The organism is Streptomyces sp. NPDC020742 (genome assembly GCF_040641675.1).
Lineage (GTDB): Bacteria > Actinomycetota > Actinomycetes > Streptomycetales > Streptomycetaceae > Streptomyces.
Window position 1 is genome coordinate 1 of record NZ_JBFAEA010000014.1, and the last position, 57,671, is coordinate 57,671.

At 70.7% G+C, this 57,671-nt stretch carries 46 protein-coding genes (1 of these 46 running past the window's edge); 15 read left to right on the top strand and 31 right to left on the bottom strand.

What is annotated here, in order from left to right; genetic code table 11:
- Window positions 1-340: 340 nt before the first annotated feature.
- The 3 genes from AB0G84_RS22875 to thyX all read right to left on the bottom strand — a co-directional run bounded on the left by AB0G84_RS22875 (window position 341) and on the right by thyX (window position 3,995).
- The gene (locus AB0G84_RS22875; RefSeq protein ID WP_361323677.1) at window positions 341-2,026 is read right to left on the bottom strand and encodes a ribonuclease J; all 1,686 of its coding nucleotides are present in this window, start codon (window positions 2,024-2,026) and stop codon (window positions 341-343) included.
- A gap of 113 nt (window positions 2,027-2,139) precedes the next feature.
- Window positions 2,140-3,039 carry a 4-hydroxy-tetrahydrodipicolinate synthase gene (gene dapA / locus AB0G84_RS22880; protein ID WP_361323680.1) on the bottom strand — a complete coding sequence of 300 codons (900 nt, stop codon included), beginning with the start codon at window positions 3,037-3,039 and terminating at the stop codon, window positions 2,140-2,142.
- Window positions 3,040-3,236: 197 nt separating this feature from the next.
- The gene (thyX, locus tag AB0G84_RS22885) at window positions 3,237-3,995 is read right to left on the bottom strand and encodes an FAD-dependent thymidylate synthase (protein WP_361323683.1); all 759 of its coding nucleotides are present in this window, start codon (window positions 3,993-3,995) and stop codon (window positions 3,237-3,239) included.
- A gap of 232 nt (window positions 3,996-4,227) precedes the next feature.
- Between thyX and AB0G84_RS22890 the strand changes: the two genes are divergently transcribed.
- Window positions 4,228-4,467: a hypothetical protein gene (locus tag AB0G84_RS22890; protein WP_361323686.1), complete on the top strand. Its 240-nt coding sequence runs from the start codon at window positions 4,228-4,230 to the stop codon at window positions 4,465-4,467.
- A gap of 126 nt (window positions 4,468-4,593) precedes the next feature.
- Window positions 4,594-5,145 carry a PH domain-containing protein gene (locus tag AB0G84_RS22895; RefSeq protein WP_361323689.1) on the top strand — a complete coding sequence of 184 codons (552 nt, stop codon included), beginning with the start codon at window positions 4,594-4,596 and terminating at the stop codon, window positions 5,143-5,145.
- Window positions 5,146-5,186: 41 nt separating this feature from the next.
- On the opposite strand, the gene AB0G84_RS22900 is transcribed toward AB0G84_RS22895, so the two are convergent.
- The 6 genes from AB0G84_RS22900 to eccD form a co-directional block, all read right to left on the bottom strand.
- Window positions 5,187-5,642, bottom strand: coding sequence for a hypothetical protein (locus tag AB0G84_RS22900; RefSeq protein ID WP_361323692.1), 456 nt, complete (start codon window positions 5,640-5,642; stop codon window positions 5,187-5,189).
- 4 nt (window positions 5,643-5,646) lie between these two features.
- Complete coding sequence (gene dapB, locus AB0G84_RS22905; RefSeq protein ID WP_361323694.1) at window positions 5,647-6,405, bottom strand: 4-hydroxy-tetrahydrodipicolinate reductase; 759 nt, start codon at window positions 6,403-6,405, stop codon at window positions 5,647-5,649.
- A gap of 50 nt (window positions 6,406-6,455) precedes the next feature.
- Window positions 6,456-7,835, bottom strand: coding sequence for a pitrilysin family protein (locus AB0G84_RS22910; protein WP_361323697.1), 1,380 nt, complete (start codon window positions 7,833-7,835; stop codon window positions 6,456-6,458).
- Complete coding sequence (locus AB0G84_RS22915) at window positions 7,832-10,048, bottom strand: polyribonucleotide nucleotidyltransferase (protein WP_361323700.1); 2,217 nt, start codon at window positions 10,046-10,048, stop codon at window positions 7,832-7,834. Before AB0G84_RS22915 ends, AB0G84_RS22910 begins: the two co-directional genes overlap by 4 nt.
- 293 nt (window positions 10,049-10,341) lie before the next feature.
- The gene (gene rpsO / locus AB0G84_RS22920; protein WP_009714645.1) at window positions 10,342-10,629 is read right to left on the bottom strand and encodes a 30S ribosomal protein S15; all 288 of its coding nucleotides are present in this window, start codon (window positions 10,627-10,629) and stop codon (window positions 10,342-10,344) included.
- Between the two features lie 152 nt (window positions 10,630-10,781).
- Complete coding sequence (gene eccD / locus AB0G84_RS22925) at window positions 10,782-12,245, bottom strand: type VII secretion integral membrane protein EccD (protein WP_361323704.1); 1,464 nt, start codon at window positions 12,243-12,245, stop codon at window positions 10,782-10,784.
- A gap of 255 nt (window positions 12,246-12,500) precedes the next feature.
- On the opposite strand from eccD, the gene eccCa reads away from it, so the two are divergent.
- Window positions 12,501-16,460: a type VII secretion protein EccCa gene (gene eccCa, locus AB0G84_RS22930; RefSeq protein ID WP_361323707.1), complete on the top strand. Its 3,960-nt coding sequence runs from the start codon at window positions 12,501-12,503 to the stop codon at window positions 16,458-16,460.
- A gap of 171 nt (window positions 16,461-16,631) precedes the next feature.
- Here the strand turns inward: eccCa and AB0G84_RS22935 are convergent, their stop codons facing one another.
- Together AB0G84_RS22935 and AB0G84_RS22940 are read right to left on the bottom strand one after the other, a co-directional pair.
- Complete coding sequence (locus tag AB0G84_RS22935; RefSeq protein ID WP_361323710.1) at window positions 16,632-17,432, bottom strand: WXG100 family type VII secretion target; 801 nt, start codon at window positions 17,430-17,432, stop codon at window positions 16,632-16,634.
- Entirely contained in the window at window positions 17,429-17,749 is a 321-nt protein-coding gene (locus AB0G84_RS22940; protein WP_361323713.1) for a hypothetical protein, read from the bottom strand. Before AB0G84_RS22940 ends, AB0G84_RS22935 begins: the two co-directional genes overlap by 4 nt.
- Window positions 17,750-17,987: 238 nt before the next feature.
- Between AB0G84_RS22940 and AB0G84_RS22945 the strand changes: the two genes are divergently transcribed.
- From AB0G84_RS22945 to AB0G84_RS22955, 3 genes are all read left to right on the top strand, one after another.
- Window positions 17,988-18,389 (top strand): hypothetical protein, encoded by a 402-nt coding sequence (locus AB0G84_RS22945; protein WP_361323716.1) that lies wholly within the window; start codon window positions 17,988-17,990, stop codon window positions 18,387-18,389.
- Between the two features lie 528 nt (window positions 18,390-18,917).
- Entirely contained in the window at window positions 18,918-21,206 is a 2,289-nt protein-coding gene (locus AB0G84_RS22950) for an ATP-binding protein (protein ID WP_361323719.1), read from the top strand.
- Window positions 21,203-22,534: an SUKH-4 family immunity protein gene (locus AB0G84_RS22955; protein ID WP_361323722.1), complete on the top strand. Its 1,332-nt coding sequence runs from the start codon at window positions 21,203-21,205 to the stop codon at window positions 22,532-22,534. Before AB0G84_RS22950 ends, AB0G84_RS22955 begins: the two co-directional genes overlap by 4 nt.
- A gap of 551 nt (window positions 22,535-23,085) precedes the next feature.
- Here the strand turns inward: AB0G84_RS22955 and AB0G84_RS22960 are convergent.
- Window positions 23,086-23,286 carry a hypothetical protein gene (locus AB0G84_RS22960; protein ID WP_361323725.1) on the bottom strand — a complete coding sequence of 67 codons (201 nt, stop codon included), beginning with the start codon at window positions 23,284-23,286 and terminating at the stop codon, window positions 23,086-23,088.
- Between the two features lie 171 nt (window positions 23,287-23,457).
- Here AB0G84_RS22960 and AB0G84_RS22965 point away from each other — a divergent pair, with 171 nt between their 5' ends.
- The 3 genes from AB0G84_RS22965 to AB0G84_RS22975 all read left to right on the top strand — a co-directional run bounded on the left by AB0G84_RS22965 (window position 23,458) and on the right by AB0G84_RS22975 (window position 25,998).
- The gene (locus AB0G84_RS22965; protein ID WP_361323728.1) at window positions 23,458-23,820 is read left to right on the top strand and encodes a hypothetical protein; all 363 of its coding nucleotides are present in this window, start codon (window positions 23,458-23,460) and stop codon (window positions 23,818-23,820) included.
- Between the two features lie 757 nt (window positions 23,821-24,577).
- Window positions 24,578-24,910, top strand: coding sequence for a hypothetical protein (locus AB0G84_RS22970; RefSeq protein ID WP_361323730.1), 333 nt, complete (start codon window positions 24,578-24,580; stop codon window positions 24,908-24,910).
- Window positions 24,911-24,969: 59 nt separating this feature from the next.
- Window positions 24,970-25,998 (top strand): PE-PGRS family protein, encoded by a 1,029-nt coding sequence (locus tag AB0G84_RS22975; RefSeq protein WP_361323733.1) that lies wholly within the window; start codon window positions 24,970-24,972, stop codon window positions 25,996-25,998.
- Window positions 25,999-26,100: 102 nt separating this feature from the next.
- Here the strand turns inward: AB0G84_RS22975 and mycP (AB0G84_RS22980) are convergent, their stop codons facing one another.
- The 7 genes from mycP (AB0G84_RS22980) to AB0G84_RS23010 all read right to left on the bottom strand — a co-directional run bounded on the left by mycP (AB0G84_RS22980) (window position 26,101) and on the right by AB0G84_RS23010 (window position 33,564).
- Window positions 26,101-27,435, bottom strand: a complete 1,335-nt coding sequence (gene mycP, locus AB0G84_RS22980; protein WP_361323736.1) for a type VII secretion-associated serine protease mycosin — start codon at window positions 27,433-27,435, stop codon at window positions 26,101-26,103.
- Window positions 27,436-27,523: 88 nt separating this feature from the next.
- Window positions 27,524-29,011: a hypothetical protein gene (locus AB0G84_RS22985; protein ID WP_361323739.1), complete on the bottom strand. Its 1,488-nt coding sequence runs from the start codon at window positions 29,009-29,011 to the stop codon at window positions 27,524-27,526.
- 59 nt (window positions 29,012-29,070) lie between these two features.
- Window positions 29,071-29,400, bottom strand: a complete 330-nt coding sequence (locus AB0G84_RS22990) for a hypothetical protein (RefSeq protein ID WP_361323741.1) — start codon at window positions 29,398-29,400, stop codon at window positions 29,071-29,073.
- On the bottom strand, window positions 29,393-30,661 hold the full coding sequence (mycP, locus tag AB0G84_RS22995) for a type VII secretion-associated serine protease mycosin (protein ID WP_361323744.1): 1,269 nt from the start codon (window positions 30,659-30,661) through the stop codon (window positions 29,393-29,395). Before mycP (AB0G84_RS22995) ends, AB0G84_RS22990 begins: the two co-directional genes overlap by 8 nt.
- A gap of 200 nt (window positions 30,662-30,861) precedes the next feature.
- The gene (locus AB0G84_RS23000; RefSeq protein ID WP_361323746.1) at window positions 30,862-31,155 is read right to left on the bottom strand and encodes a WXG100 family type VII secretion target; all 294 of its coding nucleotides are present in this window, start codon (window positions 31,153-31,155) and stop codon (window positions 30,862-30,864) included.
- 122 nt (window positions 31,156-31,277) lie between these two features.
- Complete coding sequence (locus AB0G84_RS23005; protein ID WP_361323749.1) at window positions 31,278-31,601, bottom strand: WXG100 family type VII secretion target; 324 nt, start codon at window positions 31,599-31,601, stop codon at window positions 31,278-31,280.
- A 343-nt stretch (window positions 31,602-31,944) separates the two neighbouring features.
- Window positions 31,945-33,564: a type VII secretion protein EccB gene (locus AB0G84_RS23010; RefSeq protein WP_361323751.1), complete on the bottom strand. Its 1,620-nt coding sequence runs from the start codon at window positions 33,562-33,564 to the stop codon at window positions 31,945-31,947.
- A 346-nt stretch (window positions 33,565-33,910) separates the two neighbouring features.
- Here AB0G84_RS23010 and eccE point away from each other — a divergent pair, with 346 nt between their 5' ends.
- From eccE to AB0G84_RS23025, 3 genes are all read left to right on the top strand, one after another.
- Complete coding sequence (eccE, locus tag AB0G84_RS23015; RefSeq protein ID WP_361323754.1) at window positions 33,911-35,137, top strand: type VII secretion protein EccE; 1,227 nt, start codon at window positions 33,911-33,913, stop codon at window positions 35,135-35,137.
- Window positions 35,137-35,982 carry a hypothetical protein gene (locus tag AB0G84_RS23020; RefSeq protein WP_361323756.1) on the top strand — a complete coding sequence of 282 codons (846 nt, stop codon included), beginning with the start codon at window positions 35,137-35,139 and terminating at the stop codon, window positions 35,980-35,982. Before eccE ends, AB0G84_RS23020 begins: the two co-directional genes overlap by 1 nt.
- Before the next feature lie 409 nt (window positions 35,983-36,391).
- A complete protein-coding gene (locus AB0G84_RS23025) occupies window positions 36,392-39,292 on the top strand; it encodes an SCO5717 family growth-regulating ATPase (RefSeq protein ID WP_361323759.1) in 2,901 nt (966 codons plus the stop codon).
- Between the two features lie 243 nt (window positions 39,293-39,535).
- Here AB0G84_RS23025 and AB0G84_RS23030 read toward each other — a convergent pair whose 3' ends face one another.
- The 9 genes from AB0G84_RS23030 to rimP form a co-directional block, all read right to left on the bottom strand.
- A complete protein-coding gene (locus AB0G84_RS23030) occupies window positions 39,536-40,483 on the bottom strand; it encodes a bifunctional riboflavin kinase/FAD synthetase (protein WP_361323762.1) in 948 nt (315 codons plus the stop codon).
- Window positions 40,484-40,649: 166 nt separating this feature from the next.
- On the bottom strand, window positions 40,650-44,342 hold the full coding sequence (locus AB0G84_RS23035) for a hypothetical protein (RefSeq protein ID WP_361323765.1): 3,693 nt from the start codon (window positions 44,340-44,342) through the stop codon (window positions 40,650-40,652).
- A gap of 231 nt (window positions 44,343-44,573) precedes the next feature.
- Window positions 44,574-45,557 carry a tRNA pseudouridine(55) synthase TruB gene (truB, locus tag AB0G84_RS23040; RefSeq protein ID WP_361323768.1) on the bottom strand — a complete coding sequence of 328 codons (984 nt, stop codon included), beginning with the start codon at window positions 45,555-45,557 and terminating at the stop codon, window positions 44,574-44,576.
- Entirely contained in the window at window positions 45,554-46,003 is a 450-nt protein-coding gene (rbfA, locus tag AB0G84_RS23045; protein WP_361323771.1) for a 30S ribosome-binding factor RbfA, read from the bottom strand. The genes truB and rbfA overlap by 4 nt, the downstream gene beginning before the upstream one ends.
- Window positions 46,004-46,068: 65 nt before the next feature.
- Window positions 46,069-46,362, bottom strand: coding sequence for a DUF503 domain-containing protein (locus tag AB0G84_RS23050; protein WP_361323774.1), 294 nt, complete (start codon window positions 46,360-46,362; stop codon window positions 46,069-46,071).
- 207 nt (window positions 46,363-46,569) lie between these two features.
- Window positions 46,570-49,677, bottom strand: coding sequence for a translation initiation factor IF-2 (infB, locus tag AB0G84_RS23055; protein ID WP_361323777.1), 3,108 nt, complete (start codon window positions 49,675-49,677; stop codon window positions 46,570-46,572).
- A 177-nt stretch (window positions 49,678-49,854) separates the two neighbouring features.
- On the bottom strand, window positions 49,855-50,133 hold the full coding sequence (locus tag AB0G84_RS23060; protein ID WP_361323780.1) for a YlxR family protein: 279 nt from the start codon (window positions 50,131-50,133) through the stop codon (window positions 49,855-49,857).
- Between the two features lie 137 nt (window positions 50,134-50,270).
- Window positions 50,271-51,272: a transcription termination factor NusA gene (gene nusA / locus AB0G84_RS23065; RefSeq protein WP_361323782.1), complete on the bottom strand. Its 1,002-nt coding sequence runs from the start codon at window positions 51,270-51,272 to the stop codon at window positions 50,271-50,273.
- 2 nt (window positions 51,273-51,274) lie between these two features.
- Window positions 51,275-51,862 (bottom strand): ribosome maturation factor RimP, encoded by a 588-nt coding sequence (gene rimP, locus AB0G84_RS23070; RefSeq protein WP_361323785.1) that lies wholly within the window; start codon window positions 51,860-51,862, stop codon window positions 51,275-51,277.
- A 169-nt stretch (window positions 51,863-52,031) separates the two neighbouring features.
- Between rimP and AB0G84_RS23075 the strand changes: the two genes are divergently transcribed.
- From AB0G84_RS23075 to AB0G84_RS23085, 3 genes are all read left to right on the top strand, one after another.
- On the top strand, window positions 52,032-52,526 hold the full coding sequence (locus AB0G84_RS23075) for a hypothetical protein (protein WP_361323788.1): 495 nt from the start codon (window positions 52,032-52,034) through the stop codon (window positions 52,524-52,526).
- A 73-nt stretch (window positions 52,527-52,599) separates the two neighbouring features.
- Window positions 52,600-53,154: a ferritin-like domain-containing protein gene (locus AB0G84_RS23080; RefSeq protein ID WP_361323791.1), complete on the top strand. Its 555-nt coding sequence runs from the start codon at window positions 52,600-52,602 to the stop codon at window positions 53,152-53,154.
- Between the two features lie 87 nt (window positions 53,155-53,241).
- The gene (locus tag AB0G84_RS23085) at window positions 53,242-54,153 is read left to right on the top strand and encodes an aminoglycoside phosphotransferase family protein (protein WP_361323794.1); all 912 of its coding nucleotides are present in this window, start codon (window positions 53,242-53,244) and stop codon (window positions 54,151-54,153) included.
- Between the two features lie 119 nt (window positions 54,154-54,272).
- On the opposite strand, the gene AB0G84_RS23090 is transcribed toward AB0G84_RS23085, so the two are convergent.
- The 3 genes from AB0G84_RS23090 to AB0G84_RS23100 all read right to left on the bottom strand — a co-directional run.
- Entirely contained in the window at window positions 54,273-55,982 is a 1,710-nt protein-coding gene (locus AB0G84_RS23090; RefSeq protein ID WP_361323797.1) for a proline--tRNA ligase, read from the bottom strand.
- A gap of 651 nt (window positions 55,983-56,633) precedes the next feature.
- On the bottom strand, window positions 56,634-57,170 hold the full coding sequence (locus AB0G84_RS23095; protein WP_361323798.1) for a GNAT family N-acetyltransferase: 537 nt from the start codon (window positions 57,168-57,170) through the stop codon (window positions 56,634-56,636).
- A gap of 48 nt (window positions 57,171-57,218) precedes the next feature.
- Window positions 57,219-57,671 carry the 3' portion of a GNAT family N-acetyltransferase gene (locus AB0G84_RS23100; protein WP_361323801.1) on the bottom strand. The gene runs 393 nt beyond the window's last position, so 453 of the gene's 846 nt are visible here — the last part of the coding sequence; its start codon lies off the right edge, out of view — the gene reads right to left on this strand; it ends in the stop codon at window positions 57,219-57,221.

A 57,671-nucleotide genomic window follows, 5' to 3' on the forward strand; every position in this document is an offset into this window, starting at 1 on the left:
TGCGTTTCCGACTCTATCAGATCCTTGCGGCTCCGATTTTCGCCGGTGCGTTTCGGCCTTTCGGCTTCTTCGCGGTTCCGACTCTATCAGATCCGCTTTCTCGCCTTGTCGGCTCGATTTCGGTTCCGATTTCCCGTCGGAGGGGGTTTGCCTTTCGGCTGATCCGACTTTATCAGATTGCTCTGGGTCGGAATTCCGCCCGATGTTGGGAGGGCCTCTGCACACACAGGCGTGCGGCGCTTCCCGTTCAGGCGGAGCCGTAAACGTACTGGAGCGGGGCGCCCGGATGCAAATCCGAGCGCCCCGCGCCGACTTGGGTACGTTCGTACGACTCTGCGCGTCAGACCTCGACGACCACGGGGAGGATCATCGGGCGGCGGCGGTAGTTGTCCGACACCCACTTGCCGACCGAGCGACGGATCAGCTGCTGGAGCTGGTGCGGCTCGACGACGCCGTCCTGGGCCGACTTGGCCAGGGCCTCCTCGATCTTGGGAATCACGTCGGAGAAGGCCGAGTCGTCGATACCGGAACCGCGGGCATGCAGGTTCGGGCCGCCGACGGTCTTGCCGGTGCTGGAGTCCACCACCACGAAGACCGAGATGATGCCCTCGTCGCCGAGGATGCGGCGGTCCTTGAGCGAGGTCTCGGTGACATCGCCGACCGAGAGGCCGTCGACGTAGACGTAGCCCGCCTGGACCTTGCCGGCGATCTTGGCGACGCCGCCCACCAGATCGACCGCGACACCGTCCTCGGCGATCACGATCCGGTCCTTGGGCACACCGGTCAGGGCGCCCAGCTCGGCGTTGGCGCGCAGGTGGCGCCATTCGCCGTGCACCGGCATCAGGTTCTTCGGCTTGCAGATGTTGTAGAAGTACAGCAGCTCGCCGGCCGAGGCATGACCCGAGACATGGACCTTGGCGTTGCCCTTGTGGACGACGTTGGCGCCCCAGCGGGTCAGGCCGTTGATCACGCGGTAGACCGCATTCTCGTTGCCCGGGATCAGGGACGAGGCCAGGATCACCGTGTCGCCCTGGACGATCCGGATCTGGTGGTCGCGGTTGGCCATCCGGGACAGCGCGGCCATCGGCTCGCCCTGGGAGCCCGTGCAGACCAGCACGACCTCGTCGTCGGGAAGGTCGTCGAGGGTCTTGACGTCGACCACCAGACCGGCCGGGACCTTGAGGTAGCCCAGGTCGCGGGCGATGCCCATGTTGCGGACCATCGAGCGGCCGACGAAGGCGACCCGGCGGCCGTACTCGTGGGCCGCGTCGAGGATCTGCTGGATGCGGTGCACATGGCTGGCGAAGCTGGCCACGATGATGCGCTTCTGGGCGCTTGCGAACACCTGGCGGAGCACGTTGGAGATATCGCGCTCGGGCGGGACGAAACCGGGGACCTCGGCGTTCGTCGAGTCGGAGAGGAGGAGGTCGATGCCTTCCTCGCCGAGCCTGGCGAACGCGGGGAGGTCGGTGAGGCGGCGGTCCAGCGGGAGCTGGTCCATCTTGAAGTCGCCGGTGTGCACGACCATGCCCGCCGGGGTGCGGATGGCGACGGCCAGCGCGTCCGGGATGGAGTGGTTGACCGCCACGAACTCGCAGTCGAAGGGGCCCAGCCGCTCGCGCTCGCCCTCGGCGACCTCCAGGGTGTAGGGGCGGATGCGGTGCTCCTGGAGCTTGGCCTCGATCAGAGCGAGGGTCAGCTTGGAGCCGATCAGGGGGATGTCCGGCTTCTCGCGCAGGAGGTAGGGGACACCGCCGATGTGGTCCTCGTGGCCGTGCGTGAGCACGATGCCGTCGATGTCGTCGAGGCGGTCCCTGATGGACGAGAAGTCCGGCAGGATCAGGTCGATTCCGGGCTGCTCCTCCTCCGGGAAGAGCACTCCGCAGTCGACGATCAGCAGCCGGCCGCCGTACTCGAAGACCGTCATGTTGCGGCCGATCTCACCCAGGCCGCCGAGGGGGGTGACGCGCAGGCCGCCCTTGGGGAGCTTCGGCGGAGCGCCGAGCTCGGGATGCGGATGACTCAAAAGACTCTCCTCACCACACACGCCACGTTGCCGTCGAGGCACGTGGCGCGCATGACATTCGTGCACTTGCTATAAGGCGGTTGTTGGTCGGTATTCAGTTGTGAAGTCTGTGATCAGAGGTGTACCCCGCCGGCGGCGAGATCGCGCGTGAGCTGCTCGGTCTCCTCGGGGGAGAGCTCGACCAGCGGCAGGCGCAGCGGGCCTGCGGGCAGGCCCTGGAGGCCGAGGGCGGCCTTGGTGGTGATCACGCCCTGGGTGCGGAACATGCCCGTGAAGACGGGCAGCAGCTTCTGGTGGATCTCGGTCGCCTTGGTGACGTCGCCGTTGAGGTGGGCGTCCAGGAGGGCGCGCAGCTCGGGGGTGACGACATGGCCGACCACGGAGACGAAGCCGATGGCGCCGACCGAGAGCAGCGGGAGGTTGAGCATGTCGTCGCCGCTGTACCAGGCGAGGCCGGAGCGGGCGATGGCCCAGCTGGCGCGGCCGAGGTCGCCCTTGGCGTCCTTGTTGGCGACGATTCTGGGGTGCTCGGCCAGCCGGACGATGGTCTCGGTGTTGATCGGGACGCCGCTGCGGCCGGGGATGTCGTAGAGCATCACCGGCAGGTCGGTGGCGTCCGCGATGGCCGTGAAGTGGCGCAGCAGGCCCTCCTGCGGGGGCTTGCTGTAGTACGGCGTCACGGCCAGCAGGCCGTGGGCTCCGGCGTCCTGAGCGGCGCGGGCCAGCTCCAGGCTGTGGTGGGTGTCGTTGGTTCCGGCTCCGGCGACGACAAAGGCACGGTCTCCGACCGCATCGACCACCGCACGTACCAGCTGGGCTTTCTCCGCATCGCTGGTGGTCGGGGACTCTCCGGTGGTGCCGTTGACGACGAGGCCGTCGTTACCGGCGTCCACCAGGTGGGCGGCGAGCCGCTGCGCGCCGTCGAGGTCGAGAGCGCCATCCGCCGTGAACGGCGTCACCATGGCGGTCAGCACCCGCCCGAAGGGGGTCTGCGGTGTGGAAGTCGGAGCCATGGGTCCCACGCTACTCGTAGCTCACCGCGGGATGCGCCTCTGGGGAGCAGGGATGTGGACTCCGGCACTGCCTGCTCGGGGGTTCAAGCAGTGCCGGGTCCGTCTGTTCAGCGTAGATGAACTTCTCAAAATGCCGCAATCCGGACACTTCGCACGTCTGTCCCGCGCCCCCTGATATCCGGCCCCGGATCCGGGCCCTACGGGGCGATCCGGCCGTTCGCGTTGAATGCGCCGTACGTGAGCGGCATCAGCCCGGCCCAGTGGGCCTCCATCTGCTCGCCGACCATTTCGATCTCGCGCTGCGGGAAGGACGGCACCTTCGCCTGTTCGTGCTGGGTGCGCAGGCCGAGGAAGTGCATCAGCGACCGGGCGTTGCAGGTGGCGTACATCGAGGAGTAGAGGCCGACCGGGAGCACCGCGCGGGCGACCTCGCGGGCCACGCCGGCGGCGAGCATCTCCTGGTAGGCGGCGTAGGCCTGGCGGTAGGAGTCCTCCATGACCCGACCGGTGAGCTCGTGCTGCGCGGGGGTGCCCTCGACGAACTCGTACTTGCCGGGGCGGCCCTGCTGGACGAGCTTGCGGGACTCCCCCGGGACGTAGAAGACCGGGTCCAGCTGGCGGTAGCGACCGGACTCCTCGTTGTACGACCAGCCCACGCGGTGCCGCATGAACTCGCGGAAGACGAAGATCGGCGCGCTGATGAAGAACGTCATGGAGTTGTGCTCGAAGGGGCTGCCGTGGCGGTCCCGCATCAGGTAGTTGATCAGACCCTTGGAGCGCTCGGGGTCCTTCTGGAGCTCCTCCAGGGACTGCTCGCCGGCCGTGGAGACCCGGGCCGCCCACAGCACGTCGCTGTCCGCGGCGCTGTGCTTGACCAGCTCGACCGTCACCTCGCTCCGGAAGCTGACAGCTGCGCCGTCTGGGCTCTCGGTGCTCTCGGCGGGGGTGTGGGACACCGGCGGTTCCTTCCATTCGTTCCTCGTGCGCGACCAGCCTACGGCCCGGCACCGACAGTCCGGGAAATGCGGCATGAGGCACCGTTAACGACAAAACGGACGCTCTATAGCAGGGCGGAGAAGGGGAGTTGAGATTCTTCACAGAAGTCTCGGAAAACGGGCACCAATCGGGCTGCGCAGACGTCTAACCCTGTGACAGTGCCCACTACGAGGTTCCTAGGAGAGCCCCCTCATGTTCCGCCGGCGCGAGCCCGTCCCGTTCGCCTTTGTTGCCGAGGCAGACCGGTTCCGCAGCAATGTCACTCCTCCGCCGCGCGAGCGTCCCTCGCGCGGGCAGCGCCTCGGCCAGTCGCTGATCACCCTGACTGTGGTGGGCGGCCTGGCCGGCGCCCTGCTGTTCGGCGTTCCCGCGCTACAGCAGGATAGTTCCACTTCGGGCCGGGCCCACCAGTCCGAAGCCGCCCACCGCTAGGCGGGCCAGGGCACGCCGCGGAGCGGACCACCGAGTGGTTCCGCTCCGCTTGTCCCGATAGCCTCACCGGTCACAGCTTCCATCGGCACGCCTGTCCGTGCCGAGCAGCCAGAGTGAGGATCAGCCGTGCCCCTGTCCTTCCTGACGGCCGACCGGGACCTCGACGACCGTGCCGCGGAGACCGCTGCACTACCGCATGACGAGCCCGACCACTGGCGCCGTCCCTACCGCCCCGGACCGTGGCGGGTAGGGGCGGCGGCGGTGTTTTTGCTGCTCGCCTCGTTCGTCCTGCTCTCCGCGATGATCATCGCGATGGCCGGCTCACTGCCCGCCGCCGGGATCTGCGCGCTGCTCGGCGCGCTGCTGGTTGCCCTGGCGGTCCGGCTGCTGCGGGTCGGTATCTGGGTCAGCGACCAGGGCCTGCGGCAGGTGAACCTGCTGCGGACCACGACCACGCCGTGGCGGGCCGTCGCCGGGGTCCGTACGATCCAGCAGCCGGTGCGCTGGCTGGGACTTCCACGGACCGTGCAGGGCCAGGCGCTGATCATCGAGCGCGCGCAGGGCACTCCGCTGCGGGCGCTGGTCACCGATCACAGCGGCGACTTCCTGGCCCGCCCGGAGGCCTTCGAGCGGGCGGCGGATGTGCTGGAGGCCTGGGCGGCGGAGCACCGCCCCTGAGCGGCGGACCGCCGCGGCGGTCCGCCCCGAGCCCGTACGGACTAGGCGGTCCGTACGGGCTTGTTGTCGTGCAGGGCGATGGCGCGCTGCATCGCCTTCCGGGCGCGGGGGGTGTCCCGGGCGTCGTGGTACGCGACGGCGAGCCGGAACCAGGTACGCCAGTCGCCCGGCGCCTCCTCCGTCTCCGCCTGCCGCTGGGCGAAGACGGCATCGGCCGCGTCCCGGTCGATCCGGCCGCCCGGAGTGCGCTCGAGCTCGTCGGCGGGCAGCCCGCCCTCGGCCGCGAGCACGTCCGCGAGCCGGTGGGCGTCCCGTGCGAAGCGGGTGTTGTGCCACAAGAACCACGCGCCGATGCACGGCAGCGCGAAGGCCACCGCGCCCATGCCCACGGCCGCCGGCTCACCGGTCAGGATGAGCAGCACGCCCTCCAGCCCCACCACCGCGAAGACGATGACGAGCACGGTGGCGAGGAAGAAGTAGGTGATCTTTCCGCCCATGACGTCAGTCTCGGCCCAGATCGAGGAAGTGCTCCAGGCCCACGGTCAGGCCCGGGGTGTTCACCACGCGGCGCACGCCGAGCAGGATGCCCGGCATGAAGCTGCTGTGGTGGAGGGAGTCATGACGGATGGTGAGGGTCTCGCCCTCGCCGCCGAAGAGCACCTCCTGGTGGGCGAGCAGTCCGCGCAGCCGTACGGAGTGCACGGGAACGCCGTCCACGTCCGCGCCGCGGGCGCCGTCCAGCGCAGTGGTGGTGGCGTCCGGCTGCGGGGCGCAGCCGGCCTCCTCGCGGGCCTTGGCGATCAGCTGGGCGGTGCGGGCCGCCGTGCCGGACGGGGCGTCCGCCTTCTTGGGGTGGTGCAGCTCCACGACCTCGACGGACTCGAAGAACCGCGCCGCCTGCTGGGCGAACTGCATGGTCAGCACCGCGCCGATGGAGAAGTTCGGGGCGATCAGCACACCGGTCTCCGGCGAGGCGGCGAGCGAGGTGCGCAGCTGCGCGAGGCGGTCCTCGGTCCAGCCGGTGGTGCCGACCACCGCATGGATGCCGTGCCGTACGCAGAAGTCGAGGTTGCCCATGACGGCGCCGGGGTTGGTCAGCTCGACCACGACCTCGGCACCGGCCTCGACCAGCGTCTCCAGCTTGTCGCCGCGGCCGAGCCCGGCGACCAGCTCCATGTCCTCGGCGGCCTCGACGGCCCGTACGGCCTCGGAGCCGATGCGCCCCTGTGCTCCGAGTACGGCCACGCGCAGCTTGCTCATCGTTTCCAGTCCTTCTCTCGGTGGTACGGCAACGGCGACGACGGGCGGCCCTATGCGACGACGTCTTCCAGCTGGGCGGCCTGCCGGTCCTTCAGCGGGCCGATGACGGAGAGCGAGGGACGCCGGCCCAGTACATCGCGGGCCACCTCACGCACCTCGTCGGGGGTGACGGCCGCTATCCGGGCGAGCATCTCGTCGACCGACATGTGCTCACCCCAGCACAGCTCGCTCTTGCCGATCCGGTGCATCAGCGCGCCGGTGTCCTCCAGACCGAGCACGGTCGATCCGCGCAACTGGCCGATCGCCCGGTGGATCTCGTCGTCGCTGAGGCCGTGCGCCGCCACCTGGTCGAGCTCGTCCCGGCAGATCTTGAGGACGTCCTGCACCTGGTTGGGGCGGCAGCCAGCGTAGACGCCGAAGAGCCCGCAGTCGGCGAAGCCCGAGGTGTAGGAGTACACGCTGTAGGCCAGGCCGCGCTTCTCGCGGACCTCCTGGAAGAGGCGGGACGACATGCCGCCGCCGAGGGCGGTGTTCAGCACGCCCATCGCCCAGCGCCGGTCGTCGGTGCGGGCCATACCGGGCATGCCGAGGATGACATGGGCCTGCTCGGTGCGGCGGTTGAGCAGCTCGACCCGGCCGGCGGTGCGCAGGGCGCGGCTGCCGGAGCGCGGGGCGACCGGGGAGGCGTCCGTCCGGTCCAGGGCCCCGGCCTGCTCGAAGGCGCGCCGGACCTGGCGGACGACCTTGGCGTGGTCGACGTTGCCGGCGGCGGTGACGACGAGGTGGGTGGGGTCGTAGTGCTTCTTGTAGAAGCGGCGGATGCGCTCGGCGGTCAGGGCGTTGACGGTGTCGACGGTGCCCAGGACCGGGCGGCCGAGGGGGGTGTCACCGAGCATGGTGTGCGCGAACAGGTCGTGCACGCAGTCGCCCGGGTCGTCCTCGGTCATGGCGATCTCTTCGAGGATGACGCCGCGCTCGGCGTCCACGTCCTCGGCCTCGATCAGCGAGCCGGTGAGCATGTCGCACACCACGTCGATGGCGAGCGGCAGATCGGTGTCGAGCACCCGCGCGTAGTAGCAGGTGTACTCCTTCGCGGTGAAGGCGTTCATCTCGCCGCCCACCGCGTCCACCGCCGCCGAGATGTCCAGGGCGCTGCGCCGCTCGGTGCCCTTGAAGAGCAGGTGCTCGAGGTAGTGGGTGGCGCCGTTGAGGGCCGGTGTCTCGTCCCGGGAGCCGACGTTCGCCCAGATCCCGAAGGTCACGGAGCGGACCGTCGGCAGCGTCTCGGTGACGATCCGCAGGCCGCCGGGGAGGGTGGTCCGGCGGACGGTCCCGGCGCCGGCGGCGCCCTTGAGAAGCGTTTGGGTACGGGCGACGGCCCGCCCCTCCGAAGAGGTGCGGGCCGTCGTCCGGTGCCTGTCGGACGTCACTTGTCGGCGTCGTCCTTCTTGTCGGCGGCGTCCTCTTCCTCGATCACGGGGATCAGGGAGAGCTTGCCGCGCTGGTCGATCTCGGCGATCTCGACCTGGACCTTGGCGCCCACGCCGAGCACGTCCTCGACGTTCTCCACGCGCTTGCCGCCGGCGAGCTTGCGGATCTGCGAGATGTGCAGCAGGCCGTCCTTGCCCGGGAGCAGCGAGATGAACGCACCGAAGGTGGTGGTCTTGACGACCGTGCCCAGGTAGCGCTCGCCGACCTCCGGCATGGTCGGGTTGGCGATGCCGTTGATCGTGGCGCGGGCGGCCTCGGCGGCCGGGCCGTCGGCGGCACCGATGTAGATGGTGCCGTCGTCCTCGATCGTGATGTCGGCGCCGGTGTCCTCCTGGATCTGGTTGATCATCTTGCCCTTGGGGCCGATGACCTCACCGATCTTGTCCACCGGGATCTTGACGGTGATGATCCGCGGCGCGTTCGGGGACATCTCGTCCGGAACGTCGATCGCCTCGTTCATCACGTCCAGGATGTGCAGGCGCGCGTCACGGGCCTGCTTCAGGGCGGCGGCCAGGACGGAGGCCGGGATGCCGTCCAGCTTGGTGTCGAGCTGCAGCGCAGTGACGAACTGCTTGGTGCCGGCGACCTTGAAGTCCATGTCACCGAAGGCGTCCTCCGCACCGAGGATGTCGGTGAGGGTGACGTAGTGGGTCTCGCCGTCGATCTCCTGGGAGATCAGGCCCATGGCGATACCGGCGACGGCGGCCTTCAGCGGCACACCGGCGTTCAGCAGCGACATGGTCGAGGCGCAGACCGAGCCCATGGACGTGGAGCCGTTGGAGCCGAGGGCCTCGGAGACCTGACGGATCGCGTACGGGAACTCCTCGCGGGACGGCAGCACCGGCACCAGCGCGCGCTCGGCGAGCGCGCCGTGGCCGATCTCGCGGCGCTTGGGGGAGCCGACGCGACCGGTCTCGCCGGTGGAGTAGGGCGGGAAGTTGTAGTTGTGCATGTAGCGCTTGCGGGTCACCGGGGAGAGGGTGTCCAGCTGCTGCTCCATGCGGAGCATGTTGAGGGTGGTGACGCCCAGGATCTGGGTCTCGCCACGCTCGAACAGGGCGGAGCCGTGCACCCGCGGGATCGCCTCGACCTCGGCGGCGAGCGTACGGATGTCCGTGACGCCGCGGCCGTCGATGCGCTTCTTCTCCTTGATGACGCGCTCACGGACCAGGGTCTTGGTCAGCGAGCGGTACGCGGCGGAGATCTCCTTCTCGCGGCCCTCGAACTCCGGCAGCAGCTTCTCGGCGGCCAGACCCTTGACGCGGTCCAGCTCGGCCTCGCGCTCCTGCTTGCCGGCGATGGTCAGCGCCTGGGCGAGCTCGTCCTTGACGGCCTTGGTGAGGGCCTCCAGGACGTCGTCCTGGTAGTCGAGGAAGATCGGGAACTCGCCGACCGGCTTGGCGGCCTTGGCGGCGAGGTCCGACTGGGCCTTGCACAGGGCCTTGATGAAGGGCTTGGCAGCCTCGAGACCGGCGGCGACGACCTCTTCGGTCGGGGCCTCGGCGCCGTCCTTGACCAGCTGGATGGTCTTCTCGGTGGCCTCGGCCTCGACCATCATGATCGCGACGTCGCCGTCGGGGAGCACCCGGCCAGCCACGACCATGTCGAAGGCCGCGTCCTCCAGCTCGGTGTGCGTCGGGAAGGCGACCCACTGGCCCTTGATCAGGGCGACACGGGTGCCGCCGATCGGGCCGGAGAACGGCAGACCGGCCAGCTGCGTGGAGCAGGAGGCGGCGTTGATCGCGACCACGTCGTAGAGGTGGTCGGGGTTGAGCGCCATGATCGTCTCGACGATCTGGATCTCGTTGCGCAGGCCCTTCTTGAAGGACGGGCGCAGCGGGCGGTCGATCAGGCGGCACGTGAGGATGGCGTCCTCGGAGGGACGGCCCTCACGGCGGAAGAAGGAGCCGGGGATCTTTCCGGCTGCGTACATCCGCTCCTCGACGTCGACGGTCAGCGGGAAGAAGTCCAGCTGGTCCTTCGGGTTCTTGGAGGCGGTGGTGGCCGACAGCACCATGGTGTCGTCGTCCAGGTACGCCACGGCGGAGCCGGCGGCCTGCTTGGCCAGGCGGCCCGTCTCGAAGCGGATGGTGCGGGTGCCGAAGGAACCGTTGTCGATCACGGCTTCGGCGTAGTGGGTCTCGTTCTCCACCAGGAATATCTCCTCGTCTGCGTCCGCTGCCCGTATGGCGGCGGACCTTCTTCGGTGGAGCGCCGGTGCGGGCCGGTCTTCGATCGAAGCACCCGGAGTGATGACGCGTGGTGTGCACGGATCGTCCGGGGGCCACTACCGAGGACCGGCGGCCAGGTGGCGCTCCTACCGCGTTCAGTTTTGCGATATGGCACCAGACTACAAAGCTTCCGTCCACCATGAGGTGGCGGCGGTGTCCGGTGCGTATGGCAAAGGGAGCGGCCCCCGGTGGGAACCGCTCCCTCTACGGCGTCTTACTTGGCGCCCGCCGCGCCGCGGCGGATGCCCAGGCGCTCGACCAGCGCACGGAAGCGCGTGATGTCCTTCTTCGCCAGGTACTGCAGCAGGCGGCGGCGCTGGCCGACGAGCAGCAGCAGACCACGGCGGGAGTGGTGGTCGTGCTTGTGGGTCTTGAGGTGCTCGGTCAGGTCCGAGATGCGGCGGGAGAGCAGCGCGACCTGGACCTCGGGGGAGCCGGTGTCACCCTCCTTGGTGGCGAACTCGGTCATGATCTGCTTCTTCGTGGCGGCGTCGAGCGACACGCGGTACTCCTTGGGTTCTGCCCGTCGAGCGCCCCTGGTCTGCTTCACAGGGAATCCTTGATGACTCGTCCGGGCCGTCACACAGCGTACCAGCTGCACACGGCCCCCCGACCGGGTGGTCGGGGGGGCCGTGGACGGAGCGGGGCGGGCGGTCAGCTGCTGGTGAGGCCGCGCACCGTGTTGTAGATGTTGAGCACCGCCAGGCACAGCGGCACCAGGGACAGCAGGACCAGGCCGTCGAAGAGGTCGAAGATCCGGCCCCAGAAGGGGGTGACGCCCTTGCGCGGGACGACCAGGCCGACACCGACGAGGATGGCGGCGCCCACCGCGATGCTGCTGGAGAACCAGACGGTGCGGATGTTGAGCGGGCCGGAGTCCTGGTACTGGATGAGCTCGACGAAGATCTCCGACGGCGGGTTCAGCGCGATGCCCAGGATCAGCAGGACGATGGTCAGGATGCCGGCGACGGTCAGGCAGGCGACCTGCGCGGTGTAGTCGAAGAGCCGGGCCCGCAGCATGATCGTGATGCCGGCGGCCAGGGCCAGCAGCTGGGCCCACATGTTGTCGGAGAAGCCGAGGACGACACCGGCCGAGCCGACGACCAGGGCGGAGCAGCCGGCGACGAGGCCGAGCAGCAGCTCATGGCCGCGCTTGGCCTGGTTGCCGATCTTGACGAAGTCGACGGACTCGGTCTCGCCGGAGTTGTCGTACGACCCCTTGGCGATCTGGTCGGGGGACTTGTAGCCGATGGGCAGCCGGGCGAAGCGGGCGGAGAGGCCGGGCAGCCAGGCGACCATGGCGATGGCGACGACGGCGGTGACCGCGGCGACCTCGCTGGGCGAGGCGTCGGTGAGGATCGCGGCGAAGACCGCGAGGGTGCCGATGGCGGAAAGGAACGCGGCCGCCACGAAGGGGGCGTCACCGCGCGGCAGCAGGACCACCAGGAGGGCCGAGGCAATCAGCACCGTCACACAGCCGACCAGGAGGTGCAGCCGGCCGGGGCCCTCGCCCTGGTCGACGCCGAAGATGCCGGAGCCGGCGATCAGCAGGTGCGGCAGGGAGGCCAGGCCCAGGGCGATGGAGGAGCCGTGGTCGTCGTAGACCCGGGCGCGGACGCCGGCCAGCGCGACCAGGACGATGCCCACGACGCCGGCGATGATGCCGGGCAGGCGGTGCATATCGCGGTCGACCGGGTTCGAGAACCACAGCGCGAACGCCATCATGGTGAGCAGCAGCACGCCGGCGCTGAGGCCGACGATGTGCATCAGGTCGTCGCTCCAGCGGCTGCGGTTGCGCTTGACCGCGGAGGCGACGGCGTCGGAGACGTCGTCGAAGACCGGGAGCGGCAGCGACTCGGCGAACGGCTTCAGCAGGAGCAGGTCACCGTCGAGGATCTGCTGCTGCGCGAGCGACTGCCCGGCGTCCAGGACGGTACCGTCGCGGCGTACGAGGTGGTAGCCGGTCGGTGCGCCCTCGGCCTGGGACTGTCCGGAGAGTCGCAGGATCTCCGGGTAAATGTCGACGAGTGCCACGTCCTCCGGCAGAGCCACATCGATCCGTGCGTCCGGCGCGGCGACTGTGACCCGGCAAAAGCCGGTGCCAGTGCTCGTGCTCACCTGGCGGTTCCCCCTATCCGTTGGGCGTTTTGTCGCTTCGCGCGCCGTATATAGAGGGCCATCACTTCGGGGCCACGGCACGCTCGCGAGGCGTCAGCGTACCGTCCAATTCGACGGCCGCCCCACCCGCCCCGAGACTTGACGCTTAACAGTAGGATCAACGCCTGGTTCGGGCCAAGGACTTGGCTCGGGGGGACCGTCGAATCCAACGGGGGCGGTCCGAGACTGCGAGATGCATGAAGGACTGATGCCTCGGTGAGCGTTGTCATCGTCAAGCGCCCGCCCCGCGCGCTGCCACCCGAAGTCCCCTCCGAGGAGGTGACACTTGAGGCTCCTCCCGAGCTTCCCCGCGAAGGGGAGCAGGAGAACCTCTTCATGACGTTTATGCCCATGATGGGCATGGCGTCTTCGGCGGGATTCCTCTTCATGGGCAACCAGCCGTTCATGAAAATCATGGGTGGCTTTATGGTGGCGTCCACCCTCGCAATGGCGATCATGCAGATCGTCAAGGCGCGGCAAGGCCCTTCCGGACAAATGCTCCAGGAGCGCCAGGATTACCTCAAGTACCTGACGCAGAAGCGGAAAGAAGTTCGGCGCACCGCGCGTAAGCAGCGGGATGCACAGCTTTTCACCCACCCCGATCCGAGTCAGCTCTGGTCCGTCGTGGCCGAGGGCAAGCGCGTATGGGAACGCCGGGCGTCCGACCCCGACTTCGGACAGGTACGACTGGGGCTCGGCCCGCAGCAGTTGGCCACCCCGCTGAGGGCTCCGGAGACCGCTCCGGTCGACGAGCTGGAACCGCTCACCGCGCATGCGATGAAGGAGTTCCTCGACAAGCACGGGCAGTTGGACGACCTGCCGCTCGCGGTCTCGCTGCGCGCCTTCTACCACCTGACGGTCTCCGGTGACCCGGACACCGTCTACGGCGCCTCCCGCGCCATCGTCGCCCAACTGTGCACCCTGCACTCCCCCGAGGACCTGGTGGTCGCCGTCGTCGCCGCACCCGGTGCGCAGGCGGAGTGGGAGTGGACGAAGTGGCTGCCGCAGGTGCAGGACAAGTCCACCGACGGCGCCGGCACCCGCCGGCTGGTCGTCGGTGACCTCGGTGAGATCGAGGAGCTGCTCGCCGAGGAGTTGGAGGGCCGCGGGCGGTTCAACCCGCAGGGCACCCCGGTCACCGACACCCCCCATGTGCTGGTCGTGCTCGACGGCGGCGAGGTGCCGATGGACTCGGTGATCGCCGGGGCCGAGGGCCTGCAGGGCGTCACCATCCTCGAAGTGGTGCCGGGCGACCTGGACGAGATCCGCGGCGGTCTGGCCGTGCAGGTGTGGCCGGGCAAGCTGGTGCTGGAGTCGGCCAGCGGCGCGGTCTACCACGGTGTCTGCGACACCCTGTCGATCGCCGAGTCGGAGGCGCTGGCGCGTCAGCTGGCCCCGCTGCGGGCGGGCGCGGGTGCCGACGGCGAGGATCCGCTGCTGTCCTCCATGGACTTCACCGACCTGCTCAACATCGGCGACGCCGGTGCCCTGGACGTGTCGCGTACCTGGCGGCCCCGGACGCTGTCCGAGCGGCTGCGGGTACCGATCGGTGTCGACAAGGACGGCCAGCCCGTCATGCTCGACATCAAGGAAGCCTCACAGCAGGGCATGGGCCCGCACGGCCTGTGCGTCGGTGCGACCGGTTCCGGTAAGTCCGAGGTGCTGCGCACCCTGGTGCTCGCCCTGGCGGTCACCCACTCGTCCGAGACGCTGAACTTCATCCTCGCGGACTTCAAGGGTGGCGCCACCTTCACCGGCATGTCGGAGATGCCGCACGTCGCTGCGGTCATCACCAACCTCGGTGAGGACGTCACGCTGATCGACCGCATGCGCGACTCGATCACCGGTGAACTCCAGCGCCGTCAGGAGCTGCTGCGCTCCGCGGGCAACTACGCCAACATCACCGACTACGAGAAGGCGCGTGCCGCGGGTGCCCCGCTGGACCCGCTGCCGTCCCTGGTGATGATCATCGATGAGTTCTCCGAGCTGCTCGCCGCCAAGCCCGACTTCATCGAGATGTTCATCCAGATCGGCCGGATCGGCCGTTCGATGGGTGTGCACATGCTGCTCGCCTCGCAGCGGCTGGAAGAGGGCAAGCTGCGCGGCCTGGACACCTTCCTGTCCTACCGGCTGGGTCTGCGGACGTTCTCCGCGGCCGAGTCGCGGACCGCGATCGGTGTGCCGGACGCCTACCACCTGCCGAACGTCCCCGGCTCCGGCATCCTGAAGTACGACACCGAGACGATGGTGCAGTTCAAGGCCGCATACGTCTCCGGTACCTACCGCGGTCCGGGCGGCGGCGGCCGCAGCGGCCCCGGCGGCCGCTCGACGCGGATGCCGGTGCCGTTCACCGCGGCCCCGGTCGTCGAGCAGATCATCGAGGAGCCGGTAGCCGTCGAGGCGGGCGAGCCGGAGATCGACGACGCGCTCGCCGACACCGTGCTGGACGTGATGGTGCAGCGGATGCAGGGCCAAGGCCCGCCGGCGCACCAGGTGTGGCTGCCCCCGCTGGAGGAGGCGCCCACCGTCAACCAGCTGCTGCCGACCCTCGCGGTCACGCCCGAGCGGGGCGTGCACGCGGCGGAGTACACCGCGCTCGGCAAGCTCGTGGTGCCGGTGGCGCTGGTGGACAAGCCGTTCGAGCAGCGGCGTGACGTGATGTACCTGGACTTCTCCGCCGGTGCCGGTCACGGCCTGGTCGTGGGTGGTCCGCAGTCCGGCAAGTCGACCCTGATCCGGTCCACCATCGCCGCGTTCGCGCTCACCCACACCCCGGCCGAAGTGCAGTTCTACTGCCTCGACTTCGGTGGCGGCGGCATGCTGACCATGGAGGACCTGCCGCACGTCGGCGGGGTGGCCTCGCGTCTGGACGCGGAGAAGGTCCGCCGTACGGTCGCCGAGGTCGTCGGCATCCTCAACGCGCGCGAGGAGTTCTTCCGGGCCAACAGCATCGACTCGATCGCGACCTACCGCCAGCGGCGGGCCGCGGGCGCCTTCCCCGGTGAGAAGTGGGGCGACGTCTTCCTGATCATCGATGGCTGGGGCACCTTCAAGACCGACTACGAGCAGATGGACCCGGTGATCCTGGACATCGCCGCCCGTGGTCTCGGTTTCGGTGTCCACCTCATCCTGGGTGCCGCCCGCTACACCGAGGTCCGGCCGGCGCTGCGCGACCAGCTCCTCAACCGTGTGGAGCTGCGCCTGGGTGACCCGATGGAGTCGGAGTTCGACCGCAAGCGCGCGGAGAACGTCCCGATGGGCAAGCCCGGCCGCGGTCTGTCGCCCGAGAAGCTCGACTTCCTCTCGGCGCTGCCGCGCCTGGACGGCATGAGCGACCCGGAGACGGTCAGCGACGGCATCGCCAACCTGGTGTCGACGGTGAAGGAGCACTGGCAGGGCGAGCCCGCCCCGAAGGTGCGGATGCTGCCGACGATGCTGCACGTCAACGAGCTGCCCAAGGGCAACGACTACCCGGAGCACGGGATCGCGATCGGTGTCGACGAGACCACGCTGTCGCCGGCGTTCATCGACTTCGAGACCGACCCGCTGCTGGTCATCTACGGCGAGAGCGAGTCGGGCAAGTCGTCGCTGCTGCGCCTGCTGACCAAGCAGATCGCCGAGCGGTACCCGTCCGACAAGGCGCTGATGGTGGTCTCCGACTACCGGCGCGCGCTGCTCGGCGAGGTCCCCGAGAGCCACCTGTACAAGTACTGCGCCGCGGGCCCGCAGTTGCAGGAGGTCATCAGCGGTCTGGCCGGTTCGCTGGGCCGACGGATGCCCGGACCGGACGTCACGCCGGAGCAGCTGCGCAACCGCAGCTGGTACGACCTGCCGGACGCGTTCGTGATCGTGGACGACTACGACCTGGTGGCCACCAGCAGCGGCAACCCGCTCCAGCCGCTGCTGGAGTACCTGCCGTTCGCCCGTGACCTGGGTCTGCGCCTGATCATCGCGCGCAGCTCGTCGGGTGCCGGACGGTCGTCGTTCGAGCCGGTGATGCAGCGTACGAAGGAGCTGGGCGCGCAGGGTCTGATCCTGTCCGCCGACCCGGCCGAGGGTCCGCTGATGGGCAACATCAAGGGCCAGCAACTGACGCCCGGCCGGGCCACGTTCATCACGCGCAAGCGCGGTGCGCAGCTGGTCCAGACGGGCTGGCTGCCGGCCCACGGTCAGTAAGCAACGGCCGCACACCACAACGGCGGTGGGGCGTCCCTCGTGAGAGGGGCGCCCCACCGCCGTTTCGTCTCGCGTGGGGGCCTGGCGTGCGCCGGGGCCGGGGGGGGCGGCTCGCGCCCGTGACGGCTGCCGGGCGGACGGCCCGCGGCCACGTCAGCTCCGTCAGCTCCGTCAGCCGAAGGCTCCGTGCCGGCCGGGGTTCGGGCCGGCCGGCCCGGCGTCCTCCTCCGGCTTCGCCGCGTCCGCGCCCCGGCTCGGTTTCGTGGCGGTGCCGGCCTTCTCGGCGCTCCCCGCCTTCCCGGCGCTCGCCGTCGCCTCGCCGCCACCCGGCTTCCCCGCGCTCCCGGAGTTCGCCGGCTTCGCGGCCGTGGCCTTCGGGTCGCGCTCGTCCCCCGGCGCCGGCTGCGGGCTGGCCGGCTGGGTCCGTACGCCCTTGGCGAGGCCCTCGCCGCCCCGCGGCCGGCCCTCGCGGGCCTCGGCCGGGCCGAACGGGTCGGGCCCCTGGGCGGCCGTGGAGGTGTCCCATTGATGCCGTACGAGCGGCCCCTGGCCCCGGCCGCCGCCCTGGCCGCCCCGCTTGCCGAATGCGCCGCCCAGCCCGTTGGCGAGCTGGCCGAGCGCCATGAAGCCGTAGGCCATCTCACTACCGGACGACGACTGACCGCTGCCGCCCTGGTTCTGCACCGGAGGCGCACCGTGTTCCTGGCCGTCCCCGTTGTCGTCGGGTTTCGCGGCGGCGGTCTCCAGGTCCGCCGCGGCCAGTTCGAAGACCGGCAGCGAGTCGTCGACGGACCGCTTGAGCCGGTGCCACTCCGCGGCGAACGCCTCGCCCGCCGGGCCGTGCCAGTTGGCCGCTGCCGCCGCGCCGACGTGCCGGTCCAGCTCACGGACCAGGCCGTCGAGGTGCTTGCCCATCTCCCGCCAGCCGGCCGCCGCTTCGTGCAGTGCCTCGGGGTTGCGTCGCTCGCTCACTTGACGCTCCGCATCGTCTCGACCAGCTCGTCCTCGGTCGCCCGTGCGTTGGCGACGGTCTCCTTGATGCCGGTGCCGACCTCGGCGAGCCGCTGTTGCAGCTGCACGAGGGCGTGCTCGGCCTGCTCGTACAGCTCGCGGAACGGCCGGGCCGCCTCGCCGGCCGCCTCATCGCCGCCGAATCCGTCCCGCAGGGCCTCGGCATCCGCCCGCCGTCTGAATGCGGCCAGCTGCCGGCTCAGTTCTTCTGCGCGCATCTCGAAGGTCGCACCGAGTGTGTGCAACTCCTCCGTACTGAGCCGGACTTCGTCGGACATCATTTCTCCCCGAATTGAATGACAGCTGCCTGCCAACATCGCCCCAGGTCTAGCACACCCGCAATAGCCGCGATGCCATCCGTCGAACGGCGGGCGGACGGAGCGCGGAATGCATACGGAGCAATATGCGGCAATACCGACAACCCCCGCCTTGACGACCTGTTCTCAACCGTCATTAGACTCTGGACGCCGGTGCGGCACATGCGGTTGCCGCGCCACGACGTTCAAGGGGGCAGGGATGAGCAACGAGCGACAGATCCAGGACGAGGACCTGATGGACGTCGCCGCAGATCCGGAGCAGGCGCACCGGCTGCGTAAGGCGCTGAAGGTCCTGGCGGACAATCCCAACGTCGGCGGCAAGCTGCAGGAGATGGCCCAGGAGGTGCTCTCCGGGCGCATCGGCATGAAGGACGCCATCCAGACGCCGGGCTACATGGATGCCCTCGGTGACCGGCTCTCCGAGATGCGACGGGCCGCGGAGGACCAGACGCTGGCCGAGCGCGAGGAGTCCCGCGCGAAGTTCGCCCAGTGGCAGCGGGAGCAGGAAGCCAAGGAGGACGAGGAGCGCGCCGAGCGCGACGGCCCGACCGGCAATATCGTCACCGCCCCGCGTCGCGGCGCCCGCGGCCACCGCAACTGAACCGGGCGGACACCGCCGGAGCCGACCCCTGAGGCGGCCCCGCATTCCGTTGCCGCATACACGCGTCGGATTCGGGCTGCCGAATTGGATGCCGCAAACAGTTGCCACATACGGTGGCCGCAACTGATCATGGTGATGCCGCTGATCCCTCGCCCCTTACCATGCGGCCGAGGGGCTCCCTCAGCCCGATGGGAGCGATGCAGCGAATACAGCCGGTACTGCCGTTACGGAGGAAAGCAGTTCGACGTCCGGAGAATCCGGGCAGACCTGCTCCATTTCCTCACGGGGAGATCTTGTAATCTCCACAACGGTCACGACAGGACCACAGCAACAGGCACCGGGACACCCCACGCCGAGCGCGCCCCGCGCGCACGGCGTAATCCCCCACACCCGCCCCGGCCTACCTGTTCCCGTTCCGGAACAGCCGCTCCGCGTCATCCCGCGCGGGCGGCCCGGACCATAGGATCGAACCGATACGCGCAGAATCCACGAGGGTGGAGGGCGGGATTGATGGGGGACGAAGAATCCGTGAACGCCGCAGTTGGAGGAGACACCCGGGCGGCCGGATACGCACCGCATCCGTACGTCGGCGGGCGCACCCCCGTACTCCGCGCTCTCGCGGCCTGGCGCATGCGGTGGCCCGGTGCACCGCGCGTCATCGTGCTCACCGGCGATCCGGGCAGCGGTCGTTCCCGCCTGATCACCGGCTTCCTGATGCTGTGCGATCCCGCCCACCGCAGGAAGCTGCCGCTGGACGATCTGGACCCGGCGACGGTGCCCCCCGACCTGCCGGCCCCCGCCGTCCCGAACCCGACGGGACGTACCGCGGCGCAGGTGCTCTGGCTCCTCGCGGACCAGGTCGGGCTGCGCGCCGGCCGCAGCGCGGACGTCCTCACCGAACTCGCCGCGCACGAGGAGCCGGTGACGGTCGTGGTGCCGGACGTCGACCGGGCCGGGCCGGTCCGCGCGGCGAACGAACCAGCACGCCTGATACGGGACGTGCTCAAGCCGCTCGCCGCCCTGGAGACCGTGCACCTGCTCGCCGATGTGCCCCGCGCGCTGGCCGGGGAGCTGGCCGAGGCGCTGCCCGCCGGCCAGGTACAGATCATCGACCTCGACGCACCCGAGTGGGCCGACCCCAAGGGCCTGGTGCGGTACGCCGAGAGCGCCCTCGATGCCGCCACCGGGGCGCCGGACCTCCCGTACACCACCGACCCGACCGCCCGCCGGGAGCTCGCCGGGTCGATGGCTGCCCGCGCCGAGGGCAGCCGGCTGACCGTTCAGCTCGCCGTGCAGTCGCTGCTCATGCAGCCCGACGGCTTCGATCCCGGGGACCCCGCGCAGTTGCCCGCGAACGTGGGCGAGGCGCTCGATCTGCACGCCCGTCGGACGGGCGCCGATCCGCAGACCCTCCGGCTGATGCTGGCGCCGCTCGCGTTCGCCGAGGGCGAGGGCCTTCCGGTCCAGCTGCTGGAGCCGCTGGCGACCGCCCTCGCGGGGCGCGATATGAGCCGGGACCTCGCGGACGGGATGCTGCTGGCGGCACCGTTCGTCGAGCCGGTGGAGGCCGGCGGTGGTTCGCCCGAGGGCGGGGCCGGGGGCGGGAACGACTCCGTTTCCGGCTCTCCTACCGGCCCTCCTGCCGGCTCCACTCACGCCACTGACTCCACTGCGGGCTCCGCTGCCGACTCCACTTCCGTCTCCGCTGCCGGTGGTGGCCGTACGCTGCTGCGCCTGCTGCATCCGGGCATCGCCGAGGAGATCCGTTCCGGGCTCCCGGACGTCCGTGACGCCCAGACCAAGATCGCCATGACGCTGCTGGAGGCGGTGCCCCACCAGGACTGGTCGCAGGCCGACCCCTACATCCGCGACCACCTCGCCGCGCACACCCTCGAAGCCGGCCTGTTGCCCCAACTCCTCACCGACCCGGGCCTGTTCGCGCACGCCGATCCGGTGACGCTGCGGGCCGCCGTCGAGGCCGTACCGCTGGAGCAACTGGGCGCGCCGGCCCGTACGTATCTGCGCACCGCTCCCCTGTTCACCCGGACCGACGCGCCGGCCGACGTGCGGGCGGCGCTCCTGGAGTCCGCGTTCGTCGAGGACGGGTTGGTGCCGTACGCGGAGGCGCTGCACAAGCTCGGCTTCGCCCTTCCCTGGCGGACGCTGTGGAGCGTGCCGCTGACCGGGGTCCGCGCGGTGACGACCGGGGCCGCGCCCGTGGCCGGAGCCCCTGGCGCTACGGACGGCGGCACCCCGGCCCACCGCGCCGTCGCCGCCTTCGTGGTCCCCGAGGGCACCCCCGGCTCATGGGCGCTGCCCGGCCGCCCGGACGGCGGCGCGCCCGGCGACGGAGACGTGCCGGAGAACGGCGGCGGCGCCGCGGCCGGCGGCCCCGAGGCGGGCGCCCCCGCGGCTGGCGGCGCCCCAGGACAGGGGGAAGCGCCGTCCCATGGCAGCGGGGGGCTGGCCTTCCTCGTCCACGATCTCCGCACCCCGGACTACATCGACATCGACCCGTCGCAGGTGGTGCAGTGCTCGCAGGAGGCACGGGCGACGGCACCCCTCGGCCTCAGCCGTGGCGCCGACCACCTGCGGGTCTGGACCCGGGCGGGACGGGAAGTGGTGGCCGCGCTGGTCTCCGACTCCCCCATCACCGGCGCCGATCTCTCACCGGACGGGGTACTGGTCGTCGCGACCGGACGGGGTGTGACCGCCCGCGAGATCCTCGCGCCCGTGCCCGCCACCACCCCCACCGTGCCGGCCCAGCGCACCGCCACCGCCGACGCGTCCCACGGCCTCGAAGGAGACCACTCGTGATCACCCAGGCGCAGGCACACGCCACCGCCGCCCGCTGGCTCAACCCCGAAGGGCATCAGGGCCCGCCGCGTGAGGTGGCTATGCAGGAGTTCGACCTCGGCTGGGTGGTGTGGGCCGTACCGCCGCCTCCGGAGGTCGATCCCGCGACCGGGCAGCGCCGCCCGCCCGCCGAGATCGGCACGGCGTGCGGAGTGGTCGACCGGACCACCGGCGAGCTGACGGTCTGGCCGTCCGTGCCGGTCGACGAGGTCGTGCGGATGTACCAGCAGAAGCACGGCGGAGCCGCGCCCACGGCTCCGGCGGAGCCCGCCCCACCGCCGGTGACCGGCCCCGGCAACACGGCCGTCGCCACCTACAACGACCCCACGACCGGGGAGGAGACCAGCCTGGTGAAGGTCTCCGCCCCGGGACGGGCCCCGGTCGAGTACCAGCTCTACGACGAGTTGCAGCGGCTGGGCGTGCCCGCCGCGGACGTCCGCGCGGTCCACACCGACCTGCGGCCGGCGCTGCTGCCCGGCGGCTACCCGGGCGACTTCATCCTCCGTGCGTTCCCGAACGCCGCCTTCTCCTGCACCGAGGGCTACGGCATGCGGCCCGAGGAGCGCGCCGAGGGCGTCGCCGGACTGCTGCGGCACGTCGAGATGATGCACCGGATGGCGGGTCAGCAGCCGCCGCCCCGGCCCCACCGCGTACCGGTGCCGGAGCAGGTGGAGGCCGCACCCCAGGTACGTGATGTGGCGCTGGGCAAGCACCTGGTGGAGGTCCTCGGCCCCGAGGGCATCACCCGCCCGGATGCCGATGACATCGCGGGCACCCAGCTGCCCGAGGCCACCAAGAGCACCCTGGTCTGGGCCGGACTGCCGGCCGCCGTCCCGTACTTCTTCACCGCGGACCGGCCCGCCGCCCCGCCCGCCGGCGGGATGTTCACAGACGTGGCGACCTCCCTGCGCCACACCGGCACCGAGGCCAAGGAACAGACCCTGGCAACCCTCGGCGGCTACGTCCGGCTGGGCACCGACGGCCTCTACACCCTCGCCGTCCAGTGCACCGCCCCCGAGAACAGCCAGAACCTGATCGGCACCATCTGGGCCGTGCAGCCCTCCTCCGGCGGCGGTCGCTTCGTCAACCGCTCCCTCTCGGCGTACCTGCGCTCCCTGGCACTCCTGGTCACCACGCGCCGGCGGATGGAGGGCATGGACCCACGGGCGGCGGGAGCCGCGGTCGCCGCGTTCCAGGAGCAACTCGTCGCCATCGACTCCTGGGCGCTGGACGATGTCGGCAACTGGTGGTCACTGGTGGTCGAGCAGATGTGGCACGGGCTGTTCTGAGGGTTCGGCTCTGACTGTTCGGATCTGGCGGATCGGATCTGACGGTTTGGATCTGACGGCTCGGATCTGGCGGATTGGATCTGGCGGCTCGGATTTGGCGGCTCGGTTCTGCCGGCTCGTTCTGAGGTTCAGTTCTGACGGCTCGGTTCTGACGACCGGGCCCTGGCCCGATCGGTTCCGATGTCGTGGCTCCGGCGGATCGGTCCCGACGTCGTGGTCCTGGCGTACCACTTCCGAGGGCAGTGGGGTACGCCAGGAACGGCGGCGGGTGCACGGCCTACGAGGGCGGGGCAGCGGCTGATGGTGAGCCGACCGCCCCGCCCTTCGTCGCCATCCGACCTGCACCACCGTCGCGCCGGGCGTGTAGGAAGCAGCCACACAGTTGGCCCCAAGAGGCCGCCGGCCATGGGCTGTCGGTCGTTGGCGATGTGGCGCCGTTGGTGCGGCTGGCCGTTGGCGCCGTTGGCGGTTGCCGCCGTTGGCCGTTGCCCCTCAGGAAGCTCTCGACCGGTCAGGACGCCACTCGGCTGCTGGCGAGGGCGCTCGGCCGGTCAGGGCAACAGCAGCCAGTCGGCGGCCAGCGCCGCAGCGAGCCCGAACCCGAGCAACCAGGTACCAAGCCGCGTACGACCATGCCGGCTGAGCTCGATCACCACACCACAGAGCACCAGCGCCGCCCCGTACACCCCGACGACCAGTACGGACGTACGCGAGGCCAGCCGCACCACCAGCACCACCGCCATCGCGGCCATCAACACCGAGGCCAGGACGACACGTATTCGCCTTGCCTGGCGAGGCGTCAGCCCAGCACGTCCCCGGACGTCTTCCGACTCGTCCTCGTCGAATCCCTCGTCAATCTCGCCGACCTCGTCGCCCCCGCGGTCCCCATCGAACCCGCGGCCCCCGTTTACTTCATCGACCCCATGGACCCCATCGGCTCCGTCGACTCCGTGGGCTCCGTCGGCTCCGTGGGCTCCGTCGGCTCCGTGGGCTCCGTGGGCTCCGTCGGCTCCATGGGCTCCGTCGGCTCCGGCATGCTCACCGTCCTCGCCGTCCGGGCCTCCCCGGCCATCGAGCGCGTCCTTCCCGTCCCCCTGGCCCCGGCCCTCCCGGTCGCGACCACCAGGTCCACCAGGTCCACCAGTCCCACCGGGCTCATCACGCGCTCCCTCCGCCCCATGGCCGCCACGCGCCAAGTCCTCAGCTCCCTCCGGCCCTTCGGCGCGGGCTCGGTCCTGCCCGGGCCCTTGGCTCTCGGCGAGCTGCGGACTCTCGTCACGCCTTGAGCTCTCGCCACACCCGCGGCGCTCCTCGCGCGCGTCATCCACTCCGCTTACTGCGTCGCCTACCTCACCAGGCAGCACCTTGGCTCGCGCCCCGCCAAGTGCCTTGTCACGCGCTTCTTCATGTGCTGCTCCATCGCCAGGTTCGCCCATGAGCGGGAATGCTACGGGACCGTTGATCACCTGCGTCTTCCACTACTCCGCTGAACGACCGGCCCGAATTCCCCCATCCCAAACCCCGAACGGAGCACATCGAGACCCCTCGCACCCAGCTCCCGAATCCATTCCCGATCTCGCCCCCGCCCCTCTCATCCCCACCACATCCAGCACACTTCAGCGCCCACCACCCCGAGCGCCCACCCCACCCGTCAACCCAGAGCCCTCACTCACACGGCTCAATTCCCATGGGTCGCTGTTGACATACCTGTCGATTCTCTCGCCTCACCTACCACCCCTCAGGGCGTCGGCCGTGCCATCCCCGCCCCCACTCCTTGACCAGCAACGCACCAATTTTTCACCAGCGCTTTTGATACCGGCCGGACACCGGCACTGCCATAGCCCTTCACGGCAAGGCAAGATTCGCGAATACCCCCAAAGCTCCAAGCAGGTCAATTCCTCGAAGTTCCCATGACATTGAGCGCATCGGATGCACACGCATCCTCCACACTCGCCCACTGACCGACCTGCGTTCAGATCACCTAATCTGAGACCGTTAGAATCGCGCCAAGAATCTGCGCGACACACGCCAACATCGGGGGCAATGGTGGCAGGCAAGGCTTTTGACGTCGATCCGGATGTACTGCGCAGCCAGGGCAGCGCGTTCGTCCACATCGGCGGCGATTTCTCCAAGGCGTCGAAGAAGCTGCAGGACGACCTCGAAGGTCTCGGCAGCCCTTGGGAGAACTGCGACTTCGGCGACATCTTCGAAACGATCTACACGCCCATCAGGGACGGCATGTTCGAATCGATGGATTCCCTGGGCGAGCGCCTGGAGGGCATCGGCGACAAGCTGCAGAGCATGGCCTCCTCCTACGCCGAATCCGACGAGCAGGGCATCCACACCATCAGCGCGGTCGGCCGCCCGGCCGTCTGACGCCGCGGCCCCTCCCTTTCACTCCACAATCGGCTACAACTGCACGGGGGACGATCACTGTGTCATTGACGCTGCCAAGCGAGGTGGCCTGGGTACTGGATCTGCTGGGCTACAGCTGGCCGGATGCCGACGAGGACAAGCTCCATGAATGTGCCCAGGCCTGGCGCAACTTCGCGGAGTCAGTGAACCAAGCGTCCAACAAGGGCTCTTCGGCAGCAAGTGAGGTCGTCGCGGCCAACTCCGGCGAAGCGGTCGAAGGCTTCACCCATGAATGGGGTTCGTTCTCCGGCAGCGGGGGCGACGGGGACAACTACCTCCGCGATGCCGCAGCCGCAGCCGAAGTCATCGCCGTGGCTTTCGACGCTGCCGCCATCGCCGTTCTCGCCGGCAAGGTCGCGGTCATCGTCCAGCTCGTCATGCTGGCCGCCGAACTCATCGCCGCTCAGGCGGCGGCACCTTTCACCCTGGGCCTTTCCGAACTCGGCGCGGCCGGGGCCACTCAAGCGACCCGCCTGATCGTTCGCCAAATCCTCGACAAGATCAAGCGTGAGGTGATGGAAGCGGCGACCAAGGCCATGGAACACGCCACCATGGACGCCATCAAGAAGATGGCGAAGAAGGCCGTTTCCAAGGAAGCCCGCAAGCTCGCGACGGACTACGTCAAGAAGACGGTCAAGGAGACCGTCAAGGACAAGGTCGTCGACCAGGCGAAGGAAATCGCCAGGGACAAGATCATCGAAGAGGGAAAGAACAAGGCCAAGGAAGCCGCCACGGAGATGGGCCAGAACGTGGCCCAGCAGGGCATCGAGAGCCACTTCGGCGCCCGTGACGGAGTCGACTGGGGCGAAACCGCCGATATCGGCAAGAAGAAGGCCGGCGAATACGTCGATGGGATCAAGGAGGGCGCCCAGAACTACCAGGAGGGCGTCACCAGTCTCGCCGACCCCCGTACCTATATCGACCACGCCAAGCAGGACCTCACCAACCGTGGCCTCGACGCGGCCCAGCGCCATGTCGACCGGCGCACCGGCGGCGCCGCCACCCGCCATCAAGACGTCACCGACGAGGTCCGCTCCGTCTTCGGCTGACCCGCCTCCTGCGCAAAACCTTGGGGCCCACAGTCTGCTGACTGTGGGCCCCAACACCTCTTCGTCTTTTTCCCTGCGCTCGCTGCGGCTCTCTGGCGGCGGCTACCGTCCCGGCGGCTGCGTGGGCGGCGCCGGCGGATACCCACCGGGCCCGCTGGGCTGCTGCTGGTAGGGGTTGTTCGGGTTCGGCGGGTGTGGCACAAAGCCCCCGGGCCCACCAGGTCCCCCCGGACCACCGAAGCCACCGGGGCCGCCCGGCGGCGGACCGTTGCGCCGGTTCTTACGCCGCACGGCCATCACAATGCCGACGATGATCCCGACGATCACGACCACCACGCCGACGAGCATGGCGATGAACAACGGGCTCCAACCCGGCTTCTCCACGGCCTGCGACGATCCGCCGGAGCCCGCAGAGGCAGCCGGATTCTCCGCCGACGGCGAGGAGGAGGCCTTCGGCATCTTCAGCGGACCGTTCTTCGGACCGGCGGGGATGTCACGCTCGAGCGCAGCGAGCGGCTGGATGAAGCCGTAGCCGTACTTCTGGTCGGGGAGCGAAATCCCCTTCTCGGAGGCGGGGAGGCCGGCGGACTTCGTCAGGCGGTTGACAAGCTGTCCCACGGAGAGGTTGGGGAACTTTGACCGCAGCAACGCTGCGGCACCGGAGACCAAAGCTGCAGAGTCGGAAGTACCAGTGCCTTTCTGATACTTGGATGTTCCGCTGTCACCTGCGGATACAATGTCAACAGCGGGCGCGGTGAGCAGCACCGGGGGACCGTAGTTCGAACCGGACCAGACTTCTCCGGTGTTCTGAACTCCACCCACCGTCAAAACGCCAGGATAGCTACCAGGATACTGAATAGCCTCAGGTCCCTTACCTTCATTCCCGGCAGCCGCCACGATCAGAACATTGTGCTTCAAGGCATACGCAATGGCTTCAGGCTCCTGCTCCGAGGAACTGCCGCCCTGCGAGATGTTGATGACGGACGCCCCCTTGTCCACCGCATATCGGATGGATTGGGCAAAACCATCTGCGTCGAGGCCTTTGTCGCGTAGCGGCAAGATCTTCGCATCGGGCGCCAGGCCCTTAACGCCAGCCGAACCACCCGGCCCGTGTCCATGACCTGCAATTTCTGAAGCCATCGACGTACCGTGAGTATCGGTACCTTCAGGTTCCGCAGAGCCTCCGTCGATGAAATCCTTTCCTGGCAGGACGTTGCCCTTCAGGTCCGGGTGTTGGGACTGCACCCCGTCGTCGATGACTGCGACGGTGACACCCTTTCCCGTAGAAATCTTCCAGATCTCATCGGCCTTGAACGCCTTCAGAGGCCATTGCGCATCTCTAATCTGGTCTGCCGATGCAACCGGCGCGATGCCGAAGAGCAGCGCTCCCGCCACAACCGCGCCGCCGACCGCACGCAGCGTCCGCGTGAAGCTCATGCTGTACACCTCTCCTAACAGGACGGGGCCCTCAGTCCTAACGCCTCGGGCCCCGTCTTGTTACTGCCGAATTGCTGACGACAGGTTCCTACTCAACGACCTTCGGGGCAACGTTACGCTCCGACGCCCAGGTCTCCTCGTCCTCCACCAGGTAGTCGGGGCGCTCGCCGTTCTGCCCCTTTTTGTCCTTACCCTTGGAACCGTGCACGCCGTGCGCACCTGGCATACCGGCAGGACGACGACCACCGGAACCGGCACCCGCCTGGGCTCCACCGCGGCTGCGGTGCAGACCGGAACCACCCTGTCCGGCACTTCCGGCCTTGCCTCCGCCCGAGCCGATGACACCGCCCTTCTGGCGAGCCAACGCCCCGCCACGGCCGGCAGTACCGGCGCCCTTGGCGCCTCCGCCCTTGGCTCCCGCGGCGCCGGCCATTCCGGGCATACCGGCACGGCCGCCCCCACGGGCACCTGCACCGGCGCCTGCCCCACCGGCACCGGCGGCTCCGCCGCCGATCATGCCGCCGGCCGCTCCACCGGGCCCCATGCCACTGCTGCCGCCCAGGGCTCCGGAGCCACCGGCGCCACCACCGATGCCGGCGCCGATACCACCACCGGCGCCGTTCAGCCCACCGCCGGCGCCACCGCCCACACCACCGGCGCCGCCACCGGGCGGGTTGAAGCCGTCAAGTCCGGTGTTCACGCCCGGAGTGAACGATCCCTTGGCGGGCTGAGGGCAGCCAATACCACCGCTGATTCCCGGCGTCTTCGGTGCTTTGATCCCTCCGGCAGAGGAACCTGGCCCCTTGCCCATGCCTGCGATGGACGGGGACCCCACCTTGTGCGTCCCGGACGACCCCGACGGCATCGGCATCGCGATCGCCGGCGGCGGGTCACCTCCGGGCGGGCCCGGATAGTCGCTGGAGTCATCCCGGCGTACCCGTGTCTTCCACGTGCCCATCGCCTTAGCCTGAGACGCGTAGGCCGCCCCAAGCTGCTCCATCTTCACGGCCATGCGCAGCTGCTGCTCTTTACCCGCGGACAGGCTGTCCGCATTCCGGTCCAGCGCCTCCTGCGTGCTCACATGCCCGCTCTTCAGGTCGTTCTTCAAACCTGAAGCATCCCGGCTACCGCCGTCCTCGACCCAGTTGACGAAGCTGTTGCCCCCACTGGGCTTCTCCATCGACTCGATCTCGGGCTTGAGCTGCTCGAGGATGGTCGCGGCGCTCTTCATCGCCTTCGAGGTGTAATCGGCGTACTGGGCACCGTCATAAATCTTCTTGCTGATCTTGTTCGCTTGTTCCTTGAACTTGTCTGCCGAGTCGCCGTGCCAGTGCTGAAGCACCTCGTTCACCGCGGCATCGAATGCACCCTTGACCCCACCGCCGCTACCACCCACGAGCTGGGTGTGTACGTCGCTCCAGCCCCGTGCCACGTTGTGGACCTCGGTCGGGTTGGACGCTTTCACCATGTGCTGCATGGTGTCCATGTCCATCTCGGCGAAGTTCGTTTCATGCTCGGCGCTCTCGCAAATCGTCGCCGGCATGTACTCATACTCGTACTCGGCCTTACCGCCCATGGTTCGCTCCCCCTCTACTCTCCATGCTGACCTCAAGCTCCCGAATGACCGACTCCATGTCAGCTACCCGACATGTTCGTGGCCGTCTCGGCTTCCTGGTTCTGGTAGTTGCCGTGCACCTTGCGCGTCTTGGTACCGAACTCGTCCGTGACGTCGTGGAGATGCTGAACGATCTCCTCGATGTGGCGCTTCATGTCCGTGTGGGCGTTGGTCAGCTTCCGGGCCTCGAGGAACGATGCGCCCGGAGCGTCGGCGCCCAGGGCGCTTGCCGGCAGCGAGGTCTTGTACCGGGTGTCGGCGTTCGCGTTCCCGAGGTCCTTCAGGATGCCGTTGAGCTTCCTGATGGTGTCCTCGAGAGCACTCAGGTCTACCCGATATTGCTCAGCCATGGATTGACTCCCCGTGTGAATTGAGACCAGTCTTCCGCCGCCAGTCACGGAGTGCGACCGAGCAGCCGACCACCGTACCGACGGCGAGAATTCCGCCGGCAACAATGTAGATGGAGATCCGAGCACGCCGCTCCTCGGGGCTTTCCCCGAGCGTGATGGCGACCGGACGGATGTCGGAGCCGTCGGCAACGGAGGGCTTGTCGGGCTGCGGCGGCTTCGTGGGCATGGTGTCGTCGTTGAGGGCGGCGACCGGATCCACGACGCCCCAGCCGATAAAGTCGTCCCGGCCCCTCTTGACCCGCTCTGCGGTCTGTTCGAGGTGCCAGATGAGCTGCTGCGGCTTCCAGTTCGGGTGCTTGGCCTTGAGCAGGGCGGCGGCTCCGGCCGCGTACGGCGCTGCGAAGCTGGTGCCCTGGTCCACGCAGTTACCGCCGTCGGGGACCGTGGAGACCATCTCGACACCGGGGGCAGCGATGTTCACGAACTTGCCGGACTGCGAGAAGGGCGCGCGCTCGTTGTTGCGGTCCGAGGCGGCCACCGCCATCACATTGGGGTATTTCTCCGAGTAGGCGGCGGGGTACATGTTCTTCTCGCCGCCGTCGGCCCCTCCGTTACCGGCAGAGGCGACGATGAGAACGCCCTGCCGATTCGCCTTGGCGATCGCCGCCTCGAGGGGGAACAGCCGGGAAGGGCTGGCATCGGTGCCCTGGGAGATGTTGATGATCTGCACATCCGCGTCAACGGCCTTGTTGATGGCGGCTGCGAGCGTCTTGGAATCGCCGGCCTTCTCCTGCGACGTCTGCTGGAACGGGATGACCTTGGCCTGGGGGGCGATTCCGTAGAAGCCGGATCGGGAAATGCGCTGGGCGGCGATGATGCCCGCGACCTTGGTGCCGTGGCCGACCTTGTCGTCGGTCGCCTTGCCGTCCTTGATGAGGGTCGCGCCGCCGCTGCCGATCGCCGGCTTGAGCTGCTCGTTGCCCGCGTCGATTCCGGTGTCGATCACGGCGACCCTGATGCCCTGGCCCTGCTGACCGTGGGGCCAGAGCTGACTGGTCAGCAGGCGCTGCAGCGACCAGGGGGTCTCTTTGATGTAGTCGGTGCCGAATTTGCACTCACCGCTCTGGAGCGGCACGTTCTCGGCCGCGACCGCCGGCGCGGCCGCGGTGCCCGACAGGCCGACGATGCACGCCGTCGTAACCAGCGCACCCGCCGCACGGCGACGGTGCCCGGCTCGATGACCAATGGCGCGAGATCCCACGGGTTGTCTGCTCTCCATGTGTGGCGAAGGTGCGGGGCGAGGGGAGGGAGGGGGGAGGAAATGCGGAAGAACGAGGGGCAAAGCGGTGTGGACGGCAGAAGGGCGAGCGCACTGATGCAGCGCGCTCGCCCTCATTGACCACTGTGCGAGCCGTGGGGGCTGCTCAGCCGATCGCCATCCGTAGCATTTCTGACGCTTGGTCAGCCCGCCCAGATGCCGGCGTTCTTGTGCTCGGTGGACTGGTAGTTCTGGGCCGCGGTGTCCAGAGCCTTGGCGATGGCCTCCAGCGTGGAGTGCAGGGAGGCGGCGCGCTGGTCCCACTCGCGCTGGCGGGCCTGGTAGCCCTCCTGCGCCGCACCTTCCCAGGTGGCGGCGATCTTCTTGACGCCGGCCTCGAGGTCGTCGAGCTGCTGACGGATGTTGTTGGCCGTCTGACGCACGTCGGAGCTGGCCTGCTGGATCGTCGCGAAATTGACGAGGATCTGGCCTGACATGGTGTCTCCTCAGGAGTTGATGAGCGAGGTCGATTCACATGCCGCAGCGGGCCGACGACAATGGCCGACGGGCCCGCAATGCGGCGACTGGGCCGTGCGCCGCGGTCAGCGACGCGGCCCCATCATCCGAACGGGGAAGCCGAGGCGGAGATGTGCGAGATCGACTGCGCCTGCTCGTCCTCGGAGGCGGAGTAGTTCTTGGTGGTCTGGTCGATCGCTTCCTTGATCTCAGCCAGAAGCTGATTGATCCGGGTAGCGTCTTCGTTCACCTTGGACTGGAGCTGGTTGTACGAGCTGGCCGCAGCACCCTTCCAGCCAGAGGTGATGGTGTCGACAACCGTATTCAGGCGGGAGATCTCGCCCTGGATCGACTGATTGACCGAGGAGATCTTGCCGCTGAACGCGACCATCTCCTCCTCGGTGGTTGTGTACTGCTGACCAGCCATAGTCAACGTCCCCCATGAGACTCGTACGTTGTTCCGCGCCATGCCGGCTAGCCGGCTTGCGTGGCAGGCATCTCCTGCTGACGCCCTGGACCACTTTACCCACTCCGCCCGCCCGCCCCCAACAAGGGGGCGACCGTTGTGACGGGATCACAACATAGCCAACTCCCCCTTGAGGAAACGCCGTTCACGCAGCGTTCAGGGAATTCGGGCAGATGTGGCGCTATCGGTCAGAATTCAAAAGTAGCCTCAGGCATAAAGGCCCGCGAAAGCTTCATTCGGTGCCGAACGAACGAGGTCGTACCGGCCACCTCGTGGGCGACCGGTACGACCTCGGCGCACCAGATCAGGAAGCCTGGGGCTTCTGGGCGCTCTTGACGTCGAGCGACGGACCCGCGGAGAGCAGCTCCGACCACGCCTTCAGCATCAGCGGCGGGTGGCTGTCCTTGTAGCCGAGGCGCGCCTGGGCCTGGCCGACTTCCTGGTCCGCCTTGCCGGCCTTGTCGCCACCGTCGTTGTTCTCCGGAACCGAGTAGCGCAGACCGGTGTCGGTGACCAGGAAGAGGCTGCCGGTGTTCGAGGACGACGTGGAGACCTGCCGGTAGAGCAGGCCGCTGCCCGGGGTGACGTACGAGGTGGAGCCCGGGGCGATCTTGGCCGGGTAGTCCTTGCCGACCCAGGTCTGCATGTCGGGGACGCCGTTCGGGTAGCCGAGCTGGGCGGCGCCGGGGTACTTGGTGTTGGTGCCCTTGTAGACGCTGCAGGAGACGCCGCCCGTGGCGGTGGACAGTCCGCCGTCCTGGGGCCCGTGTCCGAAGTTGTTCGCTGCGCTGATGTCGTCATCCGGCCACGGCAGGTCGTAGCCCTGGATCTTCCCCCAGAACTTCAGCGGGTGGTTGGCCTCGTCCGGCTTGGGGTGCACCCGGCCCGTGGCGACCGATACGGGCTTCAGCTCCGTGCCGTCCTGCTTCAGCTTGCCCGCGTTCTGCGGGCCCTGCGCAAGGAGGTTGGCGACGAAGTTGGAGACCTCTTCGACGCCGTCCTTCATCACGACGAACTTCTGTCCGTCACTGTCCTCCAGCAGCGATCCGACCTTCTTGGCCGCCGCGGGCACCTCGGCGCTCGACGTCGTCTCGCCCACGCCCGGCACCTGGGGCAGGGTGATCGGAACGCGGCTCTTGATGAGGGTGTTCATGAACTGCTCGGTCACCTCCTGCGGCTCGGCGGAACCGAAGACGATGCGGCGCAGCGTGTCGTCTCCAGCGGCCTTGCCCTGGGGCGACCTCCAACCGCCGAAGGACGAGTCGAAGGGGAAGGCCAGGCCATGGTGGTCGACCAGCCACCTCTTGCCCTGCTCGTCCTGGACGTACAGCGCCTGGTGCAGGTCGACCCGGCGCTTGTTGTCGTCAACGACCTGCTTGTCCTTGCCGTCCAGGACGAACACGGCCTGCTGGGGCTTGCTGTTGGTGCCGCTGCCGGGACGGTTGCACACCGCCCAGACCTTGGGCTTGTCCGCAACCTTGCGGTTGGGCAGTCGGTCGGGTGCATAGGGGATGCCGAGCGCGGGACCGTGCGGCAGCTTGTCGTCCAGCTCGGCTTCCTTGACCTTGACGACCTCGAACTTGTCGGGGTCGAGAAGGAGCCGGGCCGAGGCGAGATTCAGGACCGGGTGCAGCAGTTTCTGCTTGTGCCCGTTGGACAGGACGACATAACGGGTCGTGGATACATCGCCGACGAGGACATGCGCCCCCACGGTGTCCCACCCCTCCGGTGCAACTGGACTGAGAATTCCGTAGGCACCGAATCCCACCATCACCAGGACGCTCATCACGATACTCGGCACCACCGCTTTCAGCGGCTTCGGGGCGCTCTCGATCGAACCGTTCGGCAGCGGCTTCAGAAATGCCGCATTCGTGCGCTTTCGAGCGAACGAATACGCATTCAGCTCGTCCCGACGTGATGCCATTGTTGCTTTCTCTCCCCGCCTGTTGGATCCACATCGAACCGCCCCCGGCACTCACGCCGTAGCGCCCTCTACTATGCCGTGTGTCGATCGCCCCGTACGGTACGGGTGCCACCTTCCAACGCACCAGTCTCAGCGGCGATCGCTACGCCTAGAGGCCCACATCACCAGTAGAGGAGCAGGCCGGGGGATGTCCAGCGCCACCAGGGCTCGACGCCGCAATGGGCGGCAACAGCAGCAACAGCCGTCCGCTGCACCGCAATATGCGGGAAATGCTGACCAAAACGGTACAGCTCCGGGCAACAGAGAAAATGGCGGCCGGAGTTCCGCGGCCCGCCCGGCCGGTCCGGTGGCACCGCGGCTGCGCCAGCAGGCCGGAACGATCGGCGGGGTGCGCGTTCAGCAGCTGGCCATCATCGAACTCGCCGCTGCGCTGGTACTGGTGGGCTGGTCGATCCACCCCGCCGCGCTGACCGCCGCGATCGTGGTGGCGGTCGTGCTCGTCGTCTTCGCGCTCGGCCGGCGACGCCGGGTCCCGCTGCCGGAGTGGATCACGACCGTGCGCGCGATGAAGCGCCGCAACAAGGAGAGCAGCTCCGCGCTCTCCGCCACCCAGGGCGTTGACCCGGCCTTCGCCCCCGTCGTGGAGTGCGAACCGGCGCTGCGCACCTATGAGTACGCCACCGAGTCCGACCAGCGCGCCATCGGCTTCGTCGGCGACGGCACGTTCCTGACCGCCATCGTGCAGGTGGATGCGCGGGACGAACCGCTCCGGCCGCCCCGCGGCAGCCACATGCTGCCGTTGGAGCTGCTGCACACCGCCCTCGACATCGAGGACATCCACCTGGAGTCGGTGCAGTTCGTGCAGTACACCCAGCCCGCGCCGGCGCCGCACCTGCCCGAACAGGCCGTCGCGGCCCGTTCGTACGCCCCGCTGCAGGCCCAGTCGCAGACCCCGGCGCTCCAGCTGACCTGGATCGCCCTCAAGCTCGACCCGGAGCTGTGCTCGGAGGCCATCGAGGCCCGCGGCGGCGGGCTGGACGGCGCCAAGCGCTCCCTGCTGCGCGCCGCCGACCAGTTGGTCAGCCGGCTGACCGCGCACGGCGTCCGCGCCAGGGTCCTCAACGAGCGTGAGGTCGTGGCCTCGATCGGTACCGCGGTATGCGTCAGCCCGCGGGCGGCCAGCGGGGCCATGGGGCGCGACGGCCGGGCGGCCCGGCGCACCCAGGAGACGACCCGGGCGATGCGGTGCGACGACCGCTGGCACTCCACGTACTGGATCGGCCGGTGGCCCCAGCTGGGCGAGGGCGGTGCGCCGCTGGCGGCCATCACCCAGCTGCTCACCAGCACCAGGGCGATGGCCAGCACCTTCGCGCTGACCGCCACGCACGGCAGCGGCCGGGCTCCGGCCATCTCGGGCTACGTGCGCCTGTCCACCCGGAGCGAGAATGAACTCTCCGCCGTGCAGAACGAGTTGGAGCGCCGTTCCGGTTCCGTGAAGGTCGGATTGGTCCGACTCGACCGCGAGCAGCTGCCCGGCCTGCTGGCCACGCTCCCCCTCGGAGGTACCCGCTGATGGCCTCTCCCACCTATCAGCCCCGCGTCAACACCAGCGGAAACGGCTGGCGCAACCCCCCGCTCGCCGGCCCCGGCGGCGGCAACCGGGTCTCGCACCAGCCCCGACCGGACCAGGAGGACTCGGGTTCCAACGCCCCCAAGCCGAGGCCCGGTTACGGCCTGCGCGGTCCGCGGCGCAGCCCGCACATCCTCACCGCCGAATCGCTGGCCGCGCTGACCCTGCCGGTCGGTGACGACGGCGTGGTCATCGGCATCGACCCGCAGAACCAGCCCGCCGTGCTCAGCCTGTTGCGGCCCACGCCGCTCGAGGTCGTGCTGGTCGGCAGCATGTGGATGGCCCAGGTGCTGGCGCTGCGCACGGTTGCCACCGGCGCGCGGGTCGCGGTCGAGACCGCGCGCCCGCCGGCCTGGGGGCAGATGGCCCAGAGCGCGGGCGGCGGCCAGCAGTGCGTGTCGGTCCACGACGTGCGCCAGATCGCGCCGCAGGGGCCCTCGGTTTCCAGCCCGGTGCTGGTCATACGGGACATGGGCGCACGCCCGCCGCGCAATCAGCTCGCCCCCAGCCCCTGGCAGTCGGTGCTGACCGTGCTGCCGTTCCTCGGGCCTCGGTCTCCGCAGATGCTCGGCCGGGCCGATCTGGTCGGGCTGCAGCGGCTCTCGCCCGAGGAGGCGGAGGTGGTGACGCGCATCATGCGGCTGCCGGAGCAGGTCGGTGCGGTGCTGCCGACGCTCAGCGACAACGCGATGCTGTGGTGCCGCCGTGACGGTGGTCACCAGTTCGTGATGACCCAGCCCACGGAAGCGGAGACCAATCTGCTCGGCGGGCCGCGCCGTATGGACTGACCGGCGTTGCGGGCCGGTTGCCCGCGGAGTGCCGGCGCACTGCGTACGCGGCCGGCCGTGGGCACACCTCATGGGGCGCATCCTCGGATGCGCCCTTAGGGCGTTTCCCTCTCGCCTCTTCTTCGGATCGTCGCGGACCCCGCGAGCACACCAGGATCCGAAGGAAACGCCCCAGGCGTGCCAAAGGGGCCTGAAGACGACATGACACCGACTGCCGTTTTGGTGGGACCCTTGACTAGGCTGTGCGGGACAGCCGCAGGAGCACGGCACGACGGCAGTCGACACGGGGATGGAGACAGTTAGTGTTGGCGCAAACCGGGGTGGCGTGTTTCGACTTCCGCTTCACCCGAACGATCCGCCTGTATCCGGTCCTGCCGTTCAGGTGCGTTGCAGTACACCAGGAGGCACAGTGAACGAGCAGGAGGCTTTCCGTCCGGACGGAAACGATCCTGACGACGACCAGTCCGAGTTCGACCTGACCGGCGAGTTCAAGGTCGATTTTGCGGCGCCGGCCTGGTACGCGAGCAACGACACCAGCGGGGGCGCCGGTGCCGCCGCCTCCCCCGCGGCTCCTCCTGCGTCCTCGCCGACCACACCGCCCGCCGCGGCGCAGCCCCCGGGGCCGGCCATCGGCCAGCCGACGGGCCCCGCTCCGGACGCACCGGTCCCCGGAATTCCGCAGCAGGGTGCGCCGGCCGCCCCGACGCCCGTGGAGGCCGCGCCCCCCGGGTTCCCGACGCTGCGCCCGCAGAACGCGGACGGCGCGGAGCCGGCCGCCACCGCTCCCCTGGCCGCACCGGAGGCTTCCACGGAGCCGGAGACCGCTCCGGCCTCGAACGACGCCTCCGACGGCGGCAACAGGCGCTCCGGCACGGGCACCGACCCCTCGGCGTCCCTCTGGGACGACGACGATGACGACGCGGAACCGGCCACGACGACAGCCACGGCAACGGCGGCCGCCGAGCCGGAGGCCGCCCCGGCCACCCCGGCGCCGCAGCCGGAGGACGTCACTTCCGGTGCGCCCGCAGCGGACTCCGCACCGGCCCCTCAGGCCGCTCCGCCGGTCCAGCCGGCCCCCGAGGCCACCGCTCCGCCCGCGCAGCCCGTGACGGACGCCCAGGGCCAGCAGCAGCCGCACGGTGTGCCGCAGCAGGGCGCCGCGCAGCCCATGCCGCAGGCGACCGCCCAACAGGGCATGCCGCAGCAGGGCGTGGCACAGCAGGGTGTTCCGCAGCAGGGCGCTCCGTGGGGCGCAGCGGCGGAGGGCCAGCAGCAGGGTGTGCCGGGACAGGGCGGACTGCCGCCGCTGCCACCGGAGTTCCAGCCCGCCGACCCGCGGACGGCCCAGGCGCAGCAGCAGGCCGGCCAGCAGCCGCAAGCCGGTCAGCAACCGCAGGCCGGTCAGCCCCAGCAAGCCGGCTACCCGCAGGCCCAGCCCCAGCAGCAGGCGCAGCAGGCCGGTCAGCAGCAGGTGCCGGCCCAGCAGCAGCCCCAGCAGGCCGGCTACCCGCAGGCCCAGCCGCAGCAGCAGCCCTATCAGCAACAGCAGCAGGCGGTTCCCGGACAGCAGCAGCCGGGGTACGGCTACCCGCAGCCCGGATACGGCTACCCCCACCAGGGCCAGCAGCAGCCGCAGCAGTACCCCAACGCGGGTGCACCGCAGCCTGCTTACGGCTACCCGCAGACCGCTCAGCAGGGCTACCCGCAGCAGGGGCAGCAGGCCCAGCACAACTACCAGCAGCATGCGGCCCAGCAGGCAGCGGCGGCCCAGGCACAGCATGCACAGGCGGCCCAGGCACAGCAGCAGGCCCAACAGGCTCAGCACGCACAGGCAGCTCAGGCACAGCAGCAGGCCCAGGCAGCACAGCAGCAGGCCCAAGCCGCCCAGGCAGCGCAACAGCAAGCCCAACACGCTCCGCAAGCCCAACAGGCGCAGCAGGCCCAACAGGCCCAACAGGCGCAGCAACCCCAGCAGTACCAGCCCCTGCCCGGGCAGCAGGCCGCCGACCCCAACGCGGCGGCGAACTACGCCTCGTACTCCCAGCCGGGCCAGCAGCAGTCGCAGCAGCGGGCGGCTCCGGGTGCCCCGCTCGGCTACAGCGCCGCCGTCGAGCTGACCTCCGACCGGCTGCTGCGCAACCAGCCCAAGAAGCGCAAGCCCGGCGCCAATGCGCAGCCGTCGAAGTTCAAGCTGGGCGCGAAGAAGGAGCAGGAGGAGCGGCAGCGCAAGCTGGAGCTGATCCGTACGCCGGTGATGTCCTGCTACCGGATCGCGGTGATCAGCCTCAAGGGCGGTGTCGGCAAGACCACCACGACCACCGCACTGGGCTCCACGCTCGCCTCCGAGCGGCAGGACAAGATCCTCGCGATCGACGCCAACCCGGACGCCGGCACGCTCGGCCGACGGGTGCGCCGCGAGACCGGTGCCACGATCCGTGACCTGGTGCAGGCCATCCCGCACCTGCACAGCTACATGGACATCCGGCGGTTCACCTCGCAGGCCCCCTCGGGCCTGGAGATCCTCGCCAACGACGTCGACCCGGCCGTCTCGACGACCTTCAACGACGACGACTACCGGCGGGCGATCGACATCCTCGGCAAGCAGTACCCGATCATCCTCACCGACTCGGGTACCGGTCTGCTCTACAGCGCGATGCGCGGAGTGCTCGACCTCGCCGACCAGTTGATCATCATCTCCACACCGTCCGTGGACGGTGCGAGCAGCGCCAGCACCACCCTGGACTGGCTCTCCGCACACGGCTACGCCGACCTGGTGCAGCGCGGTATCACGGTCATCTCCGGTGTCCGCGAGACCGGCAAGATGATCAAGATCGATGACATCGTGTCGCACTTCGAGACCCGCTGCCGGGGTGTGGTGGTCGTCCCCTTCGACGAGCACCTCGCCGCCGGTGCCGAGGTCGACCTCGACATGATGCGGCCCAAGACCCGCGAGGCGTACTTCAACCTCTCCGCCCTGGTGGCCGAGGACTTCGCGCGGACCCAGCAGGCGCAGGGCATGTACCCGCAAGCGCAGATGGGCGGCGACCCGTACGCCCAGCAGCAGTACGCCCAGCAGCAGGGCGGCCAGGCACCGCACCAGGCCCAGCAGCCGCAGCAGCCGCAACAGCAGGGCCAGCAGGGCCAGCAAGGCCAGCCGCCGGCCGGCTACCCGCCGCAGCAGGGCGGCTGGACCCAGCAGCCCGCCCAGCCACCGGCCCACTGGCAGCAGCAACAGCCCGCTCCGGACGCTCCCCGGCCGGAGCAGCCGGGCCTGGCGCCTGGCTGGCAGCAGCAGCCGCCTCCGCAGTGAGGCCGGTACGACGCGCGGCGTACGGGCGCGCGCCGTACGGGACGTAGTACGGGTCGGGGCCCGGCACTTGATCAGTGCCGGGCCCCGACCCGTATCGCCGTTCCCGTGTCTCCGCGTCCCCGCCGCCGCGGCGGACCGCGCCAGATGCGCGGACGAGTCACCCGCTCCCGACCCAACACGCCCTGGAATCGGCCGCGTGGGGAGCGAGCGACGGGGGAACTCCCCCGCCGCCGGGGCCGGTGCTCACTCCGCGGCCGCGATCAGCCCCCGGGCCAGCTTCACATCGACCGCCATCCGCTCCAGCAGTGCGTCGAGGGTGGCGAACTTCTCCTGGCCGCGGATGTAGGCCAGGAAGTCCACCCCGACGTGCAGGCCGTACAGGTCCAGCCCGACGCGGTCGATCGCGTACGCCTCGACCGTGCGCACCTTGCCGTCGAACTGCGGGTTGGTGCCGACCGAGACGGCCGCCGGCATCGCCTCCCCCTCGACCTGCAGCAGGCCCGCGTAGACGCCGTCGGCGGGGATCGCGGTGTGCGGCAGGGTCTCCACATTGGCCGTCGGGAAGCCCAGTTCGCGGCCGCGCTGGGCGCCGCGCACGACGACGCCCTCGACGCGGTGCGGGCGCCCGAGGACCTCGCTCGCGCCGGCCACATCGCCCTCGGCGACCAGCCGGCGGGCGAGCGTAGAGGAGAACGGCTCGCCGCCGCCCGCCGCACCGCGCTCGTAGAGGTCGACGACCTCCACGGTGTAGTCGTAGGTGGTCCCGAGGTCGGCGAGCGCCTCGACGTTGCCGGCCGCCTTGTGCCCGAAACGGAAGTTGGGGCCCTCGACCACGACCTTGGCATGCAGCTTGTCGACCAGCGCCTTGACCACGAAGTCGGCCGGTGACAGCTTCGAGAACTCGTCGGTGAACGGCAGGACCAGCACCGCGTCCACGCCCAGCTCGGCCATCAGCTCCGCACGCCGGTGGTGCGGCGCCAGCAGCGGCGGGTGGGTACCGGGCCGGACGACCTCGCTCGGGTGCGGGTCGAAGGTGACGACCACGGCCGGGATGCCCAGCTCACGGGCGCGCTCCACGGCCTTGCCGATGATCAGTTGGTGGCCGCGGTGCACTCCGTCGTACGAGCCGATGGTGACGACGCTGCGCCCCCAGCCCTCGGGGATGTCCTCCAAGCCACGCCAGCGCTGCACTGTGCCCGCTCCTCGCCCGAACTCTTGTCAGTCCACTGCGCCACGTCGGCATGGCGCAGGTCTAAGACTGCCATGCCCCGGGTGGTGCTTCGCGCGAAGGGGGGCTCAGGGGCCCTTTGGTGGATCTCCGCCGGCGGCGGTCCGGACACCGGCGCACCACCGGTCCTCAGCCCCGCGACGCCCCCGCGAGCGCCGCCCGGGCACGGGGCCCCACCACGACTGCCCACTCCCCCGGCGCGGCATCGGCCCACTGCGCTACCCGCCGGACGAAGCCGGGCGCCCGGCACTCCAGCTCCTGCAGCTGCCGGTCCAGGAAGGCCGCGCCCTCGGGTGTGCGGACGAGCAGCAGCGCGGTGCGGTGCACCAGTTCGCGGGTGCGCTCCTCGGGGCGGTGCCCGGCGCCGTCGGCCGCGGCCCGCAGCAGCGCCTCCAGGACCCGGGTGTCACGGCCGGCTCCCGCTGCGGCGGCGTGCGGCGCGGTGTCCGCGTACCACGTCTCCCGCGCCAGCAGCACCTCCAGCAGCTCGCGGCGCAGCGGCGCCGCGGCGGCGGAGCCGGGCTCGGCGAGGACGGCCGCCAGGGCGCTGCGGACCGGCGTGGGGTAGCCGGTCAGCAGCTCCAGGGCGAGCGGGCGGAGCGCGGCGCGGGCGGCCGGGCCGCGCTCCAGGCGGTGGGCGAGGAATGTGGCCACCGGGCGGGCGGCCCGCTCCGGGCAGTGCCCGGCGTAGGCGCGGACGAGCGCGGCGGCGCGGGCGGCGGCCTCGGGTGCGTCCAGGCCGGCGAGCAGCCGCAGCAGCGGGCCGGCGACCGGCGGGCCCTCATTGCCGATCAGCCGGGCCCGGAAGGCGGCCAGCACGGTGTCGGGGTGGTCGGCGAGGGCGCCCGCGAAGGCGGTCGGCGGCAGCTGGGGGTCGCCGGCGACGAAGCGGGCCAGCGCCCGGTCCAGGAAGCGGGGGCGGCTGGCGGGGTCGCCGATCAGCAGGGCGAGGGCGGAGCCGTGGTGAGCCTCGTCGTCGGCCCGGGAGAGCAGACGGAGGGCACCCTGGCGCAACAGGGCGCGGTGGGTCGGCGTGGTGGTGTGCGGGGCGACCCGCAGGCCGTAGGAGACGGCGGCGAGCCGGCGCTCGGGGCGTTCGTCGTGCGCCCAGCGGTCCACGGCGCGGCAGAGTGCCGACGGCTCGTCCTCGGCGAGCGCCCCCAGCAGCTCGTCACCCTTGGGGTGGGCGGCCGCCACCAGGGCCTCGGTGAGTTGGTCGAGCGCCGGGCGGCGGTGGGTGTGCAGCAGCGCCTGCGCGGCGGTCGCGACGGTGACCTCCCGGGGCACCGGGCCGGGGTCCGGGTCGGCTCCCGGACCGGTGCGGCGCTGCAGCGGCCGGGTGTCGTCGAACCAGGCGCAGAGCAGGGGCTGGATCCGCTCGGGGGCGGTGCGCAGCAGTGCGGCCGCGGCGTCGAGGAAGCGCGCCGGGTGGGCCGTCGCGGGTTCGGGGGCGTCCGCCGCGTACGCCGCGTCGGCTGCCTCGCCGGGGGCCGGGTGGACGCGGACCCGCGGTGGCGCGGCGAAGGCGTGGCGAGCGGCCCGGGGGGCCACGGGCTGCGGCTGCCGGGTCCCGGACGGCGGGCCGTCGGCCGGCAGCAGGCGGCGCAGCAGGTCCGTCCGGTCCGCCTCGCCCAGGGCCAGCCGCTCCCAGAACCACGGCCCGAACGCCTCCAGGCCGGTGTGCGCGAACCCGCCCGCCCGCAACGACCGTTCGGTGATCCGGTCGGCGAGCAGCCGCAGCACGCCGGCGTACGGCCCGGCGTCGGGCACCGTGAGCAGCACACCGGCCAGCAGTTGGGCGGCCCACCGCCGACCGTCCTCGGCCGGTGCGAGCGACGGGCCGGGCGCGGGGGCGGTGGCCATCGGCACCAACTCCGCCAGCCGGAAGGCGAGTTGGACCGACCCCTCCCGCCGGGCGAGCCGGAGCAGCCCCTGGACGGCGGGGCCGGTGCGGTGCCCGCCGGGGACCGGCAGCCGGTCGAGGTCGATGTGCGCGCCCTGGAGCCACTCGGCCAACTCCTCGTGCGCGAAGCGGTATCCGGGGCCCGCCGGCACCAGCAGCCGCTCGGCGAGCACCGCGGCGGCCCAGCCCGGACCGCGCGGGAAGATCTCGTCGAAGGACGCCCGGTCCAGGGTGCCGGGCGCGGATGCCAGGCAGCGGCGGGCCGCCTCGTGGACCTGTCCGGCGACCTGGGCGGCGAGCCGGCGTACGGCGGTGCCGCGCGGCGGGGGCCGGTACCCGTCGGCGATCCGCCGGGCGATCCGCAGACAGACCAGGTCCAGGTAGGCGTCGAGGATCTGGTGGCGGTCCGGGGTGCCGATACCGCCCGGGCGGTGCGGGCCGCGCCCGCCGGCGGTGCCCTCGTGCAGCGCGTCGCGGACCTCCGCGAGCAGGCGCAGCGCGAGCGGATGGCGGGCGTCCGGCCCGGCCGGGGCGCCCGGCGGGAGCCGGTAGCGGCCCCGGGCCCGCTCCGCCGCGCCGCTGGGCAGGTCGCCGATGCCCAGGCACGGCGGCAGCCCGGGCCGCGGGGCGTGGGGCGGGTGCAGCAACCCGGGCGGGAAGAGCGCACCGGCCCGCTCCCAGTACTCCGGGCGGCAGGCCAGCACGAGCCGGACGCCGGTGGTGCGCAGCCAGTCGGCGGTGGCGGCTGCCCAGGCGGCCAGCCGGTCCCACCGGCCCAGCTCCGCCGGCATCTCCTCGGGGCCGTCCAGGAGGACCAGCACGGGGCGCGGAGCCGCGGCGGTGAGCCGGGCCACCGCGTCGGGGGCGAGGTCCGCCGGGTCGCCGGCGGTACGGCCCGCCGCGGCGAGGGCCCGGCCCGCGCCGTGCAGCGCGCGCCCGACCGCGGTGCGCAGGCCGTCGTCGTCGGCCCGCAGTGCGGCGCCGCGGAGGTGGACGGTCGGCGCCGGCACCGGGCCCGCGGCGCGGCGCGCGGCCAGCTGCGCCAGCTCCGTGCTGCGCCCCGTCCCCGGAGCCCCGACCAGCCCCAGCACCACCGCTCCGGCCGTGCCCTCACCATCCGCGAAGCGGTCCAACTCCTCGGCCAGGTCCGGGCGTTCGACCGGCCGCGGGCTCTGCGGCGGCTGGCTTGCCGGGTCCGCGGTGCGGGCGGCCAGCCGCAGGGCGCCGGCCGGGTTGAGTTCGCTGCCGTACGCGGGAACCGTGGCTGCGTTGCGCGCCAGGAGTGCGGCGAGCGGGCCCCCGGGCGCGGCCTCGGCGAGCGCGCGCAGCGGGAGGGCGTAGCCGCCCGCCCGGCGTCCGCTGTGCAGTGCGGCGCCCAGGACGCCCAGGACCGCGCCGGTGCCGGCGTCCAGGACCGGCCCGCCGACCGCGGGGCCGCCCAGCCGCAGCGCCTCCCGGCCGCCCGCGCACAGGCCGAGTTCCAGCGTCTCGTCGAGGCGGTGGACCCGGTCGGTCGCCGTGTAGGTCACGCCGGAGACCGGTCCGACGACGGTGCCGTCCAGCCAGCCGCCCGCCCAGAGCCGTGCACGGGTGCCGGCGGCCGGACGGCCGGCCGTGATGGGCAGCGGCACCAGGCCGTGCGGCCGCAGCGCCTCGGTCCGTACGAGGGCGAGCCCGGCCTCGGGGAGGGGGGTGACGGCGCCGGGCTCCACCGGGCGGGTCCAGGCAGCGGCGTCCGCGCCTGCGGACAGGGACTGCACCAGGGGCTGCACCACCAGGGGCTCCGGCCCGTCGACCGCCTGGTGGCTGGTGACGACCGTGCCGTCGTGGTCCGCGAGGAACCCCGTTCCACGGGTCCGCCCCGCCAGATCGCGGATGCGCACCAGCGCCACGTCCGCGTCGGCATCCCGCAACGCCATGGCCGATTCCTCCCCGCCTGTCCCGTCCCCCGAACGGTAAGCAGGCGGTGATCGTCCCTCCAACGCCTGCGCGGAAAGCGCCCCCGTCCGCGCCTCGCTTTCACTCCGAGCGCCTCACCGAACGAGTGAAAGCCGCAGGCAGGCTGGATAGAGAGCAGTCGGAGGGGGATGGTGGAGCGCGGGCCGGCGCCGTTCCTACCGGAGCGGCCCGCGTTCCACCAGCGTTCCCGGCTAGACCGCGAAGACCGCCAGGCTCTTCGCCTTGCCGCCCTGGTTCTCCACCAGTGCCAGGAAGCGGCCGTCCGGCCCGAAGGCCGCGACCGGCCCGTCGCCCTCGAAGCGCGGCATGGGGATCCGCGCGCCGTTCAGCAGCAGCCTGGTCTGCGCCTCGGTGACGTCCCAGCGGGTGAACGCCGCCTCGGCTGCCTCCCCGATCGGCATGACCGGGAGCCCACCGCCCTCGGCGTCGTCGACCGCGGCCTGCAACTGCTCCAGCGTGCGCGCCCGGTCCAGCTTGTACGGGCCGACGCGGGTGCGGCGCAGCGCGGTCAGATGGCCGCCGACGCCGAGCCCGGCGCCCAGGTCGCGGGCCAGGGCACGGATGTACGTACCCGACGAGCACTCGACGGAGACCAGCAGGTCGGTCACCGGGGTGCCGTCCTCGGCCTCGGTCTCGTGCGCCGAGTGCAGCACGAACGAGGAGACGGTGACCGGCCGGGCCGGGATCTCCACGTCCTCGCCCTCACGGACCCGCGCATAGGACCGCTTGCCGTCGATCTTGATGGCGCTGACCTTGGACGGGATCTGCATGATCGCGCCGGTCAGCTGTGCGATACCGGCGTCGATGTCCTCCCGGGCCAGGCCGTGTGCCGCCGTGGACCCGGTGATCTCGCCCTCGGCGTCATCGGTGACCGTGGTCTGCCCGAGCCGTACCGTGCCGACGTACTCCTTCTCGGTCAGCGCGAGGTGGCCGAGCAGCTTGGTGGCCCGCTCCAGACCGAGGACGAGGACACCGGTGGCCATCGGGTCGAGGGTGCCGGCGTGCCCGACCCGGCGGGTACGGGCCATACCGCGCATCTTCGCCACCACATCGTGCGAAGTGAAGCCGGACGGCTTGTCGACGATGACGAGGCCCGCCCGTCGCCCACCACCGCCCTTGCCGGAAAGCGCTGCGCGCTCGCCCCCCTCGGCCGGCTTGTTGCTCTGACGCTTCATTCTGCCGCGGTGCCCTCGTCGTCCTCGTCGGGCTTGCGGTACGGGTCGGCCCCGCCGGCGTACTGGGCGCCCGAGGAGGCCTCGCGCACCTTGGCGTCCGAGGCCCGCGCCTTGTCGAGGAGGTCCTCGATGGTCCTGGCGTTCTCCGGCAGGGCGTCCGCCACGAACGTCAGGGTCGGCGTGAACTTGGTGCCGGCGGCGGCGCCGACCGCGGAGCGCAGGATGCCCTTGGCGCTCTCCAGCCCGGCGGCTGCGCTGGCGCGCTCCTCGTCGTCGCCGTAGACCGTGTAGAAGACCGTAGCCTCCCGAAGGTCACCGGTGACCCGGGTGTCCGTGATGGTCACGTGCGAGCCGAGCCGCGGGTCCTTGATGCCGCGCTGCAGCTTCTGGGCGACCACCTCCCGGATGAGGTCCGCCAGCTTCTTCGCCCGCGCATTGTCGGCCACTGGTCCGTCTCCTTCTTTCTTCCACAATTGTGCTTCCGCCGGCGGCGCCGTGCCCCGTCATCGGGTCAGTCGTCGTCGCCGTGCAGCCGTCGGTGTACCGACAGCAGCTCCACTTCGGGCCGTGCGGCGACCAGGCGCTCGCAGCGGTCCATGACATCGGTGAGGTGCCCGGCGTCCCCGGAGACCACCGCCAGGCCTATGCGGGCCCTACGGTGCAGGTCCTGGTCCCCGACCTCCGCGGCGCTCACCGCGAATTTGCGGTGCAGCTCGGCGACGATCGGGCGGACGACGGAGCGCTTCTCCTTCAGCGACCGTACGTCGCCGAGAAGCAGGTCGAAGGACAGCGTCCCTACGTACATGCATGACGGGTCAAGCCACCCGTGGGGCACTTGGGGGCACCGCCCGGCAGGGCCGGGGGCGTCGTGTCATTTCGAACCGTACACGCAACGGCCGGGGCCGATCGACGGAGTTTCCGCTCCGCCGACCGGCCCCGGTGAGTCGCCCGCCCGTTGCCCGGCCACCATCCCTGGCGGCCGGGCGACGGGCGGATCGAGATCCCCGCGGAATCAGCCGCGCGGCTTCTCCCGCATCTCGTAGGTCGCGATGACGTCGTCGACCTTGATGTCGTTGAAGTTCCCGAGGTTGATACCGCCCTCGAAGCCTTCGCGGATCTCGGTGACGTCGTCCTTGAAGCGACGCAGACCGTCGATGTTGAGGTTCTCCGCGACCACCTTGCCGTCGCGGATGAGGCGGGCCTTGGTGTTCCGCTTGACCTCGCCGGAGCGGATGAGAACACCCGCGATGTTGCCCAGCTTGGACGACTTGAAGACCTCGCGGATCTCCGCCGTACCGAGCTCGACCTCTTCGTACTCCGGCTTGAGCATGCCCTTGAGGGCCGCCTCGATCTCCTCGATCGCCTGGTAGATGACCGAGTAGTACCGGACGTCGACGCCCTCGCGCTCGGCCATCTGCGTGGCGCGGCCCTCGGCCCGCACGTTGAAGCCGATGACGATCGCGTCGGAGCCGGACGCCAGGTTGATGTCCGTCTCGGTGACCGCACCGACGCCACGGTGCAGCACCCGGATGTCGACCTCTTCGCCGACGTCGAGCTGGAGCAGCGAGGACTCCAGCGCCTCGACGGAACCAGAAGCGTCACCCTTGATGATGAGGTTGAGCTGCTGGACCTCGCCGGCCTTGAGCACCTTGTCCAGGTCCTCCAGGGACACCCGGCGGGTGCGCTTGGCGAAGGCGGCGTTGCGCTCGCGGGCCGCGCGCTTCTCGGCGATCTGACGGGCCGTACGGTCCTCGTCGACGACCAGGAAGTTGTCGCCGGCGCCCGGGACGTTGGTCAGACCCAGGACCAGGACGGGGGTCGACGGACCCGCTTCCTCGACGTTGTTGCCCTTGTCGTCGAACATCGCACGGACGCGGCCGTACGCGTCACCGGCGACCATCGTGTCACCGACGCGGAGGGTACCGCGCTGGACGAGCACGGTGGCCACGGCGCCGCGGCCGCGGTCGAGGTGGGCCTCGATCGCAATACCCTGCGCGTCCTGCTCGGCGTTGGCCCGCAGGTCGAGCGCGGCGTCCGCGGTGAGGACCACGGCCTCCAGCAGGGACTCGATGTTCTCGCCCTGCTTGGCGGAGATGTCGACGAACATGGTGTCGCCGCCGTACTCCTCGGCCACCAGGCCGTACTCGGTCAGCTGACCGCGCACCTTGGTCGGGTCGGCGCCCTCGACGTCGATCTTGTTGACCGCGACCACGATCGGCACGTCGGCCGCCTTGGCGTGGTTCAGGGCCTCGATCGTCTGCGGCATCACACCGTCGTTGGCCGCCACCACGAGGATCGCGATGTCGGTCGACTTGGCACCACGGGCACGCATGGCGGTGAACGCCTCGTGACCCGGGGTGTCGATGAAGGTGATGCGCCGCTCTTCCTCGTTGACCTCGGTCGCAACCTGGTAGGCACCGATGTGCTGGGTGATGCCGCCGGCCTCGCCCGCGATGACGTTGGTCTTGCGGATGGCGTCGAGCAGTCGGGTCTTACCGTGGTCGACGTGACCCATGACGGTCACCACCGGCGGACGCGCGACGAGCATCTCCTCGCCGCCCTCGTTCTCACCGAAGTCGATGTCGAAGGACTCGAGCAGCTCGCGGTCCTCCTCCTCCGGGCTGACGATCTCGACGACGTAGTTCATCTCGTCGGCGAGCAGCTGGAGGGTCTCGTCGGAGACCGACTGGGTCGCGGTGACCATCTCGCCCAGGTTCAGCATGACCTGGACCAGCGACGCCGGGTTGGCGTTGATCTTCTCGGCGAAGTCCGTCAGCGAGGCACCACGCGACAGGCGAACCGTCGCGCCGTTGCCGCGCGGCAGCATGATGCCGCCGACCGACGGGGCCTGCATGGCCTCGTACTCCTGACGCCTCTGCCGCTTCGACTTGCGGCCACGACGCGCCGGACCGCCGGGACGGCCGAACGCACCCTGCGTGCCACCACGGCCACCGGGGCCACCGGGACGACCGCCGAAGCCGGGACGACCGCCGAAGCCGCCGCCACCGCCACCGGGGCCGCCGCCACCGGGACGACCGGCGAAACCGCCGCCGCCACCCGGACGACCGCCACCGCCGCCACCGGGACGACCGGCGAAGCCACCGCCGCCGCCGGGACGACCGCCGCCACCGGGACGACCGGCACCACCGGGACCGCGACCGCCGCCACCGGGGCCCGGACGCGGGCCGGCAGCCGGACGCTGCGGCATCATGCCCGGGTTCGGACGGTTACCGCCGCCACCGGGACGCGGGCCGCCGGCACCGGCGCCGGGAGCGGCACCCTGCGGACGAGGCATCCCACCGGGGGTCGGACGCGCGCCGCCCTGGCCCTGGGGACGGGGGCCGCCCTGGCCGCCGCCCTGCGGACGCGGACCGCCGGGACCGCCCTGGCCACCGGGGCGCGGGGCGCCACCGGGGCGGGGCGCCTGCGGACGGGCCATGCCCGTCGAGCCGCCGGAGGTGAAGGGGTTGTTGCCCGGACGGGGACCGGAGGAACGTCCGCCGGGACGGGGGCCGGGACGCTCGCCGCCGGGGCGCGGGGCGCCACCGCGGCCCTGGCCACCCTGACCGGAACCGGGCGCCGGACGGGCCGGGCGCGGACCGGGGGTGGCGCCGGGGCGGGGCGCCGACGGGCCGGCGGGCGCGGCCGGCGGGGCCTGGAACTCGGGCTGCGCGGGGGCGGCCGGAGCAGGCTTGGGTGCCGCGGGGCGCGCCGGGGTGGGGCGCGGGCCCGGGGTGGGGCCGGCGGCGGGAGTGCTCTTGGGGGCTGCGGGAGCCTGCGGCGCCTCGGCGGCGGCCGCGGGGGCCGGAGCCGCAGGGGCCGGAGCCGCGGGACCCGGCTTGGGGGCGCCCGGCTTCGGGGCAGCAGGACGTGCCGCCTGCGCCGGGGAGGGCGCCGACGGCTTCGCGGGGGCCGACTTGCGCGGCGCCGCGGGCTTACCGGCGGCGCGGCCGTTACCGCTGCCAGCCTGGAAAGCGTCGGTCAACTTGCGAACAACCGGCGCCTCGATCGTCGAGGACGCCGAACGGACGAATTCACCAAGTTCTTGGAGCTTGGCCATGACGACCTTGCTCTCAACGCCGAACTCCTTGGCGAGTTCGTATACCCGGACCTTAGCCACTTCGCTCCTTCTAGGTCCGGGGTGTCCACCGGACCGTCGCTACTTCATGGGCGTACTCATCGCGTACTCATCGAGTGCTCATCGCAATCTCGACCTACTTCCGACTCGCGAGGTACCTGACCGCACGGTTTTCCGTGCGCTGTGCATTCGTGCTGTGCGTTGTTGCCATGGGCGGCTTCAACCAGCGCCCCGTTCGAGGAACCGGCGCAAGGCCGTCGCATCGAACGGTCCCCGGCCCCGAAAGGCGCGGGGGAACGCCCGGCGGCGAACCGCCAGGTCGAGGCAGACCAGTGTCGGGTGCACATAAGCACCCCGGCCGGGCAGCGTACCGCGAGGATCGGGGGCGCACTCACCCTCGTTCTCCACGATGCGCAGCAAATCGCCCTTGGCCGTCCGCTCCCGGCATCCCAGACACGTACGCTCAGGGCATGCGCGGGCATGCGTCCGGCCAGACACTGCTTAAGTCTACCTCCCCGCACCGACCCGATCCCGATGGGGTAAAGGCCGGAGCGCTGCTCAGAATTCCTGACGGAGCGCCGCGGCACCACCGATTTTCTCGGGACCGCGGCGCACGCCGACTACCAAGGGTGATCTCAGTCCTGCGGTGCGTGCTGCTCGGTGTCCGGACGGATGTCGATCCGCCAGCCCGTGAGCCGCGCCGCGAGCCGGGCGTTCTGCCCTTCCTTACCGATGGCCAGTGACAGCTGGTAATCGGGGACGGTGACCCGGGCGGAGCGCGCCGCCAGGTCCACGACCTCGACCCTGCTCACCCGGGCCGGCGACAGCGCATTGGCCACCAGCTCGGCCGGGTCGTCCGACCAGTCCACGATGTCGATCTTCTCGCCGTGCAGCTCGGCCATCACGGCCCGCACCCGGCCGCCCATCGGGCCGATGCAGGCGCCCTTGGCGTTGAGCCCCGAGCGGGTGGACCGCACGGCGATCTTCGTACGGTGGCCGGCCTCGCGGGCGATGGCGGAGATCTCCACCGACCCGTCCGCGATCTCCGGCACCTCCATGGCGAAGAGCTTCTTCACCAGATTGGGGTGCGTCCGCGACAGCGTCACGGACGGCCCCCGGACGCCCTTGACCACCCGGACGACGTACGACCGCAGCCGGGTGCCGTGCGCGTAGTCCTCACCGGGGACCTGCTCCTGCACCGGCAGGATGGCCTCCAGCTTGCCGATGTCGACCAGGACGTTCTTGGGGTCCTTGCCCTGCTGGACGACGCCGGTGACGACGTCGCCCTCCCGTCCGGCGTACTCGCCGAAGGTGATCTCTTCCTCGGCGTCCCGCAGCCTCTGCAGGATCACCTGCTTGGCAGTGGTCGCCGCGATCCGGCCGAAGCCGGAGGGGGTGTCGTCGAACTCGCGCGGCTCGGCACCCTCCTCCAGGTCCTCGATGTCCTCGGGGTTCTCCTTCGCCCACACCGTCACATGACCGGTGTTGCGGTCCAGCTCCACCCGCGCCCGCCGGCGGCTGCCTTCAGTGCGGTGGTATGCGATGAGGAGGGCCGACTCGATCGCTTCGACCAGCAGGTCGAACGAGATCTCCTTCTCCCGCACCAGTCCCCGCAGGGCACTCATGTCGATGTCCACGGCTACGCCTCCTCCTTGTTCTCGTCGTTCTCGTCGTTCTCGTTGATCTCGTTGCCCTCGTCGTCAGCGTCGATCTTCGCTGCGTCCTGCGCACCGCGCTTGTCGGACTTGCGGCTGAACTCCAGCTCCACGCGCGCCTTGGCGATCTCGTCGAAGGAGACCCGGCGGGCGGTCGGCTTGCGACCCTTGACCCCCGGCACCTCCAGGTCGAGCCCCTCGTCGTCGACGGCGGTGATCCGGGCCACCAGCTCTCCGGCGCCTGCCTGCGCGGTCAGTTGGGCCTTGATGAGGCGGCCGACGGCGCGGCGGTAGTGCCGCAGCTCGGTCAGCGGCCGGTCGGCGCCCGGGGAGGTCACCTCAAGGGTGTAGGGCGCGCCGCCCATCGCGTCGGAGTCGTCCAGGACCTGGGAGACCTCGCGGCTCAGCTCGGCACACTCGTCCAGCTGGACGCCCGCATCGGAATCGACCACGATCCTCAGCACCCGCCGCTTTCCCGCCGGTGTCACCTCGATCTCTTCCAGATCCAGGTCTCGGGCGGCGACGAGCGGTTCAAGCAGTCCGCGCAGCCTCTCGCTCTGGGTGGTGCTCATCCGGGTGACTCCTCGGCCGCGTGTGCTGTTGTGGGTGGGTCGTGTGTCGGGTCAAAGCCTATCTGTTCCGGCGGGGTACTGACGATTCGGTGGGTCGTCACGGATACTCTCGCCTGCGGTGATCACTACGGAAGACCCCGGGAAGTGCAACGTGCCGAAGGTGGCGTTCATGCGCAGAAGGACCCTGCTGGCCGGTGCCGCCCTCGGGGGTGCGGCGCTGCTCACCGGCTGTGCCGCCGGCGACGCCCCGGACCGGGGCGAGGACTCCACCGCCGCCGCCCGGCTGCGCAAGCGGTCCGCCGGCGCCAGTACGGCCCTGCTGGCGCGCTACGACGCAACGCTGGCCGCCCACCCCGCCCTGGCGGAACGGCTGCGTCCGCTGCGCTCCGAAGTAGCCCGGCACGCCCAGGCGTTCACCGACCGCCGGACCGGCCCCTCGCCCGGCAGCACCCCCGCTCGGAGCCGGAAGCACAGTGCCGCCGCGCCCGCGGTGCCCGGAGACGAGAAGTCCGCCGTGGCCGCGCTGGCCGACGCGGAACGCCGGCTCGCCGACACCCGGACCCGGGAGTTGCTCACCGCGCCTCCCGAGCTGGCCCGGCTGCTCGCCTCGGTGGCCGCCGCCGGCGCGGCGCACGCGTATCTGCTCGCGGAGCCGGCCGGGTGACGGCGGCCGGACCGCGGCGCGCGGCAGGACAGCAGGGCGACAGGGACGGCAGGACCGACAAAGGAACGCAGGCATGAGCGCACGAACGGCTCAGGGAGCACCACAGCGACGTACGAACCAGGAGGAACGGGAGGACCGGAAGAACCCGGAAAATGGGGATGTCCAGGATGAGCTGACGGCGGTACAGGCGGCCCTGGCCGCCGAGCACGCCGCGGTCTACGGCTACGGCGTGGTCGGTGGACGGATCTCCGCGGACCGTCGCAAGGAGGCCATGGCGGCGTACGACGCCCATCGCGCGCGCCGGGACGCCCTGCACCGGGAGGTGCGCGACCTGGGCGGCACCCCGGAGGCCTCGGCCGCCGCCTATGCGCTGCCGTTCCCGGTCCCGGACGCGGCCGCGGCGGTGCGGCTGGCGGCGGAGCTGGAGGACCGGCTGGCCGCCGTCTACGCCGATCTCGTACGGTCCGGTGGGCGCGCCCGGCGCAGGGAGGCGGCGGCCGCGCTGCGCGAGGCGGCGGTGCGGGCGGTGCGCTGGCGGGGCAGCGGCGTAGCCTTCCCTGGTCTCGCGGAGCGGACCACGGCGGGCGCGCCGTCCGACACCGCGAGCGGCTCCGCGGGCGCGCTCTGACCGACCGCCGGCGGCGCCCGCCCCGGAATGATGTACCGGGCAGTTGCAGAGTTCCGCAATCGCCCACTGTGAAGGGACAGCTCAGGCATGGCAACGGCCCCCATCGAACCGCCGCAGCGGTTGGTGAGTTCGCTGAGCGGCGATCCGGATCGACGCGTACGGGAGTGGTTGCAGGCCCTTCCGACGCTGGTTCAGCAGCACTTGGACGCCTGGGAGCTGACGCTGGAACGGGTCCAGGTGCCCGGTGGCCGCAGCAGTCTGCTGGCGCTGGTGCGGCAGGGTGACGGCACCCCGGCGGCGCTGAAGCTGCCGGCGCCGGGCCGGTCGTCGGCGCAGGAGGCGGCCGCCCTGGACACCTGGGACGGGTGGGGCGCGGCGCGGCTGCTGCGGTACGACGACACCAGTGGTGCGCTGCTGTTGGAGCGGCTGCAGAGCGCGGTCTCGCTGCGCTCGCTGCCGGAGGCCAAGGCGCTGCTGGAGGCGGCCGGGACGGTGCGCCGGCTGTGGGTGGCGCCCACCCCGGGACACCCCTTCGAGACCGTGGCCGGCCGCACGGAGGAGGCGACACAACTGCTGCGCACGGCCGGGGCGCTCACCCGGGCGGCGGGCCCGCTGGTGGAGGAGGCGCTGGAGCTGCGCCGGGACCTGCCGGCCGGGTCCGAGGAGGAGTTCCTGCTGCACGGCGCCTTCCGACAGGGGAAGGTGCTGGGCGGTGAGCGGGCGCCGTGGCTGGCGGTCGGCCCGGCGCCGGTGGTCGGCGAGCGGGCGTACGACCTGGCGGCGCTGGTGCTGGACCGCTTCGAGGACGTGATGGCGGGTTCCGGCGCGGGCGCCGCGGCCCGCCGCCGGGTGGGCAGGCTCGCCGACTCGCTGGAGGTGGACCGGGACCGGCTGCGCGACTGGACGCTCTACCGGGCGGTGGACACCGGCGTCCGCGAGGTGGCCGGAGGCGACCGCCAGCGCGGCGAGCTGCTCCTGGAGTTCGCCGCCTGGCTGTAGGGCGCTTTCGGCGCTTCGTGGGCCCCGCGGGATCCGGTGCAGATCCCCAGGGCGCCAGGCGCTGGCAGCCGAACGGGCCGGCCGGGGCGCTCCCCGGGCCGGCCCGTCCGTCGGTGCCGTCAGGCGCTGAGCCGGGCGACGGCCTCCTCGACCGTCAGCTCCTCGCGCTCGCCGGTGCGGCGGTCCTTGACCTCGACCACGCCCTCGGCGGCACGGCGGCCGGCGACCACGATGGTCGGCACGCCCAGCAGCTCGGCGTCGGTGAACTTCACGCCGGGCGAGACGCCGGGCCGGTCGTCGACCAGGACGCGCAGGCCCGCGGCGCCCAGCCGCTCGCCGACCTCCAGGGCCAGCTCGGTCTGCTTGGCCTTGCCGGCGGCGACGACGTGCACATCGGCCGGCGCGATCTCGCGCGGCCAGCACAGGCCCTTCTCGTCGTGGGTCTGCTCGGCCAGCGCGGCCACCGCGCGGGAGACGCCGATGCCGTACGAGCCCATGGTGACCCGGGCCGGCTTGCCGTTCTGGCCGAGGACGTCGAGCTCGAAGGCGTCGGCGTACTTGCGGCCGAGCTGGAAGATGTGACCGATCTCGATGGCGCGGTCGATCTTCAGGCCGGTGCCGCACTCGGGGCAGGGGTCGCCGGGCTCGACGACGACCACGTCGAGGTAGTCGTCGACCTCGAAGTCCCGGCCGGCGACGACGTTCTTGGCGTGCTTGCCCTCCTTGTTGGCGCCGGTGATCCAGGAGGTGCCGGGCGCGATGCGCGGGTCGGCGAGGTAGCGGAACGCCTTGCCCGCCAGGCCCTGCGGGCCGACGTAGCCGCGGACCAGCTCCGGGCGGTCGGTGAAGTCCTCGGCGGTGACCAGCTCGACGGTGGCCGGCGCGAGGTGCTCGCCCAGCTTGCCGAGGTCGACCTCACGGTCGCCGGGCACGCCCACCGCGACGATCTCGCCGTCGACCTTGACCAGGAGGTTCTTCAGGGTCGCCGAGGCCGGGACGCCGAGGTGCTCGGCGAGCGCCTCGATCGTCGGGGTGTCGGGGGTGTCCAGCTCCTCGACGGGGCCGTGCGCGGAGCCGTCGGCCGGCTCGACCTTGACGGTCACGGCTTCGGTGTTGGCGGCGTAGTCGCAGTTCGGGCAGTCGACGAAGGTGTCCTCACCGGCCGCGGCGGGGGCCAGGAACTCCTCGGAGGCGGAACCGCCCATCGCGCCGGAGACGGCGGAGACGATGCGGTAGTCCAGGCCCAGCCGGGCGAAGATCTTCTGGTAGGCCTCGCGGTGCAGGGCGTAGGACTGCGCCAGGCCCTCGTCGGTGGTGTCGAAGCTGTACGAGTCCTTCATGTGGAACTCGCGGCCGCGCAGCACACCGGAGCGGGGGCGGGCCTCGTCGCGGTACTTGATCTGGATCTGGTAGAGGATCACCGGCAGGTCCTTGTAGGACGTGCACTGGTCCTTGACCGTGAGGGTGAAGATCTCCTCGTGGGTCGGACCGAGGAGGTAGTCGGCGCCCTTGCGGTCCTTGAGGCGGAAGAGCAGGTCGCCGTACTCCTCCCATCGGCCGCTGATCTCGTAGGGCTCCTTGGGCAGCAGGGCCGGCAGCAGGACTTCCTGGCCGCCGATCGCGTCCATCTCCTCGCGGACGACGCGGGAGACGTTCTCCAGGACCTTCATGCCCAGCGGCAGCCACGTCCAGATGCCGGCGGAGGAGCGGCGGACGTACCCGGCGCGGACGAGCAGCTTGTGGCTGGCGGTCTCGGCGTCGGCCGGGTCGTCGCGCAGTGTCTTGATCATCAAGCGGGACATGCGCTGGACCTGTGCGGCGTTGGCCATGGGAGTTTCTCCTGCGTAAGAAAGGTGACTCCCTGGAGGTTAGCCGCACGGGTGTGGCGCACGGAAATGCGTTGCCGCTGCGCTTTGTCTGTCTCCCGCGTTTTCGGCTTTCCCGCCGTTTTGGTTTCTCGCCGTGGCTCCACCACTGCCTTAAGGGCGTGGGAGGTACCCCCACGCTGCGGGCCGGGCCGCTGCGCGGGGCTGTCGGGTGCGGTGACGGACCTCCGGGGCAGGGGTGTGGGACGTAAAGCGAAGCAGTCCCACACCCCTGCCCCTCCGGCCCGTCCCCTCCCGTGGGTGGGTGAGAAAGACGGTTGGTGGGGGTGGCCGTCGGTGGTCCAGTGCTCCTCGCGAAAGCAGGTGTGACACGTCCTCCGAACGCCCGCCCCCGCCCACCTCCATCAGCTTCCCCGACGGGAGGGGACGGGCCGGAGGGGCCTGGTGTGTGGACGTAAAGCGAAGCAGTCCACACACCAGACCCCTCCGGCCCGTCACCGCACCCAACAGCCCCGCGCAGCGGCACCGCCCGCCGCAGGCGCAACGGCGAACAACCCCCACGGCGGGACAGCCGAAGGCGTACCGGCCCGCCGGCCGCCCAGGCCACGGCGGGAAAGCCGAAAACGTGGGAGGACGGCCAGGCGCAGCGGACGGTCAGGGGCGTTTCAGGGGGAGGGGGGCGCCCATGACCGCGTAGGGGGTGGGGGCGCTGGGGAACAGCACCCGGCGGGCGATGTCGCGGTAGCCGAGGGAGCGGTACAGGCCGCGTGCCGGGCTCTCGACGTCGATGGCCGACAGGATGGAGCGGGGTTCGGCCGCCCCGTCGGTGATCTGGGTGATCAGCGACCGGCCGATGCCGCGGCCCTGGTAGGCGGGGTGGACGTGCAGCTCGGTGATGGTGAAGGAGTCGTCGAGCCAGTGGTCGAGGCCCTCGGAACGCAGATAGGGCTCGACGACGGTGGACCACCAGTGAGTGCGGTCGTTGGGCATGCCGTAGACGAAGCCGACGAGCCGCCCGGCGGAGGTGGTGGCGCCGAGGGCCCGGGCACCGGTGCAGCCGAAGTGACGCAGCACGATGTGCCGGCGGACGGCGACCTCCTCCGCGCTCAGCCCGAAGGCGAGCGCCTGGACGGCCAGCGCGTCATCCACGCGGGCAGCGAGATCCAAGGGGCCGACCGCGACGTCATCCATGCTCGGAGCGTACAAGGCCCGGGCGCCCGGCAGTACGCCCACGGGGAATCAGAACAGCACGCTCATGAACGCACCGACTTCCTGGAAGCCCACCCGGCGGTAGGAGGCACGGGCGGCGGTGTTGAAGTCGTTGACGTACAGGCTGACGACCGGGGCGACGTCGTTGAGGGCGTAGCGCAGCACGGCGGCCATGCCGGTCTCCGACAGGCCCTTGCCCCGGTAGGCGGGGTCGACCCAGACGCCCTGGATCTGGCAGGCCTGCGGGGTGGCGGCGCCGATCTCCGCCTTGAAGATGACCTTGCCGTCCTCGACGCGGGCGAAGGAGCGGCCGGCTCCGACGAGTTCGGCGACCCGAGCCTGGTAGAGCAGCCCGCCGTCGCCGGCCATCGGGGAGATGCCGACCTCTTCGGTGAACATGGCCACGCACGCCGGCATGATCAGTTCCATCTCGTTCTTCCGGATCCGCCGGACGTACGGGTCGGGGGCGATCTCGGCGGACGG

Bases quoted from the DNA above. Each gene is read 5' to 3' on its own strand.
- dapA (WP_361323680.1), bottom strand. From the start codon at position 3,039: ATGGCTCCGACTTCCACACCGCAGACCCCCTTCGGGCGGGTGCTGACC.
- AB0G84_RS22890 (WP_361323686.1), top strand. From the start codon at position 4,228: ATGTTCCGCCGGCGCGAGCCCGTCCCGTTCGCCTTTGTTGCCGAGGCA.
- AB0G84_RS22900 (WP_361323692.1), bottom strand. From the start codon at position 5,642: ATGGGCGGAAAGATCACCTACTTCTTCCTCGCCACCGTGCTCGTCATC.
- dapB (WP_361323694.1), bottom strand. From the start codon at position 6,405: ATGAGCAAGCTGCGCGTGGCCGTACTCGGAGCACAGGGGCGCATCGGC.
- AB0G84_RS22940 (WP_361323713.1), bottom strand. From the start codon at position 17,749: ATGTCCGACGAAGTCCGGCTCAGTACGGAGGAGTTGCACACACTCGGT.
- AB0G84_RS22945 (WP_361323716.1), top strand. From the start codon at position 17,988: ATGAGCAACGAGCGACAGATCCAGGACGAGGACCTGATGGACGTCGCC.
- AB0G84_RS22960 (WP_361323725.1), bottom strand. From the start codon at position 23,286: ATGGCCGCGATGGCGGTGGTGCTGGTGGTGCGGCTGGCCTCGCGTACG.
- AB0G84_RS22965 (WP_361323728.1), top strand. From the start codon at position 23,458: ATGGACCCCATCGGCTCCGTCGACTCCGTGGGCTCCGTCGGCTCCGTG.
- AB0G84_RS22970 (WP_361323730.1), top strand. From the start codon at position 24,578: ATGGTGGCAGGCAAGGCTTTTGACGTCGATCCGGATGTACTGCGCAGC.
- mycP (WP_361323736.1), bottom strand. From the start codon at position 27,435: ATGAGCTTCACGCGGACGCTGCGTGCGGTCGGCGGCGCGGTTGTGGCG.
- AB0G84_RS22985 (WP_361323739.1), bottom strand. From the start codon at position 29,011: ATGGGCGGTAAGGCCGAGTACGAGTATGAGTACATGCCGGCGACGATT.
- AB0G84_RS22990 (WP_361323741.1), bottom strand. From the start codon at position 29,400: ATGGCTGAGCAATATCGGGTAGACCTGAGTGCTCTCGAGGACACCATC.
- AB0G84_RS23000 (WP_361323746.1), bottom strand. From the start codon at position 31,155: ATGTCAGGCCAGATCCTCGTCAATTTCGCGACGATCCAGCAGGCCAGC.
- AB0G84_RS23005 (WP_361323749.1), bottom strand. From the start codon at position 31,601: ATGGCTGGTCAGCAGTACACAACCACCGAGGAGGAGATGGTCGCGTTC.
- AB0G84_RS23010 (WP_361323751.1), bottom strand. From the start codon at position 33,564: ATGGCATCACGTCGGGACGAGCTGAATGCGTATTCGTTCGCTCGAAAG.
- AB0G84_RS23020 (WP_361323756.1), top strand. From the start codon at position 35,137: ATGGCCTCTCCCACCTATCAGCCCCGCGTCAACACCAGCGGAAACGGC.
- AB0G84_RS23035 (WP_361323765.1), bottom strand. From the start codon at position 44,342: ATGGCGTTGCGGGATGCCGACGCGGACGTGGCGCTGGTGCGCATCCGC.
- truB (WP_361323768.1), bottom strand. From the start codon at position 45,557: ATGAAGCGTCAGAGCAACAAGCCGGCCGAGGGGGGCGAGCGCGCAGCG.
- AB0G84_RS23050 (WP_361323774.1), bottom strand. From the start codon at position 46,362: ATGTACGTAGGGACGCTGTCCTTCGACCTGCTTCTCGGCGACGTACGG.
- rimP (WP_361323785.1), bottom strand. From the start codon at position 51,862: ATGAGCACCACCCAGAGCGAGAGGCTGCGCGGACTGCTTGAACCGCTC.
- AB0G84_RS23075 (WP_361323788.1), top strand. From the start codon at position 52,032: ATGCGCAGAAGGACCCTGCTGGCCGGTGCCGCCCTCGGGGGTGCGGCG.
- AB0G84_RS23080 (WP_361323791.1), top strand. From the start codon at position 52,600: ATGAGCGCACGAACGGCTCAGGGAGCACCACAGCGACGTACGAACCAG.
- AB0G84_RS23085 (WP_361323794.1), top strand. From the start codon at position 53,242: ATGGCAACGGCCCCCATCGAACCGCCGCAGCGGTTGGTGAGTTCGCTG.
- AB0G84_RS23090 (WP_361323797.1), bottom strand. From the start codon at position 55,982: ATGGCCAACGCCGCACAGGTCCAGCGCATGTCCCGCTTGATGATCAAG.
- AB0G84_RS23095 (WP_361323798.1), bottom strand. From the start codon at position 57,170: ATGGATGACGTCGCGGTCGGCCCCTTGGATCTCGCTGCCCGCGTGGAT.